Annotated in this window: 41 protein-coding genes and 2 pseudogenes; 30 read left to right on the top strand and 13 right to left on the bottom strand. The window is 38.1% G+C overall.

Translation table 11 applies throughout. The annotated features are described in order from the left end of the window. The 6 genes from V7122_RS14445 to V7122_RS14420 all read left to right on the top strand — a co-directional run. On the top strand, positions 1-182 hold a 182-nt coding region (locus V7122_RS14445; RefSeq protein WP_335527340.1), incomplete at its 5' end, for a hypothetical protein. 74 nt (positions 183-256) lie between these two features. Then, entirely contained in the window at positions 257-640 is a 384-nt protein-coding gene (locus tag V7122_RS14440) for a GntR family transcriptional regulator (RefSeq protein ID WP_335345090.1), read from the top strand. Beyond that, on the top strand, positions 637-1,539 hold the full coding sequence (locus tag V7122_RS14435) for an ABC transporter ATP-binding protein (RefSeq protein ID WP_335345091.1): 903 nt from the start codon (positions 637-639) through the stop codon (positions 1,537-1,539). The genes V7122_RS14440 and V7122_RS14435 overlap by 4 nt, the downstream gene beginning before the upstream one ends. Further along, positions 1,520-2,260, top strand: a complete 741-nt coding sequence (locus V7122_RS14430) for a hypothetical protein (RefSeq protein WP_335345092.1) — start codon at positions 1,520-1,522, stop codon at positions 2,258-2,260. Before V7122_RS14435 ends, V7122_RS14430 begins: the two co-directional genes overlap by 20 nt. Continuing rightward, positions 2,257-2,940: a hypothetical protein gene (locus V7122_RS14425; RefSeq protein WP_335345093.1), complete on the top strand. Its 684-nt coding sequence runs from the start codon at positions 2,257-2,259 to the stop codon at positions 2,938-2,940. The genes V7122_RS14430 and V7122_RS14425 overlap by 4 nt, the downstream gene beginning before the upstream one ends. Positions 2,941-3,063: 123 nt before the next feature. Further along, a complete protein-coding gene (locus tag V7122_RS14420) occupies positions 3,064-3,360 on the top strand; it encodes an ArsR/SmtB family transcription factor (RefSeq protein WP_191969124.1) in 297 nt (98 codons plus the stop codon). Here V7122_RS14420 and V7122_RS14415 read toward each other — a convergent pair. The 5 genes from V7122_RS14415 to V7122_RS14395 all read right to left on the bottom strand — a co-directional run bounded on the left by V7122_RS14415 (position 3,357) and on the right by V7122_RS14395 (position 8,867). After that, entirely contained in the window at positions 3,357-4,280 is a 924-nt protein-coding gene (locus V7122_RS14415) for a cation diffusion facilitator family transporter (protein WP_335527338.1), read from the bottom strand. The genes V7122_RS14420 and V7122_RS14415 overlap by 4 nt on opposite strands. 212 nt (positions 4,281-4,492) lie before the next feature. Next, positions 4,493-5,221 carry an amino acid ABC transporter ATP-binding protein gene (locus tag V7122_RS14410; RefSeq protein ID WP_335345095.1) on the bottom strand — a complete coding sequence of 243 codons (729 nt, stop codon included), beginning with the start codon at positions 5,219-5,221 and terminating at the stop codon, positions 4,493-4,495. After that, positions 5,218-5,862, bottom strand: a complete 645-nt coding sequence (locus tag V7122_RS14405; RefSeq protein ID WP_335345096.1) for an amino acid ABC transporter permease — start codon at positions 5,860-5,862, stop codon at positions 5,218-5,220. The genes V7122_RS14410 and V7122_RS14405 overlap by 4 nt, the downstream gene beginning before the upstream one ends. A gap of 69 nt (positions 5,863-5,931) precedes the next feature. Then, on the bottom strand, positions 5,932-6,717 hold the full coding sequence (locus V7122_RS14400) for a transporter substrate-binding domain-containing protein (RefSeq protein WP_335527335.1): 786 nt from the start codon (positions 6,715-6,717) through the stop codon (positions 5,932-5,934). Between the two features lie 299 nt (positions 6,718-7,016). Continuing rightward, a complete protein-coding gene (locus tag V7122_RS14395; protein WP_335353571.1) occupies positions 7,017-8,867 on the bottom strand; it encodes an LTA synthase family protein in 1,851 nt (616 codons plus the stop codon). Between the two features lie 352 nt (positions 8,868-9,219). On the opposite strand from V7122_RS14395, the gene V7122_RS14390 reads away from it, so the two are divergent. The 8 genes from V7122_RS14390 to V7122_RS14355 all read left to right on the top strand — a co-directional run bounded on the left by V7122_RS14390 (position 9,220) and on the right by V7122_RS14355 (position 18,059). Continuing rightward, a complete protein-coding gene (locus tag V7122_RS14390) occupies positions 9,220-10,419 on the top strand; it encodes an MFS transporter (RefSeq protein ID WP_335345099.1) in 1,200 nt (399 codons plus the stop codon). Positions 10,420-10,656: 237 nt separating this feature from the next. Next, the gene (locus V7122_RS14385) at positions 10,657-11,859 is read left to right on the top strand and encodes a branched-chain amino acid ABC transporter substrate-binding protein (protein WP_335345100.1); all 1,203 of its coding nucleotides are present in this window, start codon (positions 10,657-10,659) and stop codon (positions 11,857-11,859) included. Between the two features lie 207 nt (positions 11,860-12,066). Then, complete coding sequence (locus tag V7122_RS14380; protein WP_335345101.1) at positions 12,067-13,053, top strand: branched-chain amino acid ABC transporter permease; 987 nt, start codon at positions 12,067-12,069, stop codon at positions 13,051-13,053. A gap of 9 nt (positions 13,054-13,062) precedes the next feature. Continuing rightward, complete coding sequence (locus V7122_RS14375) at positions 13,063-14,355, top strand: branched-chain amino acid ABC transporter permease (RefSeq protein WP_335527334.1); 1,293 nt, start codon at positions 13,063-13,065, stop codon at positions 14,353-14,355. Positions 14,356-14,359: 4 nt separating this feature from the next. Further along, positions 14,360-15,136, top strand: coding sequence for an ABC transporter ATP-binding protein (locus V7122_RS14370; RefSeq protein WP_335345103.1), 777 nt, complete (start codon positions 14,360-14,362; stop codon positions 15,134-15,136). 11 nt (positions 15,137-15,147) lie between these two features. Next, entirely contained in the window at positions 15,148-15,849 is a 702-nt protein-coding gene (locus tag V7122_RS14365; RefSeq protein ID WP_335345104.1) for an ABC transporter ATP-binding protein, read from the top strand. Positions 15,850-16,034: 185 nt separating this feature from the next. After that, complete coding sequence (locus V7122_RS14360) at positions 16,035-16,652, top strand: DedA family protein (protein WP_335527333.1); 618 nt, start codon at positions 16,035-16,037, stop codon at positions 16,650-16,652. A 219-nt stretch (positions 16,653-16,871) separates the two neighbouring features. Beyond that, a complete protein-coding gene (locus V7122_RS14355; protein WP_335345106.1) occupies positions 16,872-18,059 on the top strand; it encodes an MFS transporter in 1,188 nt (395 codons plus the stop codon). Positions 18,060-18,124: 65 nt separating this feature from the next. Here the strand turns inward: V7122_RS14355 and V7122_RS14350 are convergent, their stop codons facing one another. The 5 genes and pseudogenes from V7122_RS14350 to fdrA all read right to left on the bottom strand — a co-directional run. Further along, on the bottom strand, positions 18,125-19,378 hold the full coding sequence (locus tag V7122_RS14350) for an MFS transporter (RefSeq protein ID WP_335345107.1): 1,254 nt from the start codon (positions 19,376-19,378) through the stop codon (positions 18,125-18,127). Positions 19,379-19,561: 183 nt separating this feature from the next. Further along, positions 19,562-20,275 carry a response regulator transcription factor gene (locus tag V7122_RS14345; protein ID WP_335345108.1) on the bottom strand — a complete coding sequence of 238 codons (714 nt, stop codon included), beginning with the start codon at positions 20,273-20,275 and terminating at the stop codon, positions 19,562-19,564. Between the two features lies 1 nt (position 20,276). Continuing rightward, positions 20,277-22,922, bottom strand: a complete 2,646-nt coding sequence (locus V7122_RS14340; RefSeq protein ID WP_335345109.1) for an ATP-binding protein — start codon at positions 22,920-22,922, stop codon at positions 20,277-20,279. A gap of 291 nt (positions 22,923-23,213) precedes the next feature. Then, positions 23,214-24,503 (bottom strand): DUF1116 domain-containing protein, encoded by a 1,290-nt coding sequence (locus tag V7122_RS14335; RefSeq protein WP_335345160.1) that lies wholly within the window; start codon positions 24,501-24,503, stop codon positions 23,214-23,216. Then, a pseudogene (fdrA, locus tag V7122_RS14330) lies at positions 24,489-26,222 on the bottom strand (acyl-CoA synthetase FdrA); the annotation flags it as partial. The pseudogene fdrA and the gene V7122_RS14335, both read right to left, overlap by 15 nt. Before the next feature lie 440 nt (positions 26,223-26,662). Here fdrA and V7122_RS14325 point away from each other — a divergent pair. The 10 genes and pseudogenes from V7122_RS14325 (at position 26,663) to V7122_RS25780 (ending at position 39,273) form a co-directional block, all read left to right on the top strand. Then, entirely contained in the window at positions 26,663-28,399 is a 1,737-nt protein-coding gene (locus V7122_RS14325) for a methyl-accepting chemotaxis protein (RefSeq protein WP_335527331.1), read from the top strand. Positions 28,400-28,583: 184 nt separating this feature from the next. Next, complete coding sequence (locus V7122_RS14320; RefSeq protein ID WP_335345111.1) at positions 28,584-29,759, top strand: carboxylate--amine ligase; 1,176 nt, start codon at positions 28,584-28,586, stop codon at positions 29,757-29,759. A gap of 54 nt (positions 29,760-29,813) precedes the next feature. Further along, positions 29,814-31,352, top strand: a complete 1,539-nt coding sequence (locus V7122_RS14315; protein WP_335345112.1) for a Mur ligase family protein — start codon at positions 29,814-29,816, stop codon at positions 31,350-31,352. An 85-nt stretch (positions 31,353-31,437) separates the two neighbouring features. Beyond that, positions 31,438-33,285, top strand: coding sequence for an asparagine synthase (glutamine-hydrolyzing) (asnB, locus tag V7122_RS14310; RefSeq protein WP_335345113.1), 1,848 nt, complete (start codon positions 31,438-31,440; stop codon positions 33,283-33,285). A gap of 64 nt (positions 33,286-33,349) precedes the next feature. Continuing rightward, complete coding sequence (locus V7122_RS14305; protein WP_335345114.1) at positions 33,350-34,171, top strand: C39 family peptidase; 822 nt, start codon at positions 33,350-33,352, stop codon at positions 34,169-34,171. A gap of 389 nt (positions 34,172-34,560) precedes the next feature. After that, the gene (locus tag V7122_RS14300; protein ID WP_335345115.1) at positions 34,561-35,289 is read left to right on the top strand and encodes an aspartate/glutamate racemase family protein; all 729 of its coding nucleotides are present in this window, start codon (positions 34,561-34,563) and stop codon (positions 35,287-35,289) included. Positions 35,290-35,346: 57 nt separating this feature from the next. Then, positions 35,347-35,661: a hypothetical protein gene (locus V7122_RS14295; RefSeq protein WP_335345116.1), complete on the top strand. Its 315-nt coding sequence runs from the start codon at positions 35,347-35,349 to the stop codon at positions 35,659-35,661. Between the two features lie 385 nt (positions 35,662-36,046). After that, the gene (locus V7122_RS14290) at positions 36,047-37,312 is read left to right on the top strand and encodes a murein hydrolase activator EnvC family protein (protein ID WP_335353568.1); all 1,266 of its coding nucleotides are present in this window, start codon (positions 36,047-36,049) and stop codon (positions 37,310-37,312) included. Between the two features lie 230 nt (positions 37,313-37,542). Next, positions 37,543-38,331, top strand: a pseudogene (locus V7122_RS25785) (MCP four helix bundle domain-containing protein); the annotation flags it as partial. Then, positions 38,326-39,273, top strand: coding sequence for a methyl-accepting chemotaxis protein (locus V7122_RS25780; protein ID WP_438824788.1), 948 nt, complete (start codon positions 38,326-38,328; stop codon positions 39,271-39,273). The pseudogene V7122_RS25785 and the gene V7122_RS25780, both read left to right, overlap by 6 nt. Before the next feature lie 99 nt (positions 39,274-39,372). On the opposite strand, the gene V7122_RS14280 is transcribed toward V7122_RS25780, so the two are convergent. After that, complete coding sequence (locus V7122_RS14280) at positions 39,373-39,711, bottom strand: YmaF family protein (protein WP_335345119.1); 339 nt, start codon at positions 39,709-39,711, stop codon at positions 39,373-39,375. 1,573 nt (positions 39,712-41,284) lie between these two features. Here V7122_RS14280 and V7122_RS14275 point away from each other — a divergent pair. From V7122_RS14275 to V7122_RS14255, 5 genes are all read left to right on the top strand, one after another. Beyond that, positions 41,285-42,766: a response regulator transcription factor gene (locus tag V7122_RS14275; RefSeq protein WP_335355509.1), complete on the top strand. Its 1,482-nt coding sequence runs from the start codon at positions 41,285-41,287 to the stop codon at positions 42,764-42,766. 157 nt (positions 42,767-42,923) lie between these two features. Further along, on the top strand, positions 42,924-44,597 hold the full coding sequence (hutU, locus tag V7122_RS14270; protein ID WP_335355510.1) for a urocanate hydratase: 1,674 nt from the start codon (positions 42,924-42,926) through the stop codon (positions 44,595-44,597). Positions 44,598-44,599: 2 nt separating this feature from the next. After that, positions 44,600-45,856 carry an imidazolonepropionase gene (hutI, locus tag V7122_RS14265; RefSeq protein ID WP_335355511.1) on the top strand — a complete coding sequence of 419 codons (1,257 nt, stop codon included), beginning with the start codon at positions 44,600-44,602 and terminating at the stop codon, positions 45,854-45,856. A 5-nt stretch (positions 45,857-45,861) separates the two neighbouring features. After that, positions 45,862-46,833 (top strand): agmatinase family protein, encoded by a 972-nt coding sequence (locus V7122_RS14260; protein ID WP_335527327.1) that lies wholly within the window; start codon positions 45,862-45,864, stop codon positions 46,831-46,833. 132 nt (positions 46,834-46,965) lie between these two features. Beyond that, a complete protein-coding gene (locus tag V7122_RS14255; protein ID WP_335355513.1) occupies positions 46,966-47,418 on the top strand; it encodes a MarR family winged helix-turn-helix transcriptional regulator in 453 nt (150 codons plus the stop codon). A 96-nt stretch (positions 47,419-47,514) separates the two neighbouring features. On the opposite strand, the gene V7122_RS14250 is transcribed toward V7122_RS14255, so the two are convergent. Next, entirely contained in the window at positions 47,515-48,018 is a 504-nt protein-coding gene (locus V7122_RS14250) for a CarD family transcriptional regulator (protein WP_335355514.1), read from the bottom strand. A 243-nt stretch (positions 48,019-48,261) separates the two neighbouring features. Between V7122_RS14250 and V7122_RS14245 the strand changes: the two genes are divergently transcribed. After that, positions 48,262-49,716, top strand: coding sequence for a DHA2 family efflux MFS transporter permease subunit (locus V7122_RS14245; RefSeq protein ID WP_335355515.1), 1,455 nt, complete (start codon positions 48,262-48,264; stop codon positions 49,714-49,716). A gap of 110 nt (positions 49,717-49,826) precedes the next feature. On the opposite strand, the gene V7122_RS14240 is transcribed toward V7122_RS14245, so the two are convergent. After that, the gene (locus tag V7122_RS14240) at positions 49,827-50,279 is read right to left on the bottom strand and encodes a CBS domain-containing protein (RefSeq protein WP_335355516.1); all 453 of its coding nucleotides are present in this window, start codon (positions 50,277-50,279) and stop codon (positions 49,827-49,829) included. Positions 50,280-50,479 lie beyond the last annotated feature (200 nt).

Raw genomic sequence — 50,479 nt, 5'->3', positions numbered from 1 at the left:
ACCGAAGAAGGAAAAAAAGAAGCTCCGCGGTAAAAGAAAGAGCTGCTCATTTACCGAAGAAGGAAAAAAAGGAATCCTGCGGTAAAAGAAAGGACTATTCATTAACTCCAAAAGGGTCATGCAGAAACTTACGGGCAATGAAAAGCTTCTATATATTTTACTCCGCTCTTTTCCCCTTTTAGCTCCTAAACTTGATTTATTTTCCAATTTATTATATAGTACATTACAACAGTAATGTACTATATGTGAGGAGGCGGTGACGATTCTTAATACAGACGGAACAAAGCCTATTTATATACAAATTGCGGAATGGATTGAAACGGAGATTATGAATGGACATTTTAAAAAAGATGATAAAGTCTATTCCCAATATCAATTAGCTGAAATGTATACCATCAATCCGGCAACTGCTGCAAAGGGACTTAATCTTTTAGTTGATGAAGCCATCCTCTACAAAAAAAGGGGGCTGGGCATGTTTGTCACAATGAATGCAAAAGAACAGATCATGAATAAACGAAAAAATCAAACATTGAAGCGGTTAGTGCAGGAAATTGTGTTAGAGGCAAATCGCTTGCATATTAGTGAAACAGAATTAATTGAAATGATAAAGGATGCACAATCTGGGGAGGGTGAGCAATGAAGGTGATAGAGTGCAAGGGCTTGACGAAGACCTATTTTCGGAGAAAGGTTTTAAATAATCTCTCTTTTACAATTGAAGAAAATACAATCACTGGATTAATTGGCCGAAATGGAGTCGGCAAAACGACTTTACTTAAAATAATTGCTGGTTTCATTAAAGAAACATCGGGAGACATTGAGGTTTTTTCGGAACGCCCTTTTAACAGTTTAAATGTCTCAGTGAATTCCATATTTGTAGATGACCAGATGAACTTTCCTCCAGCCCTTCAGCTCTATGAATTATTAGAGGAGGCGAGCAGATTCTATCCAAATTGGGATATGGAATTGGCCAAACGCCTGATTAATTATTTTTCCCTTGACCCAAAGCATTATCACAATCGCCTTTCAAAAGGGAAGACTAGTACATTCAATGCCATTGTTGGTTTAGCAGCCCGTCCATCATTAACGATCTTTGACGAACCTACAACAGGAATGGATGCAGCGGTCAGGAAGGATTTCTATCGTGCCTTGCTTAAGGACTATCTTGCACATCCAAGGAGCATTATCATCTCTAGCCATCATTTAGATGAGATTGAAGATTTGTTGGAGGATGTTCTTTTGATTAAGGATGGAAGAAATCATTTGCATATGCCGATGGAAGAACTAAAGGAATGGAGCATCGGTTTAAAAGGGGAAACAATCGTGATTCAAGAGTTGATTAAGGACCGTGAGATTGTTTATGAAAAGCTGATTGGAGGAAACACACTGTACGCGATTGTGAGAAATGATTTCTTAGAGACCGAATTGCAGAAAGCGAAACTTGCAGGAGTGGAGGTTACTGCTGTTGCTCCTAGTGATCTATGTGTCTACTTAACGAACGAAACGAAGGGGGGAATTGACGATGTCTTTAAGGGCCGTTAATTTAACGGATATTGTAAAAAGGCAATATCTGTTCAAGCTAAAGGCGAATATCGATTCATTTAGTGCCCTTGTCGGAATTCAGCTGCTAGCTATGCTGTTTTCAATGGGTGGGGCCCATTCATTTCATTCTTCATCAGATCGCATGGTTTTAAGTGTTAATTATTTATCTGCAGATGTTGTCATTGCTTTCACAATGATTTGGGCTTTAGTTACCGGTATTACGATTACAACGAAGCCCCATCGTCATTTTGATTTTACGTTCGTAACTAATCGTCTGAGCAGCAGCTTAGCCAATATCATCTTTCTATTTTCAGCAAGCATCCTCGGCGGAATTACGGCGATGTTAGCTAGAAGCTTACCTTTAGTTGTAAGGTATATTTTCTTTGGTGAACAGTTTAATAACATGCCGATAACAACTGCAGAATTTCTTCTTGGTGTTGTCGCAACGATTCTATATTTGTTCTGTATCAGCGCAATTGGCTATTTTATTGGGTCACTCGTACAAATAAGCAAGCTGTTTGTTGTTTTAATCCCTGTCCTGATTATAGGATTGATGTTCCTTGATGGTTTCATGAATAGGGAGCCATTTTTAGTAAATATTTTTCAAGTCTACCTTCAGGAATCATCCATCGGATTGTTCATTATAAAAATGACCGTTACGTCTGCCTTATTTTTCATTGGATCCATTGGAATCCTAAATCGGATGGAGGTTAGACGATGAATATCATGGGAACCTTATTGCTGTTTGCTGCATTTATTATCCTGGTTATGATTGTTACTAGCTTAAATGCAAAGAGAAAGTTTATTACTGTAAAGGTTACGCATTGGCTGCTAATGATATATGTTGGTGTGCTCCTGATTTCTGGATTTTATCTGGCGTTATTGCCGCAAGACCGTGCTGCTAGTCGGGAGGCGAAGGAAAATTGGAATGAAGATTGGGCAAGAGATCATTTCTACAATTCTTTACATGAAGGGAATGTTGATCAATTAGAGGGCAGGCAATTAATTCATGCAAAGACTTATGATTATGCAAAAAACACACTTAATATTGAAATAACGGGGTATGCTGACCGTATTTATGTGGAGCGAAAAGACGATGATGATGGTGTAATCGAAGCTCGTGTTTATACGGATGGTTTGATTGTGGGCGGATTTGATTTTTCGAATAAAATACCCCCTGTTAATTTCGGGTTAAACGATGATAGACTAAATATAAACTATCCTAACCATCAAATAATAAATATTTCTGTAGCCAGAAAAGAATTTACGATTAATCAATTTACCGGTCAACATCCAATTAATGATGTCATTGGAGATGGAGTATTAGCTGTATATTTAATTATTCCTAAATCACTTCAATTGCAAAGCGAAATTGCAGATTTTCAATATGTTAATGAATAGGGGCTGTCCTAAAGCAAAGATGCCAGGCACCACGATTCATGATGATGTTTATCGTGGAGCCAGGCACCTTATAGAACAGCCTCAGGGAGGATGAAAACTTTGGAACAGGAAAAACAGCCTTATATGTCAAAGGAGCTTGATGAGGAGACTCTTTTTATTGTATCTCAAACCTTTAAAGCCTTATCAGATCCGACTCGAATCCGGATCCTGCATTTATTATTTGAAGGGGAGCATTCGGTAAATGAAATTGCTGAAAGTCTATCATTGCTCCAATCAACCGTATCACACCAGCTTCGTTTCCTGAAAAATTTACGCTTAGTCAAATTTAGACGAGAAGGTACGTCCCTTTTTTATTCTTGTGATGATGATCATGTGATGGATATATTAAAACAAACAATTGAACATGCGAACCATCATTAATTACAGCTTCCATGATGATTCGGGCAGCCGAATTCTATTTTTTCAACCTGAATGGTACTATGCTCAATCCCAAAGTCATCGTGGAGAATGGATTGGGCATGGTGCAAAATGACATCATGGATCCCATCATTTTCAATGACAAGGTGGCAGCTTAACATCGGCATTCCAGATGTAATCGACCAAATATGAATATCATGAACCGTATTGACGAAAGGAATTTTATGAAGAGCTGTCTTGACCTTCTCAATCTCAATGTGAACGGGGGAGCCTTCCATCAAAATGTGCAAGGATTCCTTCGTTACCCCCCAGCCGCTTACGATGATGAGACCGGCTACAATGACGCTGGCAATCGGGTCAGCTATTCCCCATCCGAAGAACATCATTAGCAGTGCGGCAATGATGGCGCCTACCGATCCAAGCATATCTCCAATTACATGAAGAAAGGCACTTCGGACATTTAAATTCTCCTCTTTATCCCCCCGCATTAAAATCCAAGCTGCAAGAATATTGACTAATAATCCAATGGAAGAAACAATCAACATTCCGACACTTTGAACTTCAGGGGGATTGAAAAAGCGGTGGTAGGCTTCATAAAAAATATAAAGTGAAATAAGAATGAGTGTAATTCCATTTAATGCAGCAGCAATGATTTCAAACCTTTTATAGCCAAAAGTCTTTGAAGCTGAAGCCTTTTTTTCTCCAAGTTTAATGGCAAATAGACTCAAGCCCAATGCCGCTGCATCACTAAGCATATGGCCTGCATCGGAAAGAAGTGCCAAGCTATTTGTCATAATCCCGCCAATTACCTCAACAACCATGAATGCAGCTATTAAGAGAAAGGCTATAAATAACGCTTTTTTATTTTCAATGCTTCCATGAGAGTGGTTATGTCCATGAGCATTACCATGGTGGTGACCCATAGTAAAACCTCCTATTTTCATATATGAATATATAATCATATATAGTATGACAAAGGACTTAAAATGTTTCAACTATTATATTTGGAAAAATGAAAATGATTTATTCAAAAATTTTTGAAAGGATAAAAAGAGCTGCCCCCTCAAGATACGAAATGGGGGCAGCCTTGTTATTATTAAAAAGAAAAAAGTTGAATTAATATTGAACATTAATTTTACAATACCTTACTTAAAAATGCCTTCGTACGTTCATGCTGAGGGTTCCCAAATAACTCATTTGGTTCATTTTCTTCCACGATATAACCGCCGTCCATGAAGATAACCCGGTCACCTACTTCACGGGCAAATCCCATTTCATGTGTTACAACTACCATGGTCATTCCCTCTTTAGCCAGCTGCTTCATTACCTCCAACACATCACCGACCATTTCAGGGTCAAGTGCAGATGTCGGCTCATCAAATAGCATGATTTTTGGATTCATAGCTAAAGCTCTAGCGATGGCAACACGCTGCTTCTGACCGCCAGATAATTCCCCTGGATAGCTATTGGCCTTATCTTCAAGCCCAACCTTATCTAGAAGATCAAGTGCAATTTTCTGAGCAGCCTCTTTTGTTGTTCCGTGAATCTTTATCGGGCCAAGTGTGATGTTCTCCATGACTGTTTTGTGAGGGAATAGATTAAATTGTTGGAAAACCATTCCAACCTCTTGTCTGACCTTGTTTATATTTATTTTTGAATCTGTAATGTCATGTCCGTTAATGATGACCTGACCGCCCGTAATATCTTCAAGACGATTCATGCACCGTAAAAAGGTGCTTTTTCCAGAGCCAGAAGGTCCAATTACGCAAACTACTTCTTTTTCTTTAATATCAGCGTTAATATCTTTTAATACTTCTAACTGGCCAAATGACTTTTTTAGATTTTTTATTTGTATAATACTCATCGTAATTCAAATCTCCTTTCTAGGAAGCTAGCAAGCAAGGAAATTAAATAAATAACAATAAAATAAATGACACCAACGGCAAGCCATATGTTAAATGCATCAAAAGTAGCTGCGGATTGAATCTGGCCTTGCTGTGTTAAATCTGCAATTCCAATGATTGAAAGTAGGGAGGTATCCTTTAAACTAATAATTGATTGATTCGTAATGGTGGGAAGCATTCTTCTAAAAGCCTGAGGAAGTACAATATAACGCATAGACTGAGATCCTGTTAACCCAATAGATCTTGCCGCTTCGGTCTGACCTTTATCAATAGATTGTATTCCTGCACGGATGATTTCTGAAAAGTAAGCACCAGCATTAATAGCAACCGTAATAATCCCTGCTGTTGTATTGTTCAATGAAATAAAGCCTAATGTATTTAATCCAAAGTATATAAAAAATAATTGAACAATAAACGGTGTTCCGCGGATCGCATCGACAAATATCTTTGCAATAATATTAAGAATCTTAAACGGGGAAAGTCTAAATAATGCCATAACAAGTCCAATTAAAAAGCCAAGAATGATTGCAATGATAAAAATATAGGCAGTTACTTGCAGTCCCTTTAATAAATAAGGAAGAACAGATAAAATTGTCTCCATCTTGAAGTCATCTCCTTTCAAAAGAAAGCGCGCTTGAGGGCGCGCTTTTATGTTTGTTTCCTAGAATTATTACTCACCAAGGTAAGTTTTTAGAATTTCATCATATTTTCCATTTTCCTTAAGTTCAGCAAGACCTTTGTTGATCTTTTCTAGAACTTCTTGATTTTTGCCTTTTAATACAGCAATACCGTATTGGTCGTTATTTAAGCGGTCACCAGCAATTTGTAATCCAAGGTCTTTTTGAGCGATTGCATAAGCGATAACTGGATAATCTTCAATAAGAGCATCAGCATTTCCGTTTGCTACTTCTTGGAACATAGCTGGGCTGTCATTAAATTGAACGACTTTAAAGCCTTTGCTATCAGCATTTTCTTGTGCAAATAGTGCACCTGAAGTTCCTTTTTTTACAGCTACTGTTTTGCCTTTAAGGTCATCTAAAGTTGTAATATCGCTATTGTCCTTTTTAACGACTAATGTAATACCAGCATCAAAGTATGGTTCTGAGAAATCAACAATTTTCTTTCTCTCTTCTGTAATACTCATACCTGCAATGGCAATATCAAGCTGGTTAGCTTGCATAGCTGGAATGATTCCGCCGAAATCCATTGGATTTAAATCAATTTTAATTCCTTGGCTTTCTGCAATAGCATTGATTATTTCAATATCAATTCCTTTGTATTCTCCGCCTTCTTCAAATTCAAAAGGAGGATAAGTAGTATCAATTCCAACTTTATATACTTTAGAATCATCACTAGATGAACCTTCTCCTGACTTTCCTTCACTTTTATCTGTGCCACAAGCAGCAAGTAGAAGGCTAAGGATAACAAATAAACTAAATAAACTGAATTCCTTCATTTTCCAATCACTCCCTATATTCTGATTATTGATGTTTTACGAATATTTAACAAATATATCATAAAACATTAAAAACGCATACTAAATTCAACAAAAAATAGTATTTCGCATTTAAAAAAATTCTTATTCCAAAATAGTTTATTTTTGGATGTTTTATTGATGCTTTTAATAAATTCATTTAATAATATTATTATTTTCATAATATAAAGAAGGTTAAGGGTGCTGCAGCCGTTTAAATAATTATTACAAAAAAATCAGGACCGAATCAAAAATAGATTTGGTCCTGATTTATCTTAAGTTTACTTTAATGGCTCTTTTCGTATATAGTCCGAATACTGAAGAATTTGCAAGGTGTTATTAATCTTTTTTTGCAATTCTTTTGTGTTCTTGGATTTCTTCATGGTTTTTCGATCATATAACGAAGCAGGGTGCTTAGCACTTGGTGCAGTATACAGTATGTTATTGCTGATAAACGATCCGCCGGGCATATAGTAACGCATCCCAATAAGGTTATTTTCGTATTGAAAAAGATTATGGCCGATCATTTGCCTATCATGCTCAATTCCAAGAAGGTTTAGAAGGGTTGGCATGAGGTCTATTTGACCGCCAAGTCTAGAGTAAGTTTCCCCCATAAAAATATCCGGCGCGGTGAAAAGAACAGGTACAGTAAAGCGGTCATGGAGATTATAGCGATGACCTAGCGTTTCCTTTAACAACTCCTGGTCCTTTTCTGTTACGGGTGCTCCGTGTAATCCTGAATGGTCTCCGTATATTAACAAAATCGAATCCTCATAAATCTCAAGATCCTTTAGTTTTTGGATAAACAATCCGATTTGTTCATCCGTATAGCGTACTGATTGTAAATAGTTTCCGACATATGTCCCATTAAATTCTTCGGGCAAATTAAGATATTCCATTTCAGCTGGCATTTCGAAAGGGGTATGACTTGTAAGGGTGATGATATTTGAATACATTTTTTCCTGTGATTCCAGCTGGTCTGGTAATTGTGACACGACAAAGTTAAATAATATTTCATCGGCTGGGCCGAAGCCAATTAGTTTCTCGTTCGGGATTTCACTGTTTGTATATACATAGTCAAAACCAAGTGCAGGATATAATTTATCACGGCTCCAATAAGTAATATCATCCGCATGATAGGTAGCCGTTCCATAACCATGTTTTTTCAACGTGCGGACTAGTGAGGGGATCTTATTGCCATCAATGACATTTACAGTTGGATCCATGCCCTCTGGATAAAGGGATGTATGCATAAGCCACTCTGCATCCGATGTGTTGCCAGCGCCAATTTGCTGATACACATTATTGAAATAAGCACTATCCTTCAAGAGGTCATTTAGATGCGGCGTTATTTCCTGTCCCTCAATCGTTTGATTAATAGTGAATTCCTGTAAGGATTCTACTTGAATCACAAATACATGACGATCCTTTGCAATGCCATAAGTTCGATGCTCAGTAAAAGGCACATACACATTGCCTTTTAATTTCGCTAACTCCTCATCTGATAAGTGTTCATTTTGAGCAAAGGCTGTGCCAAACCCGCGTTCATACAATTGCACAAATTGGGATTGAATATATCCATGCTTTTTGGCGAAATAGGATACATCCACTAAAGGATAGAAAAAGGCAAGAACGGTAGTAGCGAATCCTAAACAGCTTAATCCGATCGCCCATCTTTTTGCATTTAAGAAATTGTTTCGTCTATTTGATTTTGTAAAATACCAGATTAGCGGAAGAATCAATGCTACATCTAAGAAAAATAAGAAATCATAAGGAGTCCCAAGCAAAGCAACTGTCCCTTTGACAGAGTTTGATTGGTAGATTTGTTTTACATCATAATAGGAAGGGACTGTTGAAAAATATCTTGTGTAGAAAACAACAACGATAAAAAGGACAGATAAGCCAAGATTATAAAGCCAGATCGTTAGCCATTTTCGTTTTTTACTTAAAAGAATGAAGATGGTTAAGCCAAGTGCCCACATTGGAAACTCTATTAACAGAATGTGGAAAATGGATTTGTTATCAAAAATAACAATTTGAAAAGCTGTAATTTTTAAAAAAAGAACAAGCATGATCAAGGTAAATGGATGGCATAGTACATTTTTTACTTCTGCAAGCCGAAACTTATTCATTGGAGAAGGCACCTCTTGACGTATTGATCATCCTAAACTTTACCAAACAAACATCAAGTCTTGCAAACAATATATATGAGATTGTAATTAAATTATGTAGGAGAAGTTCCTTGAAGTTTTTGGAAACTTTTTTTTCTGTCCCTCTGTGACTTAACAATTTATCACCATATAAAATGGAATCTATTCGATAACCAAACCATTATTATTTGTGTGTTAAAGATTTTTTTACTATTTGGTTTAACTTAGAAAAATATAGAAAAAATAATAATTAATGAAAAAGTACTTGTTTTTTTTATGAAATCCTTCTATAGTAATCTGGTAATGACAACTGTCAAGACAGGGGGAGAACAACATGGCAGAGAAAACAATTTCACAGAGAAAGCTACTAGGCATTGCAGGGCTAGGATGGATGTTCGATGCAATGGATGTCGGTATGCTTTCATTTATTATCGTAGCACTTAAAACTGAATGGGGCTTGACACCAGCTCAAATGGGCTGGATTGGAAGTGTTAATTCAATTGGGATGGCTGTAGGTGCGTTAGTTTTTGGTTTGTGGGCTGACCGTATTGGTAGAAAGAATATTTTTATCATTACTTTGCTCATGTTTTCACTTGCAAGCGGATTTTCAGCATTCACAACAACACTTGCAGCATTTCTAATTTTACGCTTTTTCGTTGGGATGGGGCTTGGAGGAGAATTGCCTGTCGCCTCAACACTCGTTTCGGAAAGTGTATCAGCTAAAGATCGTGGGCGGGTTGTCGTTCTGCTTGAAAGTTTTTGGGCGTTTGGCTGGTTGCTTGCTGCTATTATTTCATATTTTGTTATTCCTTCATTTGGTTGGCAAATCGCACTTATTCTCGGTGCACTTCCTGCCTTTTATGCCATTTACTTGCGTTTAAATCTGCCGGATTCTCCAGCATTTTCACCAAAAAAAGTGGAAAAACGGACGGTTAGACAAAACGTTCGCGATGTCTGGTCTAAAAAATATGCCCGCTCCACCTTGGTGTTATGGACTGTCTGGTTTACAGTCGTTTTTTCATACTATGGCATGTTCCTATGGCTTCCAAGTGTCATGGTCATGAAGGGTTTTAACATGATTCAAAGCTTTGAATATGTTTTGATCATGACACTCGCTCAGCTGCCGGGTTACTTTACAGCAGCATGGCTTATTGAACGTGTAGGACGGAAATTTGTGCTTGCTGTCTATTTACTTGGCACAGCCGGTTCAGCTCTTGTTTTCGGCAACGCTGAAACGACAGCCGTTCTTATAACAGCGGGAATTTTATTGTCATTCTTTAACCTAGGAGCGTGGGGTGCATTGTACGCCTATACTCCGGAACAATATCCGGCTGTCATTCGCGGCACTGGCTCTGGAATGGCCGCATCCATCGGCCGGGTGGGAGGAATACTTGGACCGCTGCTTGTGGGTTCACTTGTTGCTGCAGGCTATTCAATTGGCTTCATATTCGGCATATTTTGTGTGAGCATCATTATTGGTGTTATTACCCTTGTTTTTCTTGGCAGGGAAACACGCCAAATTGAATTAACATAATTAATACTAACTAAGAAAAAAAGCCAAAGAGGCGGCATTGTTCGCAACTTGGGCTTTTTTTCTATTTTTTCCAAAAGGGTATAAAGGTAAATGATATAAAAATGAGTAGGTACTATGACATGCATTGGGGACTGAGTATTCGAAAAATATTATACTAAATAGTCCTACTTTTACTTCTAAGAAATATATATAGGGAGAAGGCTTGTATTTCAAAAAGAAGAAAATAGGAGGGTCAGTATGAAGTTTAAAAAGTCTTTGGCACTATTGTTAACTGGAGGTTTAATAGCAGGTATATTAGCTGGCTGTGCTGAAAAAACAGAAACAGGAAGCTCAGGTTCAGGTGAGCAAAAGGATTCGGCCGTTATAAAAATTGCTACACAGACTCCGCTCTCAGGTGGAAGTGCAACGATAGGGGAAGCTATTAAATTAGGTGCACAGCTTAAATTAGACGAAGAAAAGGCCAAATTTAAAGAATTGGGTTTTGAGTTGCAGCTTGTTCCTTATGATGACCAAGCGGATCCAAAAAAAGGCGTGGCCAATGCACAATTAATTGGTTCAGATAAATCGATCCTCGCTGTTGTCGGTCACTTTAACTCAGGTGTGGCGATTCCTTCATCAGAAGTATATGAAAAATATGCGATCCCGATGGTTTCTCCTGCTAACTCAGCAACAGATGTTACGGATAGAGGATTAAAAACTGTCAACCGAATCGTCGCTCGTGATGACTTTCAAGGTCCAGCAGGCGCTGAATTCGCAGTTAACACATTAAATGCAAAGAAAATCTTTGTTGTTCAAGATAAAACAGCATATGGTACTGGTCTAGCAGAAGCTTTCAAGAAAGCAGCGGAAGAAAAAGGTGCTGAAATTCTTGGGTTTGAAGGGATTACAGTCGGAGAAAAAGACTTCAATGGTGTTGTTAACCAAATTCTTTCCAAGAAGCCAGATTTAGTATTCTTCGGAGGAATCTATTCAGAAGCAGGTCTGTTAATTAAACAATCCCGCGAAAAAGGCATCGATGTTCCGTTTTTAGGGGGAGATGGACTGGATTCTTCTACTCTTGTTGAAATTGCTGGAGATGCCGTTAAAAATACGTACATCACTGCTTTAGCAGGGGATTCTACTAAAACTGAAGAAGGTAAAAAATTCATAGAAAAATACAAAGCCACATTTAATAAAAATACGGAATCCTACTCAGTTTACGGTTATGACACAATGGGGCTAGTTTTAAAAGCGATTGAAGATTCGATAAAAGCAAATGACAACAAATTGCCAACACGTGAACAAGTAAGAGATGCCGTTCGCGCCGTGAAGGACTATCAAGGTGTTCTGACAAAAGTTAGCTTTGACGATATAGGAGACAATGATTTTGCTAAAGTATTTATTTATCAATTTGCAGAAGTTAGCTATCCGCCACAAGCTGTAGGTGAAATAAATAAATAAGATTCATTGGCTGAAAGGGGTATAACCCATTCTATTGGGAAAATACCCTTCTTTGTCTAGCCTCCAGCGCCTACCCCCTCGAGGTCACAAGCCAATCCTCCCAGAAAGGTAAAGTACACCATTCCGTGAGGATCGTCTTGTGCTTGTCGGGGGTGACCAAGGCGCTTACGCTTTTCTATTTTCTACATTTGAAAGAGGAGGTAACGTATGCTGACTGAATTATTGCAAACAATCCCTCAAGTTTTAATTGACGGTCTGACCTTAGGAGCTGTGTATGCTGTAATTGCTTTAGGGTACACGATGGTTTATGGGATATTAGAATTAATCAATTTTGCTCACGGTGAGATCTTTATGACAGGTGCTTTTATCGGTACAGCGATTCTCATCGTTTTGACAGGAATAGGGTGGGTTTCAGCGGTGCCTGCAATTGTTATGCTGATTACGGTACTTTTATTAACAGCTATCCTAACTGGCTTTATAGGGATGGGGATTGAACGAGTAGCGTATCGACCGTTACGAAAAGCACCTAGATTAATCCCCCTTATCACTGCAATTGGTATTTCGTTTTTATTACAAGATATTGTGAGATTCATAGCTGAATTGAAAAAAGGAAACTTTATCGTAACGGGACCAAGTCTTTTTACAAATCAAATTTCAATTAAAGCTTCTTCCATTAGCTCTATTTTTAACGATGCATCTATTAAAACATCATTTGTTATTGTGCTTGTAACGGCCATAATTATGATGATTGGTCTTGACTTCTTTGTTAATCGAACAAAATGGGGAATGGCTATGAGGGCTGTAGCTCAAGATCGTGAAACTGCTTCCTTAATGTCAGTCAATGTGAATAAGGTCATTTCAATCACCTTTTTTGTTGGGTCTGCTCTAGGTGGAGCAACGGGGGTACTATTTGCCGTACAATACGGAACAATCGATCCGTATATTGGGTTTATTCTAGGGTTAAAGGCATTTACAGCAGCAGTATTAGGCGGCATCGGAAATATTCGTGGTGCTATGCTAGGGGGGCTGTTGCTCGGAGTAATGGAAATGTTTGCATCTGCCAATTTAACACTATTAACCGGTGGATTATTCGGTGCCGAATACAAAGATGTCTTTGCCTTTGCCATCTTGATCATCGTGTTACTTTTTAAGCCGGAGGGTCTACTTGGCAAACCGGTCGCTGAGAAAGTGTAGGTGGGAAGAATGAAAACTCTATGGGATAAATATAAACAAAACAAAATGGCACATGGAATTTTTCTTTTAATTTACATCGGAGTTTCTTCATTAAGTTTATTTATGGCACAAAGGTCAGTTACTGCATTCCTGCTATTATTATCTTCCTTGTTATTGCTATATTTTACAAATTTCAAAAATCTGACGAAATGGCTGATTGCGGGAATTGTTCTTGTGTTTCTACTCCCGTTCACAGCAAGTCAAGGAGATGCCTATCAATCCTATATGGAAGTTGCTACACTTGTTGGAATCTATATAGCAATGGCTCTCGGATTAAATATTGTCGTTGGAATGGCTGGTCTTCTTGACTTGGGATTTGTCGCCTTCTTTGCTGTTGGAGCATACACATATGGGATTTTTGCTACAGCCCAAGCTTCGAATTTTATGCCGTTTGGTACGTTTCCACTTTCAGGAGAAAGCTTTTGGATCTTTATTATTTTGGGCTGTTTAGTTGCAGCGTTGTTTGGAATTTTACTCGGAATTCCGGTTCTTCGGGTAAAAGGGGATTATTTAGCAATCGTTACATTAGGGTTTGGCGAGATTATTAGAATTATTTTTAATAACCTTGACCGCCCGCTTAATATTACAAACGGTGCAATGGGAATTCCTTCTGTTACCCCGCCTCGATTGTTTGGAATAGATTTTCTTTTTCCAAGTCATTTTTATTACATTGTACTCGTACTCCTGTTATTTACCATTTTTACGGTCCGTCGTTTCGAGCATTCAAAAATTGGCCGTTCATGGAAAGCGGTCAGAGAAAATGAAATTGCTGCTCAAGCGATGGGTGTTCCTTTAGTGCGGACAAAACTAATGGCTTTTGCAATCGGTGCCTCCTTCTCAGGGATGATGGGTGTCGTATTTGCTGCAAAACAAGCCTTTGTCGATCCTACAAGCTTTACTCTTCTCGAGTCGATTACGATTTTAGTTATGGTACTCTTAGGCGGGATGGGCAGTGTCCCAGGTGTTATTCTAGGTGCGGCTGTGATGACGATTCTGAACCTTCAAGTATTAACTGAAATAACAAATTGGTTGAATCAGTTAAGCTTGTCAGGGGCAATTTCAATCCCAGATGCCCTTTCACCGGCTAAAATGCAAAGATTAATATTTGGTTTGCTATTAATCTTGTTTGCTTTATATAGGCCAAAGGGACTTTTGCCGGCAAAAAATCGTGTCTATGATGAAAAGGTTTTACAAGAGGGAAGCAGTCAAGCTGCTTTAGGAATTTTACCTGAAAATGAGAAGCTCAATGCGAAGGAGGTGTAGATGCATGTCTATTTTAGAGGTCCAAAATTTAACAAAGCAATTTGGCGGCCTTACTGCTAATCAAGATGTATCGATGAAGGTGGAAAAAAGCTCAATTACAGCGGTGATTGGACCGAACGGGGCAGGAAAAACAACATTTTTTAATATGATTACAGGTGTGTACCAGCCAACATCCGGCAGTATTTTGCTTGAAAATGAAAAAATAAACGGTTTAAAACCGGATGAGGTATCAAAAAAAGGAATATCAAGAACCTTTCAAAATATCCGTTTGTTTAATGAAATGTCAGTTCTCGAAAATGTTCTTGTAGGCATGCATACACATTTAAAAGCAGGACTTATGGGGATTTTATTCAATCTTCCAGCCATTCGCAAAGAAGAAAGAGCATCTGAAATAAAAGCGTATCAATTATTGGAATATGTAGGACTTGCTCCCCTTTTAAATGAGAAAGCAAGCAATCTAAGCTATGGTGCTCAAAGAAGGCTAGAAATTGCAAGAGCTCTTGCTGCGGATCCAAAGGTCTTATTACTAGATGAGCCTGCTGCAGGTATGAATCCAAAAGAAACAAACGAACTTACTCAGCTTATCAAAAGAATGAGAGAAGAATTCAATCTGACTATTATTTTAATTGAGCATGATATGAAGCTGGTCATGAAGATTTCTGAACATATCGTTGTACTGGACCATGGCGAAAAAATTGCAGAAGGAAAGCCTGAAGACATTCGAAACAATCCTAAGGTTATCGAAGCATACTTAGGAACTGGGGCTGTTCAGGTTGGATAGGGGGATAAAACATGCTTCAAATAAAAAATGTTGAAACCTACTATGGCGGGATACAGGCCTTAAAAGGGATAGATGTTGCAGTGGATAAAGGTGAAATTGTTACTCTTATCGGCAGTAATGGAGCAGGAAAATCAACCACTTTAAAATCCATTAGCGGCCTAGCGAAAGTAACGAATGGTAACATTGTCTATAACGGATCAGAAATATCAAATAAGCCTGCCCATGAAACGACTTTGTTGGGGATAGCACATGTGCCAGAAGGCCGGAAGATTTTTCCAAAACTGTCGGTCAAGGAAAACTTATTAATGGGAGCCTTTTCTGTAAAAAATAAGAGTGTAATTGATCAAAGAATGGAAAGGGTTTTTCAATATTTTCCTAAGTTGAAAGATCGTTTTGAGCAAAAGGGCGGTACGATGAGCGGAGGGGAACAGCAAATGCTTGCCATCGGACGAGCCCTTATGATGGAACCTGATTTATTAATGCTAGACGAGCCTTCAATGGGGCTTGCGCCAATCATTGTGGAACAAATTTTTGAAATCATCAAAGAACTAAATCAAGAAGGCATAACCATCTTACTGGTTGAACAAAATGCTTATCAAGCTCTGCAAATTGCCCATAGAGGTTATGTGATTCAAACAGGAGAAATTAAACTTCAAGGAGACGGCAATGAGCTGCTTAAGAATGAAGAAGTCCGTGAAGCATATTTAGCATAAGATAGCCTAAATCTCATATTAATCTAACGCTTAGATACTTTCTATCCAAGCGTTTTTTTGTTGTTCTGAAAACTATTGAGAGGTATTATTCCATATTGGTTTTTATTTTAGAAAAAAAATGATACTATCACTAGGTATGAGTAAGGAACAAAGCTAGCTATAAGTTTAAGAAAATGGAGGATTTTATGGAATCCTGGATTCAAGATTTAATAGAGCAATTTGGGTATTGGGGAGTATTTTTACTAATTGCCGTTGAAAATATTTTTCCTCCCATTCCTTCAGAAGTTATTCTTACCTTTGGGGGATATTTGACAAATAGCATGAATCTAAGTGTCACAGGTGTTATTATCTCAGCAACATTAGGCTCTGTCATGGGAGCTGTTATATTGTATGGTCTTGGTTTATTAATGGATGTAAAGAGATTAGAAAGAATCATTGATCGGTATGGACGTTTTTTGCGTTTGACAAAAGATGATATTTATCGTGCAGATGCTTGGTTTGATAAATATGGAATTTGGACTGTCCTGTTTTGTCGATTAATTCCTCTTATTAGGAGTTTAATTTCTATCCCAGCTGGAATGTCCAATATGAACTTTTGGTTATTTTTACTTTTTACAACTATAGGAACACTCATTTGGAATACAGTTTTAGTTAATTTAGGAGCCGCGGTTGGATCTAATTGGGAGTATATTGTAGAAATTATGGATAAGTTCTCGACTGTCGTTTATACACTAATCGTTATATTATTTGTCTTGGTTATTGTTTGGTATATTAAAAAGCGAAAAATTTATAGAAAAAGTTGAGTAACTGCCTAAGTTGGATTAGGAGGGCGGTTGCTCTTTTTCATTTGGATGGGAGTTTCAATTTAATTAATAAATTGATAGCGACAATTATTAAAAATAGAGCATTTTCTTAATGTAATTTGAATCAGGGTATACAATGTATTAGGATAGAAAATAATACCACAAAATAATACAATAAAATTATAGAATTAAAAGTTTTTCTGAGAGGACAGATTTTCATTGGAAACTAAAAAAGCATTGCCTATTTTATTTTTAGTTATGTTTCTAGTAATGGTAGGCTTCGGAATTATTATCCCTGTCATCCCTTTTTATGCAGAAGAAATCGGGGCAAGTCCAGCCCAGCTAGGCTGGTTAATGGCTGTGTATTCCTTAATGCAGCTGCTTTTTGCGCCAGTGTGGGGGAGAATATCAGATCGAATTGGGCGGAAACCAGTCATTGCAATCGGGATCGCCGGATTGTCGCTTTCGTTTTTTTTAACGGCATTTTCAAGTCAGCTTTGGATGCTGTTTGCTGCAAGAATTATAGGAGGAATGTTATCTTCTGCTAATATGCCAACAGTTATGGCATATGTTGCTGATATAACGTCAGAGGAGAATCGCGGGAAGGGCATGGGGATTATAGGTGCCGCTACGGGTTTAGGCTTTATTTTCGGACCGGCTATCGGCGGTATGTTCTCAAAAATAAGCTTAACGATGCCCTTCTACATAGCAGGTACAACATCGGCATTAACGCTTATCCTCGTTTTATTCATATTAAAAGAGTCTTTAACCGAGGAATCCAAACTTAATCAAACACAGAAAAAAGCTTCGATATGGAGTGCATTCAAAGGCTCGGTATCCATTTTATTTATGCTCCAGCTATTTATTTCCTTATCGCTCTCTGGCTTGGAAGCAACATTTGCTTATTTCGCTGCGAAAAAGGCTGGATTAGGAACCGTACAATTAGGTTATATCTTTATGATTATGGGACTTGCAAGTGCCGTTGTTCAAGGAGGGCTCATAGGGCGATTAACGAAGAAGTTTGGTGAGGGAACTGTTATTCAAGGCGGAATTATCGTTTCAGCCATTGGGTTCGCCTGTATTTTGCTAGTTGATAGCTTTGCAACTGCTGCTCTGTTTTTAACGATTTTTGGGGTTGGAAATGGTGTAATTCGTCCTACTGTATCAGCTTTAATTACGAAAAGGTCGATGGCAGGTCATGGAAGCTCAACAGGACTGCTATCTTCCTTTGATTCGCTTGGCAGAATTATTGGCCCACCATTAGGAGGCTGGCTATTCTCGATCCAAGCAGGACTTCCATACATATCTGGGGCTGTTTTATCACTCATAGCCTTTGTTTTATATAGAATATATGCAATAAAATCTAGTAAAACAATTTTTTATAAGCCCGAGCTAAATAGAAAATAGAGCAATGTGAACATAATAATAAATCCCGAATCTCTATAAAGACTCGGGATTTTTGCTTTATTTTATTATTTAGTTGCACCTTCAACGTTTGGTCGGTTGTTTTCATCAATGAAACAGACGGCAATTGTACCAACAAGGAGCAAAGCACCAGCGAAATAGAATCCTGTGTTTAAGCTTCCTGTAACGTCTGTAAGGAATCCGGTAATGTAAGGTGCTAGGATAGAACCACACATACCGATAAAGTTATAAACACCAAATGATGTACTATAAGCATTTTTTGGCGCATTATCAGCGATAACCGCAACTAAAACAGGGTTTGTACTGATTTTACCGAAAATACCATATCCAATTAAAGCGGCATATAATACTGCCATACTATCGAAGAAAACAATGGATACTAGTGCAATGATGGATAATGGCATCATGACTAAAAGAACAGGCTTACGTTTACCCATTTTGTCTGCAATCCAGCTGAATAAAATGGAGCCTGGAATCGCAGCCCAAGGAACAAGGGATGATACGAATGCAACACTTCCGCCGGTAATGCCGCGCTCCTGCTCTAAGTAGAAAGGAATCCAAGTAATAACTACGAAGAATGCATAGATGGCACTGAAAATCGTGATATAAGCTGCAATTAAATTTCGATTCTTAAATAACTCTCCAATTTTAAGCTTTTCGCCATTATTTTCTGCAGCTTTCTCTGCTTTCGATTTTGGCTTTTCTTTTATTACCCACCACATAGCTAATCCGATTAGAACGACAGGAATAGCGATGATGAAGAATGGTGATCTCCAGCTCATTCCAAACTCATGAACAGAATAACTTGAAATATAGTAACCAATAGAGGTACCGAAAGCCATTCCGCTGTTAATGATCGCGCTACCTAATGTAATACGGTGTGGAGGTATCGCTTCAGATGATAGACCGTAAGATGGACCATAGAAGAAGCCTTGGAAAATACCTACCATTATCCAAGATGTCATAAATAGGAAGAATGTTGGCATCATACCAGTTACTGCGGCAAAAACACCGAATAGAATAACCCCTGGTACAAGCACTCGCTTTTTCCCGATTTTATCCCCTAGAATACCTGAAGGAATGTTAAGTCCTGCATATCCTAAGAAGAAAATACTCATAATTAAACCAAGCTGTGAATTACTTAAACCAAACTCACTTTGAATGTCGCCCATGATCGGGTTCAGAATTGTACGAGTAGCATATAGTGCGACCCAACCTAAAAAGAATACGGTTACAATTTTGACCCAATATGGGATTCCGCCTTTTCCAGCGGGCTCATTTTGCTCCAAAACCTTTGCCATTTTGTCTTCCTCCCATTTGATTATTTTTATATGCTGGCAGTAAGGAAAGGTATTAATAACTACAATCTCACTATAAGTCATCTTGCGTTGCAGACGAATAAAAAAGGTAAGGTTAACATTACAAAAAGATTAAATTCAAAAAAAATACCCATATTGCATCTAGCAATACGGGTAACAAAAACATTAAATTTTCGGTACGCTTCTGAGCATATATCCAAGACCGGGATACGTTACAATATATTCTTCTTTACTGTGCAAAAGATCTTTGATCTTTCGGCGTATTCTTGCGATACTGACACGCAAATATTCTACATCATCTCGGTATTGCGGACCCCAAACTTCTGATAATAAGGTTTCATGCTGGACAACTTTATCTAAATTAAGCGCTAATATTTCCATAACTGAATACTCAGTTTGAGTAAGCTTAAACTCTTCATTATTAATCCAGCATCGCTTGCTGCCAAGATCGAGTGCTAAATCTCCCGTTCGAATAATCGGAGTTTTTGCCAATCCAGGCTCAGCATAGCTTGATTGACTTCTTCTCAAAACAGCATTAACCCTGGCAAAAAGCTCATCTAATGAGAAAGGCTTTGTTAAGTAGTCATCTGCACCAACATTCAAACCGTGCACTTTATCATGTGGATTGCTTCTAGCTGTCAGCATAATGACAGGAACATCCGAGAACTTGCGAAGTTTTTCAAGCACATCGAAGCCATCCTGTCCAGGCATCATAATATCAAGCAGTATTAAATCAGGTGAAATAAGGTCGAATCTTTCAAATAACTCTTCACCTGAATTGACCGTTGTTACTTCATAACCAATGGATTTTAAGTTGGCAGAAACAAATCGCAATATTTTTGGTTCGTCATCTACAATACAAATCTTTTGGCCCTTCAATTCATTCTCCTCCTCTCATGATCGGGAAATATAGAATAAAGGTACTTCCTTTATTAAGCTCACTCTTCACCTCAATTTTTCCATCATGAGCTTCCATAATCCCTAAACAGATGGAAAGACCTAAGCCCGTACCGCCTGTTCTTCGTGTTGCTGTAACATCTACTTGATAGAAGCGATTGAAAATCTTTGTTAAATGATCCTCTGATATACCGATCCCATTATCAGAAACCGTAATTTTAATATAATTATTTTCAATCTCTAGCGTAATATCGATTTTCTTTTCAATGGAATCGTTGTAACGAAGGGCGTTCGTAAATAAATTGACTAGTACTTGCTGAACGCGTATTTTATCTGCGTAGAAGGTGAAGCCGTCCCGCAGTTTGTTATTAAACTTCAAACTAGCCTCTGCTTTAAGTGATAAAGGTATTTGTTCTATCGATTGTTCAATAACATGGTCCGCACGAATCATGTTTCGTTCCACATACATAGTTCCTGATTCAATCTTAGAGATATCCATCCAGTCATTAACTAAATGTAAGATCCGTTCAATATCCTCGTGAACGCCTTCTAAAAGCTCCTGCTGGAATTCAGGCTCCCATTCAACCTCAGAACGAAGAAGCGTTTCTACACTGCCTTTAATATTTGTTATCGGTGTTTTAAATTCATGAGAAGTCAGCGAGATTAAATTGTTTTTTAATGTATCAATTTCCTCTTCCTCTGTAATATCTCGTAAAACTAAGCCTTCACCGATAATGTTTTCATCTAGCATAACAGAGAATTTATGAAGCAAATAATATTTTGGCTTCTTTGATTTATTCTTTTCCTCTAATTTAAGTTCTCCTCTTTCGTTCGCGAAGAATGCGGACAAATCTTCTTTATCCACATCAAAAAGAGTAATAAAGCGTTTATATACATCATCTATGCTTACTAATCCGTTACGGTACTCAAACTCATACTCAATTTCATCGTCAACGTCTTCATCATTTGCCACAACGTTCAAGAAAAATTCATTTACATACTCCACTTCTTTTTGATTATTCAATAGCATTAATCCTTCTGACATACTTTCCAAGACAGCCTCAAGTATCGCATGCTTATTGCGAATTTGTTCAAATAAAAACTTGTTTTGCAGCATAACGGATAATGAACTGGCAAACGTATGAAGAAATTCTTGATCACTGGCCTTAATTGATTTATCGCTGGTCATGTCGACAATTAGATATCCTTTATTTTTTTGTTCTATTTGTATTGGCTCCAAATACTGCTGATCTCCAATCATATTTTCACTGAGATACTGCAGTAAATTTTGGTTTGTACGAATGGAATTGTTTGTAACAGCTAAATCTAGAAAGAATATATGAATAGAATAGTCCATAAACGCTTCAATTTCTTTCAAACAGTGCTGAATAAAATGGGCCAAGTCCTTATTAGAAGAAACGGAGGTAATCAATTTATTTACTGCTTTTAATTCTGAGTTTTTATGCTCTAGGACAGCCGTCCTTTCCTGCACTCTGCCTTCAAGCTCTTTATTTAGTTCCATTAAGCCTTTTTTATTTCTTTCTACCTCTTGAATCATGTTATTAAAATAATAAAACAACTCTTCCATTTCCTTGGGTCCCTTAATCTTCTTTGTTATTCGATGCTTCTTATTGATGCCAATCGTGTAATCTTTAATGTAATTCAGCAATTGATGAATCGTTCGTTCCAGCCGATTTGTTAAGAGCAGGCTGACGCCAATCATCAGAATGACTGTAATAAGCAGAAAGACTACTATCATCATAATGGCATTTTTATACGTTTTCATAATCGCATCAGTCGGTTTTTCTATCCAAACAGTCCAATTAAGAGGGGGGATCTTCACATACGTAATGTAAAATTCCTCCTGCTGATTTTCAATATTAAAAAAACTGCTGCCCTCATCATTACGCTGTTCTTCGATATACTGTGTAACCTCTGACCCTGAAAAATTGACGAGCTCTCTTCTCGTATCAATGGTTGGATGAACAATCACATTTTTATCCTGGTCAATCACAACAGCTTGGCCGCCTTCTCCAAAGGTGCGTTTTTTTATATGTTCACCTAATGCGTTCAAATCTAATGCTCCAAGCACATAGCCGATCATGTCTCCGTTGTCATTCTTGATCGGAGAAACGATCGTCACTAATAGAGTGTCTGTTCCGCCCCGGCCATGGAAGACGGGAGAGATGACAGCGTCCTTCGTTTTTAATAATTCCTTATAGTAGGATCGGTCACTGAAGTTATGATTCTCTCTCTCTACTCCATCTGTGAATACTTCGGGATAGAAAACGATGGACTGTCCCTTAATATTTCCAACATACATATTAACGAATCCAGGATAGTTTTCTTTTATATTTTTAAGCTGGATTTGAATACCTTCCACATCTTGATTCATAAACTTTTCTTGGATAGTAAGTGACTCTGTTTGAATGGCTCTTTTATGTTCTAATACATAGTTTCGAATATAATCAGATAAATAATTAGTCGTTTGTGCCTGACTTTTTTGATTTTCATTAATTAATGAATACAACTGATAAACCTGGAATACTCCAAGTAACGCAATCGAGAAAAAAGTTATAGTTAAGAAGGAAGAAATAAGTTCTTTTTTAAAGGAACGGGGTTTTTTCATGGTTTCTTTCCTTTCGAAAGAGGTTAGTAAAAATGGTATCTGCCCATGCTTTATAATAAGCATAAACAGACACCATGTTAATACACTTTGAACGGCTTCGCAATGAATATGAATACTGACCAGAAGCTTGCCGCTTTTTACGGTTCCAATAAAAAACAAATGATTTCCCATAAGGATGTTCATACGGTTATAAAAAATTCTTTTGTATAGCTCCAACCTTATTGTTTACAAGGAATAGAGGAATATTCTTTTCATATTCCTCCATTCAAATAAATTTGTTATTTGATTATATTAGACAAGGCCTAATTTAATTGCGTATGCTTCAAGTGCTTTTTCGAAACATTCTTTTGGAGCACGCACTGTTCCGGCACCAACTTGTCCTACACCGGCATTTTTATGAGCGATACCTGTGTTAATTACTGGTTCAATGCCAGTTTCTACGACTTTACGTGCATCAATTCCAAGACATGCTCCTTGGAAATCCCATGTCGGGATCGTGAAGTTGCTGTTTTGATCAATACAGATTTCCATCATTTCATTACTTGTGGTAAGGGCATCATTAAAACCACCTGCTCCAACGAAACGAGTTACACCAGGAGCGGCGATCATAGCCATACCACCTACACCGAATGTTTCGGTGATGGCACTATCACCAATATCTGGGTTAGCATCATCTTGTGAGTATCCAGTAAAGAACAGACCTTGAGGAGTGTTAACAGGAGCTGTAAACCACTCATCACCCATACCGCTAATACGAATACCGAAGTCTTTACCATTCCGGCACATAGCTGTAACAACTGTACCTTCCTGGATTTGTCTAGCTCCATCCATGACAGCTTTGCTAGTTGCCATAGCAATATTTAGGAAGAATTGATCAGTATCAGCTAAGAACTTAATTACATCTTTCAGATCCTTACCCTCTATATCTAATTGTACAATATATGGGCTGATTTCTTTAAGGAAAATAAGGGACGCAGCAATATTACGCTGGTGGAATTCATCACCCATTGTAATGGCTTTTGCAATCATAACGTTCAGATTTAAACCATCTTCTGTAAGCTTTAATGCTCTAGAAATAGTCGGTCCTAACACATTTTGCATCCATTTTAAACGATTGATCACTTCATCAGAATAAGCACCGAAACGAAGAACTTTACCAATACCTTCGTTCATGATACAGTATGCTTCGTTTCCATCTAAACGGTTTTCCACAACAAAGACAGGCATGTTTGCAGAAGTAATACCGCCCATTGGACCTACAGCGTTTACATGATGGCAAGGAATAAATGTAACTTCCCCATTAGCAAGCATTTGGATAGCTTCTTCGTCAGAACTAGCCCAGCCTTCAAATAAAGCAGCACCAATACAAGATCCTTGCATTGGACCAGTCATATCATCCCATTTAATTGGCGGTCCAGCATGAAGAAGGACTTTGCCTTCATTTAATTCTTTAATTTTTTCCTTTGCGGGGACTACATCAACTAGAAAAGGAGCTGCTCCAGAGATTTTTTCTATTACGGCTTTGTTTGCTTCGTCCATTGAATTGTGTTGGGTGTTTAACTGAGCAAGAATTTTTCTCATTTTTTCATTTCCGCCTGCAATTGGTCTCCAGTCATATTGAACGACAGAAGCGCCATTTGCAACTAATGCATCAGTAAAGCTCTTTAATCCAACATTGATGATGGTTGGCTTATTATTTACGAGCTTGGAAATTTGTTCTGAAGTTGTTAAATCAAAATCCTTTGCTGAGGATGCTGATTCTTCATGCGCTTTTTTCACATCATTTACTTCAAGGCCAACAATACTTAAAGCCGTACGGACTGCTTCATTATTATTATCCTTAACAATAATTCCAGCATCTGCAAGACGCATTTTGTGGCCGTTATAATCCTGTGGATCGTTTAATGTTCCGCAAACGGATGCAACTACATACAGGTTGCGGCCATTTTCTTTCGCATGTGCCACTGCCTTTTGAATAGAAGGAAGCAATGCAGTAGCCATATCCTCATGAGAACCGTAGCCAAGTACGAAATCAAGCAGGATAACAGCTGTCTTCTCATCTTGTGCAGCTTTTTCAATAAATTTAGCACGTGTTTCAGGGTCAATCATTGGATGCGGTTTACCTTGTGTATATTTGTCATCACCAAGGTCAACTACTTCGTGGCCATCTTGTCTTAAAACATAGCCCTCTTCATTCTTGATTTCAGTGCCAAGTCCAAGTGCATCTGAAATTAAAACGGCTGCCTCAGAAGCCATTGTTCCGCCTGAGAAAAGTCCTTTAATTGAAGTTTGTGCAGGTGTTAATGAAACATCAGCCACTTTATAGTCGCCAGCATTATATTCTTCTTTAATTGGATTTCCTCTTACAAGGTCAACAGCAATTTTTGCAGTTTCTGCAAGTGTATAAGCTTGATAAACATTGCCTTCATGCTTTGTTGGCTTTTCTCCAATGAAAATCGTTACAACTGGCTTAGATAAGCTGTGCAGCAATTCAACTACCTTGTTGCGTACTTCTTTTGCTGGCGGCTTAGAAATAACAACAATAATGTCTGTTTGCTTATGACTTTCTAATGCTTTAATTCCATCCATCATCGTAATGGCACCAATTGAATCTTTAAGGTCGCGTCCGCCTGTTCCGATTGCATGGCTAACACCTTCACCAAGACGATCGATAATTGTAGATACCTCTTGAATACCTGTTCCAGATGCACCAACAATTCCAATTCGCCCTTTGCTTACAACGTTAGCAAATGCTAGTGGAATCCCGTCTAAAATACCTGTTCCACAGTCAGGACCCATAACAATAAGTCCCTTGTCATGCGCCTTTTGCTTAAGTCTAACCTCTTCCTCCACAGGAACGTTATCACTGAATAGGAATACGTGAAGACCTGAATCTAATGCCTTGTCAGCTTCTTCCGCCGCATACTGACCAGGTACAGAAATAAGTGCCAGATTAGCATCAGGGGCTGACTTAAGGGCTTTATCCCAAGTACGAACCGTTTCAAACTGCTGGCTTTTTCCGCTGATTGCTTGATTTTTTAAGTATTCTTCTACCTTTTCAAGAACTTCAGCAACTTTGCTTTCATCATCTGTATCAACAACAACGGCCATATCGTTTGATTCAGCAGCGCCTAATTCATCTGTATACAAGCCTGCATCCTTAAAAATATCTTTGTTAGAAGGGGTTGCCATCATGATTTGAACTTTGTTAACTCCCTCTGTTGTTGCCACAGCATTCGTGAGCAGCATTAAGTTAATAGAATCTTGATACGAATTCTTTTGAATAATTGTGTGAAGCACTCGTAATCACCTCTATATGATTTTTGTTGGCCAGACTTGAGAATTCTTTTTGACTATCCCAACTAAGCCAATCCTATCTCTTCTAATTTATCGTAGCCTAACAACCATTACATTCGAATAAAATAGTAAGCGATTACATTAAAAAAACATAAAAATCTCATTTATTAGCGGGTTTTCTTTGAATGGCAAATAGTAAACTATCTTAGTAGTTTAGATTTCGTTTTTTTATTTGCCAAAACTCCACAAATTGCTTTCCTATTAGTATTCATTGAGTAAAAGCATACAACGTAATTGTTCCGAAATAGACCAGAATATGTATTTTATATAGAGGGAAGAAATGAATTGTAAAGTAAAATTATTCAAATTTTTATTGTTTAATCTTTTTGTTTATTACCGATATAAGAATCGACAAAAATAGAAATTGCTAGAAGGGGAAAAGTATGAAACTAAATCTTAGAACTAAGCTCGTAGCCATTACCTCTGTATTGTTAGCCCTCCCAATATTGGTTATTGGAATCGTTAGTTATACTTCTGCAAAGGATAGCTTGGACGAGTTAGGGGCAACCGGATTGAAAAACAACGTCAAGATGGCTATTCAAATGATTGATGTATTGAATATGGAGGTAGAGAAAGGAAGTCTGTCTCTTGAGGAAGCTCAGGAACAGGCAAAGCTTAAATTACTCGGGGAATTGAATGCAGAGGGTAAGCGCTCCATCGATACAGAGGTGGATATGGGGGAATATGGCTATTTCTTCGTGCTGGATAAACAGGGGCTAGCCATTGCTCATCCAATGAAAGAAGGAGAAAACCTTAATAATTCTCAGACGCCAGATGGTACATATTCCACTCAGGAGCTCATTAAAAAGGCTGAAAGCGGCGGGGGATTCGTTACATTTGACTTTGCCGTTCCCGGAAATGAAAAAAGCATAGAACCAAAAATTAGTTATGCAGAGATTGATCCTAATTGGGGGTGGGTAGTGATAGCAGGCTCCTACTTGATGGACTTTAATAGTGGAGCAAACCACCTCTTATCAGTGCTCTTAATTGTCCTAGGTTGTTCCCTCTTAATTGGAGGCACTCTGATTATCTGGTTTTCAGGGCATCTCTCTAAACCAATTAAATTAGTTACGGAGCAAATTGCTAAAGTAGCAGAAGGCGATTTGAGCTCCGAGCAGCTAATGGTAAAAAACAAGGATGAAATTGGGCAGTTAGCTAACTACTTTAATCAGATGACGGCCAATTTAAAAGAGATTATCAAGGATGTCTCAAATACATCTTTACAAGTGGCTGCAACATCGGAAGAACTATCAGCAAGCAGTGAACAAATGAGTCAATCCGTTGAACAGGTAGCCGTTTCTATTCAGGAATTAGCGATAGGCGCGGATACTCAAAAAGAGAAAACATTGGAATCGAATCAAGTCGTTTCAACCATTTCTAATAAAATTGCCCACATTGCAGAAAATGTAGAGATTGTTCATGGGATGTCGCAGCAGACTACTTCTGTAGCGGAAAATGGAAATGATGTCATTAAAAGAACCATTAATCAAATGAGACAAATTCAAAGCCAAACAGACTCTACAGCAAATCGAATGAATGCTTTAGAAGAAAAATCAAACGAAATTGACAAGATAGTTTCGATGATTACGAGTGTTGCCGAGCAGACAAACTTACTTGCACTGAATGCGGCTATTGAAGCTGCAAGAGCGGGTGAACACGGAAAGGGATTTGCCGTAGTTGCTGATGAGGTTCGTAAATTAGCTGAGCAATCAAGGGAAGCAGCAAAGCTTGTCAATCAACTCATTATGGGTGTTCAAGAAGATATTAATCAATCCGTATTAGCGATGAACGAAGGCAAGCTTTCAGTAGATGGAGGAATCGAACTAGTCAATCATGCCGGTGATTTCTTCCAAAAGATCGTTGAGGATATTAAACAAGTATCCTCTCAAATGAATAAGGTATCGATAGCAGTCCATGAAATTTCTTCAGGTGCTGAATCGATGGTATTAAAAATAGAGGAAACAACCAATATTGCTGAAGAATCCGCTAATCATTCACAAAATATTGCAGCGATCGCGGTAGAACAAAATGCTTCAATGGAAGAAATCGCATCAGTCTCCGATGAGCTGGCAAAAATGGCAGAAAAGCTTCAGGATTCGATCAGAACTTTTACAATTTAAACAGATTTAAAAAACATGTAAGCCGCTCCGGGATTTCCCTCGAAGCGGCTTATAACATTTAACCCAGAAACTACCTATGCTATTTGGCCGAAATTATTGATTATCTCTTGCACGGTTAAGTAATTGTATGTCAATATCTATATAGCGAAGAATATCGTAAAAAGGTATTCAAGGAGATGAGAGTTTGAATAATAAAGCTGTAATTTTAGGATGTAATTATTATATAGGTTTAAGTACAATTCGCTGTTTAGGGATTCATGGCATATATACAGTTGCTGTTGATTATTCAGAAGAGGACCGATATGGCTCTGAATCTAAATATTGCTCTGAAAGGCTAATTGCCCCGTATTATAAAGAAGACCCAAAAGGGTTTATTAATTATTTAATAGATTATGCGAAAAAGCAGAGTGTAAAGCCTGTTTTAATTCCTTGTCATGATTCATATGTAGAAATCGTTGATGAGCATTTAGATGAGATAAGAGAGCACTATCTTATTCCTCAGACCGAAAAGGGCCTTTACACGAAAGTAATGAATAAAGAAGCTTTGCATGCTTTAGCTGTGGAAAAAGGAATGGCTGTCCCAGAAACGGTTAGAATAGATGAAGAAAACTTTATTGAAAAAGTGGAAACAACGCTTAAATATCCGTGTATCGTAAAGCCGACAGATTCACCGGCCTTTGTTGCGCATTTTAGAAGAAAGTTGTTTAAAGTTTCTAATCGGGAAGAATTATTAGCTGCTCTTGAAAAGTCGAAGAATGCCAATTTAGAAGTTATCGTACAAAGAATTATTCCTGGCTTTGATGATCATATGTACACATTTGATGCGTATTTAAACCAGGATGCAAAGGTTACTCATTGGGTGACATGTCAAAAGCATCGCCAATTCCCAATTAATTTCGGTGCATCCGTGTATACAGAGCAGAAATATGTTCAAGAGCTGTACGATATTGGGGCTCCATTTTTAGAGTCCATCGGGTTTAAGGGATTTGCGGAAATTGAGTTTAAAAAGGACGCTGAGACAGGTAAGTACTATTTAATTGAAATCAATGCCCGCATTACAAATCTAAACAATCTATTATACGAGGTTGGGGTGAATTTCCCATATATTACTTATCGAGAACTAACAGGATCCCCGCTTGAACCATATGCAGTAAAAGAAGATAAACACCGTGTGTTTTGGTATGCCTATGAAGATTTATTGGCCATCCGCGGCTATATTAAAACTGGGCAGCTAACAAGAAAACAAGTGCTGCAATCACTGATGAAACGAAAGTCCTATGCTATTTGGGATTGGAAGGATCCAAAGCCTGGACTTGTTAACTTTAAAAAACTCGCAGGAAAGATATTGAAGAAAAATTAAGTAAATACTTATTCCACAACGATTGTTTGCTGATGCAGAAAAGAGGTAAAAACGATGAAGCTTGAAACACTTCTTCAATCAATACAAGTTAAAGATGTTATGAATGAACAAGATTTAAATATATACGGCGTTTCATATCATTCCCAAAAGGTTACGAATGGACACCTTTTTGTTTGTGTGCGAGGATATAAAACGGACGGGCATAAATATTTGGCACAAGCTGCAGAAAACGGAGCTGTCGCAGCGGTTGTAGAGGAATTCCAAGAAGGAATCGATATTCCTCAATATTTAGTAGAAGACAGCCGGATTTCTTTAGCCCGATTAGGTGCTCACTTTTATCATCATCCGTCTAAAAAGCTGAATATGATTGGAATTACCGCGACAAATGGAAAAACAACCACTTCTTATATGACGAATGCCATCCTAGAGAATGAAGGCTTCAAAACTGGATTGATCGGAACAGTCTCTATTAAAATTGACGATACTTCGATCCCTTCTGATTTGACGACACCAGAATCTCTAGATTTACAATATTACTTAAACGAGATGGTGGAACGAGAAGTTACTCATGTAAGTATGGAAGTTTCGTCCCAAGCTTTAGAAATGCACAGGGTCGAGCAAGTGGATTACGATATTGTCACACTTAATAATGTGAGCCGTGAGCATATTGATTCACATGGCTCTTTTGAAAAATACTTTGAAGTTAAATCTAGTTTAATTAGAAATGCGAGTGAAAATAGCTTCGCCGTCCTAAACTTAGATTGCCCATATTCCTCTTCTTTAGTCAATGCAACAAAAGCACAAGTCGTTACATTTGGTGTGAAAAGCAAGGAAGGGCATATTCATTGTAAAAACTTAGATTTATCGACTGGAAGAGCTAAATTTACAGTGGAAATTTTAAAAGCGTTTAAAGTAAAGGATACAGAATATATCCCGGGAGAGTTCGATATTGAACTTGCTGTTCCAGGGTTGCATTCTGTTTATAATGCAATGGTAGCCATTACAGTGGCGCTGCTGTCCAATGTTTCTGTTTCAACAATCCAAAAGACTCTAAAGACATTTGGCGGAGTAGAGCGCCGATTCGAGTTCATTTTTGAAGATGATTTCAAAATCATTGATGATCATTTTGCGAATGCTGGGAATATTAATGTGACTCTTGAAACATTGAAATTTATGGATTATAAGAAGCTTCATTTAGTTTATGCAATCAGAGGAGAAAGAGGTCCTACAGTCAATCGGGAAAACGCGGAAACCATTGCAGACTGGGCTCCAAAGCTAGGCTTTAATGAGGTGATTGCCACAAAGAGCATCTCCCATGTCACGTCAAAAGATAAGGTGACAGATGAAGAGCAGCAGGTGTTTGAAGAGGTAATGGATCAAGCTGGCATAAAGGTTAAGCTATGTGATGAGCTTCCGGATGCCATCGCTAAGGCACTGGCAAGAGCAGAAGAAGGCGATTTAATTCTTCTGGCAGGCTGCCAAGGAATGGATCACGGGGCTGAAATTGCTTTACATCAAATTGAAAAAATCAAGGTGGATTTTTCAAAAGAAAAATTATTCATGCCTCTTCGAAACCGTGTTTCAGGCCAGTGAGAAATGGTGTAAAATTACAATTTGCATGGCGGGGGCCTCAGGGTCCCGTTTTAAGGTTAACATTCTAAAATAAAGGTGATATAAAATGTGCGGTTTTGTTGGTTTTGCTCATGCTAACCCAGAATTAGATAAGAAACAAACAATAAATGATATGATGGATACCATTATTCATAGAGGCCCCGACAGCGGAGAATCTTATACAGATAAGAATATTGCCTTTGGCTTTAGACGCCTAAGCATTATTGATTTATCTGAAGAAGCTGGTCAGCCGATGTTTAATGAAGATAAAAGCTGTGTGTTAATTTTTAATGGGGAAATTTATAACTATCAAGAATTGAAAAAAGACCTATTAGAAAAAGGCCATATTTTCAAAACAGATACAGATAGTGAAGTATTAATCCATGGTTATGAAGAGTACGGCGTAGACTTATTGCAGAAGCTTCGAGGGATGTTTGCTTTTGCTATTTGGGATACGAAAAAGGAAACGATGCTCCTGGCACGTGATTTCTTTGGAATTAAGCCTCTTTACTATACGCAAAACACAACAGACAACTCCTTTATCTTTGGTTCCGAAATTAAATCATTCTTAAAGAACTCAAGCTTCAAAAAAGAATTAAATAAGGATGCTTTAATGCCTTATTTAACCTTCCAATATTCAGTTCTAGATGAAACCTTCTTTAAAGGTGTGTACAAGCTCAAGCCAGGTCATTACATGATCTATAAACAAGGCAAAATGGAAATAAAGCAGTACTGGAATATTAACTTTGATGAGCAAGAGAATAGCTTGGATTACTATATTGAACAAATTAATAGCACGATGAGAGAATCGGTTAACTATCACAAAATCAGTGATGTAAAGGTTGGCTCCTTCTTATCAGGCGGTATTGATTCCAGCTATATTACGGCATTACTGAAGCCTAATAAAACATTCTCAATCGGATTTAAAGATTACGAAGGGATCTTTAATGAAACGAATTTGTCTAAAGAGTTATCAGACATTCTCCATATTGAAAATTATAGGAAGCTTATGAATGCTGATGAATGCTTTGAGACATTGCCAACGATTCAATACCATATGGATGAGCCGCAGTCGAACCTTTCTTCCGTTCCTCTATATTTCTTATCCAAATTAGCTAGGGAACATGTAACAGTCGTTTTATCCGGTGAAGGTGCAGACGAGATTTTTGGCGGATATGTATGGTATCAAAAATCAGCCAAACTAGAAAAATATGAAAAGGTTCCATACGCGATCAGACGTGTGCTATCTAAGGTCGGCGGTGCCCTTCCACAAAATAAAATTACAACCTTCTTAGTAAAAGGCGGCCAAAAGATCGAAGAGAAGTTCATTGGACAGGCTAAAGTCTTTGAAGAAGAAGATGCCTTTAAAGTGTTAAAGGATGGGTATAAAAACGGGCCCACTGTACAAAGTATTACGAAACAAGTATTTGATCAAGTTAAGGGGAAAGATGATGTAACGAAAATGCAGTATCTTGACCTAAAACTTTGGCTGCCTGGAGATATTCTTTTAAAAGCGGATAAAATGAGTATGGCTCATTCCATTGAATTAAGGGTTCCATTCCTGGATAAAGAAGTCATGTCAATGGCATCCAAATTGCCTAGCTCACTTCGAGTGAATCGCAAAGATACAAAGTATGCATTGCGGGCTGCTTCAAGTGAGGTGCTTCCTGATGAATGGGCAAATCGTCCAAAGGTTGGTTTCCCAGTCCCGATTCGTTTTTGGCTGCAAGAAGAGAAATACTATCAGATCGTGAAGGAAATGTTCCAATCAGATATGGCGAAAGAGTTCTTTAACACGGATGAACTTTTGAGATATTTGGAAGAGCATTATACAAAGAAACATAACTATGCCCGCTACATTTGGACGGTTTATGTGTTCCTTGTATGGTATAAGAAGTTTTTTAAAGAAATGTAAGAGATTAAAGTGGAGGCGCATTGAAGCGCTAGGGCCAGACATAAGTTATAGGGGATGAATATGAGTGAGGAAAATAGTAGTCAGCACTATTTTTATAGTCCTTGTATTTGTCGTTTATTTGACAATAAACACGGTAAATAACCAATTGAAGGTAAACAGCAGTGCTAATTCGGAAGTAGACTTTACAGGCATTGAGGCCATTACAAAACTCAATGTTCCGACTTATGTGAAAAGGTATGACTGGACAAAAGAAGGACAGATGAAAATAACAGAGGTTTTTATCCCTGTTCAAACAGTCAAACAATTGCCGGAACTCCCGCATGGCTGTGAAATTACTTCTTTAACAGCTATTCTGAAAACGTATGGTTATGAGGTTTCTAAAACGGAGATGGCAGATCAATATTTGCCTAAACAGTCATTTTCCACGAAGAACAATCGCCGATATGGAGCCAATCCTTATAAGGCGTATGCCGGAAACCCTAGAAGCGAGACTGGCGGCTTTTTCAGCTATGCCCCTCCAATTATTACTGCAGCGGAGAAGTATTCTGAGGTTGCGGGTGAAGAGATTCAGACCCTCGATTTAAGCGGAAGCAAGAAAGAGGACTTAATTAAACAGCTTAATAAAGGAACTCCTGTATTAGTTTGGGTAACTTTGGATCTCGGGAAGCCGAAACTAAATTATTCTTGGTATTTTCATGGTACAGGGGAGAAATTTACTGCTCCAACTAATTTACATGCTGTCGTTTTAAATGGCTATGATGAAAAAAGAGTACATGTTATGAATCCTTTAGTCGGCCAAATGACTTATGATAAAAACGCATTTTTTAAAAGCTACCAAGAGCTTGGCAGTCATGCGATGACCGTAATAGTCAAAAGTGGAAACTAAACAGTGAGAGCAAAAGAAATTCCCGCATCATCTAGATGCAGGTGAAATTTCTTTTGCTTTTCATTTTCTGATAAAGTGAAACTTCAATCAGTGGGGTTCAACGTACAGGAAGTGCTAGTGCAGACATTGTGACAGGACGCTGTGTTCTTAGTCTGCCTTCATCCCCCACTGATTGTTAGTTGCTGCCCACAGGATGTGGGTCACACAGACGTTGCCACAGGACGTGGCGTTCTTAGTCTGTGTTCCTATAATCGGGCCTTTACCGGCTGTTGATCCCCACTTGATAATTTTTGTTTTTAGCACTAATTTTTATAGTGGGGGTCTTACAGCCCGTTAATCTGCGATAGAATACGAATATAAAAATGTCATTACATTAAGAAGGATGAGACATGCAAAAGAAAAGCTTAGGCGTTATTGGTGGGATGGGGCCAATGGCCACATCTGTCTTTTTTGAAAAGGTTATTGAAAATACGGTGGCGAATTCTGACCAGGAACATATTAATATGGTTATCCTAAACCATGCGACATTACCTGATCGCACAAGTGTAATTATAAACAAGAAAGAAGAGTTATTTCTAAACGCAGTTGCCAAGGATATGAAGCTTCTTGAAGCGGCATGCGTTGAACACATTGCCATACCATGCAACACCTCCCATTTTTTCTATAATCAAATGCAGGAAATGACGAGCATCAAGATTATTAATATGGTAGATGAAACTTGTAAAGAAATTCATCGAAAACATGGAGATCATAGCAAGGTCGCGATACTAGCTACTAACGGGACAGTTAGCAGCGGCATCTATAGACAGGGATGTCAAAACTATAAGATGGAATTACATATCCCTGATGAGGTCTCTCAAGAGCAAGTAATGAATACAATATATAATATAAAAAGTGATTTGAAGGTAGATACTGCTGCAATTGAACAAATCATTATGGATCTTATATATAGAGAAAATTGCTGCTGTGTTATTCTTGCTTGCACTGAACTATCATGCATGGACTTAAGTGATGATGTCATGAAATATTGCATCGATGCAATGGATGTTCTTGTTGAAAAGTCGATTGAATATTCCGGTGGCATTGTTAAGAATTCAATGAAGTGGGGCAAGCCTTAATCCTTTTGCTTGTGATGTTTAATAGGAACGTTGAATCTTTAAAGGGAGGGATTAATCTTGAAATTAAATGAAGCGGAAAAGTTTAGAGAGTTTTTGAAAGAATCTTTTGGTGATGGAGTCAACATTAGAGAATTAAGGTTATCTGATGAGGAAACAGAATACATTAAAAGAATTTATCCAAAGGCTAGTTTAAATAAAAGCATCCCAACTGAAGCTCCTGACGGAAAGAGATGGTATAAAGTATCCCTTCAGCCTCCTAAGAACGACAGAGAATTACAAGTAAATGATCATCTGGCAGCCATTCAACAAGAAAATCTGCGATTGAAGCGAGAACTTGAAAGGTTAAAGAAAGATAAAAGACGAGCCGAATAATGACTTTTGAAAAATATTATAGATTCAAATATGCTGCCGCCAAGTTTTGCTTGGCGGTTTTTTATGTTTGGAGCCCACTTTATTCGACAAAAAGCACATTCTCTTGAAATATATTTGTAATAATTTTCGGGATTAATTTTTGAACGGACAATGTTATAATATAAAATGTGCGATTATGGGACAAAAAATGACCAATATTGCGAAATTCTTCCATCAATCTCTTTTATGAAATTCTACAATCAGTTACAATTTTCAACATTATTAGTTTTCATACATAATTTTGTATCATTGCAGATTGGAAGATAAAAAGATTAACAGAAATAATTTACATACTGACATGCAAGAAAAAACGAATTAGGTACATAGAAGGGAGAAACGGAACAAAATGAAACGGAAATTTCTCATTCTAGGAATTGGAATCATCGTTGGGCTTGGCAGCTTATTTCCTCCGGTTTCTAATACAGCATACGCAGTCCAAGTGAATAAGCAGCTGGAAAATAAAAAGAAGGATATACAAAACAAACGCTCAACCATTCAATCTGAAATTAATGAAACTCAAGATAAAGTGAATGAAATCAATGCTGAACAGGCAGCTACGACAGCCGAAATTAAAAAATTAGATTTTGCCGTTGCGGATACAAATAATCAAATTCGAGAAAAAGAAGCGCAAATTGAAGAGGCACAACTAGAAATTAAGAGGCTCCAAGAGGAAATCGCCATCCTAAAGGAGCAGATTAAGAAACGGGACGAGCTTCTCAAGGAACGTGTTCGCTCTATTCAGGAAAATGGCGGGGTCATCAACTATGTAGATGTTCTCCTCGGTGCACAAAGCTTTGGCGATTTTATTAATCGTGTAAGTGCTGTAACGACCTTTATGCAGGCCGACAGGGATTTGCTGAAAACTCATCAAGACGACAAGGCAGCCCTTGATCTGAAAGAAGCTGAAATGAAGCAGCAGCTTGAAGAATTAAGCCAGAATAAGGCACAGCTTGAGGAAATGAAGAAAAAGTTAGAAGGTCAAGTAGCTGAGAAGAATAAGCTTCTTGCTCATTTAAATGAACAGGAAGAAAAAATGCATGAGGAGCTTCATGAGCTTGAAGATCAAGCTGGGCTTCTTGCAGCACAAGAAAAGGCCATTAAAAAAGAAATAGAAGCTTGGAATAAGAGACAGCGTGAGCTTGAAGAACAGCGGAAAAGGGCAGCGGCAAGCGGATCATCCGTTGGGCCTATGCCAACTATTTCAAACGGAGCTTTCATGAATCCAACAACAGGCAGACTTACATCTCACTTTGGCCAACGCTGGGGAGCGTTCCATTCGGGGATTGATATTGGGAAAGGCGGCCGTGGGGGATCGATACCAATCGTTGCAGCAGCAGCAGGTTCAGTCATTCGTGCGAATTACGATCGAAGCTATGGAAATGTCGTGATGATCACACACGTTATCGATGGACAAGTAATGACGACTGTATATGGACACATGGAAAGTCTTAGTGTTTCAAACGGCACCCGTGTTGAAAAGGGACAAATGTTAGGCTATATGGGTAGTACGGGTCATTCTACCGGACCACATCTTCATTTCGAAATCCATCATGGCCCATGGAACGGGAGCAGAACGAACGCAGTAAATCCACTTAAATATGTTTCTTATTGATAGATAATCTTAAGATTGAGAGAATGCAAGAAGTTCTTGTGTACTCTCAATCTTTTTTTTTGAAAGAAATAATGTTTGTAGGCCCAAATTAATAAGCCATTATATTTAGAAATTAATCTTCAGTAGATGGTATTGCGTTTATTTAGGTTTAAAATAGTGGGAAAAAAGAAGGAAATTCACCTTTTTTGTCGAATTATTCGTATAATTGGGTCAACTATACTAATTTTGAAATGGGGAGGGGGAGGCTTATGAAGATTATTAAAAATTTTAAAATAAAAAACAAGCTATTTATTTTAATTATAACTTCCATCATATTTCTTATGACGATTAGCGCCATTGGTTATGTATACATGAGTCAAATGTCTAATAATACGAAGGAAATGTATACGGAACGGTTAATCCCAATAAAAAATATTAATCTTATACGGAATAACAATCGTGCGCTTGATTCTTATGTACTAGAATTAATAATAACGGATGATAGAGCAAAGCAGGTTGATTTAGAAACAAAAATTAATGAGAGATTTGAGCAAAACAATCAGCTTATGAAGGAATATGAAGCGACTGAATTGGATGGGGATGAAAAGCAAAACTTCACACATCTTCAAGAGCATCTGAAAGCTTACGAAAGAGAGCTTAATGGAATTGTTGATTTGGCTTTAGCAGGTAAGCGGGAGCAGGCCTATTTGGCGTATTCTACACAGCTTAATAGTGTTAGGGTTTCTGTTAGCGGATATTCAGATGTAATTAGCGACAGCAATATTAAAGCATCTGAACATTTAAATCAGGTCAATGAAGAAATGAAGAACCAGGCAACGATGATCATGCTATTTGTTTCTTTACTTGCGGCTATCCTCTTTACAGGCATTGGATGGGTCATTATTAATCTTATAACGAAGCCCGTGAAGGAAATTCAGAATCTTATGTCAAAGGCTGAAAAGGGCGATTTTACTATACAAGGTAAAATTGATTCCAAAGATGAAGTTGGACGATTAACGGAATCATTTAACAGCATGATAAACGGAATTCAAGGGCTGATCAAACAAGTTTCCCTGACATCTGAACATGTTGCTGCTTCCGCTGAAGAGTTAACAGCAAGTACAGAAATGACAAACAAAGCAACAGAGCATATTGCAAGGACTATTCAAGAATTAGCAGAGGGTACAGATCAGCAGGTTCATAGTGTTGGAGAAACAAAGAAAACTATTAATGAAATGTCTGATGGTGTTCGTCAAATAGCTGGTAATGCGCAAAATGTGTCCGATGCGGCATTAATTACCTCTGAAAAAGCATCTGAAGGAAATGAAACCATTTCAAATGCTATTCTCCAAATGAATTCAATCAATCAAACCGTCTCTTTATTAGGAGATACGATTAAGGGGTTAGGAGAACGGTCAAAGGAAATCGGATCTATTATCGAGGTGATTACAGATATATCAGCTCAAACAAACCTTCTTGCCTTGAATGCGGCAATTGAAGCTGCTAGGGCAGGGGAAAGCGGACGAGGATTTGCTGTTGTAGCTGATGAAGTTCGAAAGCTCGCAGAACAATCAGCTGGGTCAGCTCAAAAAATTTCAACATTAATTACCTCCATCCAAAGTGAAACACAATCAGCTATTTTATCAATGGAACAAGCTTTTACTGAGGTAAATGAGGGAATTGGAATCGTAAATACAGCAGGAGAATCATTCCAGCAAATTCAAAGTGCTGTTAAAGAGGTAGCTAGTGATATACTTGATGTCTCATCGGCTGTCCAGCAAATGGCTGCAAGTTCAGAGCATATTCTTAATGCGATTAATATCGTGAATGAAGTCGCGGCCACAGCTGTAACCGGAACAGAGGAGGTTTCATCTGCAACCGAAGAACAGCTCGCATCCATGGAAGAAATAGCTGCGTCTTCCCTTGCTTTATCGAAAGTGGCAGAGGAATTGAAGCTGTTAATTGGAACCTTTAAAGTGTAGATCTGTAAAAGTGAAATAAAGAAAAGGAATATAAAACGTTAAAAAGCCCGAATCTAGGCAGGTTAGACATTGCCAAAGATTCGGGTTTTGCCATATCGGTTATTTGCTGCCAGGTGCGGGCTGGTCAACACCTTTTACCCGATGACGATGGCCATCGCTTTCAGTTGTATAGAAGTCATAATAATGAACATGCATGCCATTGCCGACAGGGATTGCAGGGCCTGAATAAGCTTTGTAATGGTGATTATGACCATCCTCAAAAAGGACATATCCCTCTGTATAATGAATATGATTCCCGTCCTGGGTTTGGATAGGTGGAGAAGTAATATCTAAACACTGATGGACATGTCCGTCACTAACAGAAGTATAATCTACAGAACCATGATTATGATGAGGCACAAAGCCTAGCTTAAAATCATCTTTTCCTACTCTATTCAACGCACTCACCCCAAAAATAATATTTTTCCCTCTAAATGTATATGCACATAAATTGGATAATAATTCTTGAGAAGTTGTAAACAGATCTTAATTTGGAATTAATGGAAGGATTAAATTATGGATGGAGGAGAAGTGGGGGAAATAATTAAAAGTTATTTTTGCATAATAGTTAAACATGATTAAAGATGTTAATCAAGCGATTGATTAATACGTTATTTTTCAAATTCAATCAAACGTTTGATTAATGATCCGTGCTTACAGCCCCAAGCAATTAAAAATTAATTAAACGTTTGTTTAAAGGCTGAAATCTGGATATTAATTAAACGTTTGATTAATAAATTCTTGGTCAAAATTCACGTGTTTAATAAAATATGGAATATTTTTTAGTATGTAACAGAGTGCAAGGTTATTTCGAGCATTAAGGACAAGTTCTGCTAAAGACGATGACGATTTGTTTTACACTTAAATAAAGCACTGCTTATAAATAAATTACCACTTTGATTAGCGGTGAAAATAGCATACCCTCAGAGGATTATGAACTGAGTACTTTAAAATGATGAGTGAACAATAACGGAACCATAGTCCGCTTTAAATTTTTTCGGACACTCATTACGCTATTTACTAAAAATCCCGCTCCTTCCAAATGCAAGCGGACCCCAGTGTCGTTAATCGATGAAAATCATACAAAATTTATCCATTTTAACCCTAATAGAGGATCCTAAGTCCGATAAACTATGAAATAAAGGCTATTTTGCAAAATAGCGTGACCATAGTCCGCCAATTTGCTCACCCTGAACAATTCTATACGCTTTTTACTTCCTATTTCCATTTAGTATTTTAATATTCATACAAAATCAAGGGTAGTTTGGTCTCCTATTTACAATGTTTCTTCACAAAAACAGAACCACTCATTATTTAGACCCCCCTCTAAATAATTTCTTACAATAACAAATAATTTCCACTAGAATTTCAATCAAACGTTTGTTTAAATGGCTTTTTTCAAAATTTAATCAAACGTTTGATTAGCCGTTTAATGCAACAGCCCCAAGGAGTTGAGGGTTTAATTAAACGTTTGATTAATTAGGTTTTATTCGGATTTAATTAAACGTTTGATTAATAAATAAATCCATTGAATAAATTATCGTAATTGAAGGGTTTTTGAATAATTAATTTATCGCGTTTTTGGTCTCGTTATATTTCGCTGATGAGTCCCCATTACAGCCTCCTCTTAATAATTTCTTACAATAACAAATAATTTCCACCAGAATTTCAATCAAACGTTTGTTTAAATGGCTTTTTTTAAAATTTAATTAAACGTTTGATTAGCCGTTTAATGCAACAGCCACAAGGGATTGAGGGTTTAATTAAACGTTTGATTAATTAGGTTTTATTCGGATTTAATTAAACGTTTGATTAAAACTTTTTCCCGAAAATGCCATGATGCCCCCTGTATTTCGAATAATATCTTTCCACATTGGACTACTCATAATAAAGGGAAACCATTATATTTAGGAGAATAATATAATTAAACAAACGGGACATCATTCATACCATGTTTTAAGGGGTGTTTGCTATGGATATACACATACTTGGTAAGGATTCATTAGAAGCTCAGGGAATCCGCTGGATTATTGAATCACATTTAGCAGGAGTGAGGCTGAGTCAGTGGGATACTATTGAGGAGCTAATTCAGTCTGTACATAAACAGCTGCCACAGCTTGTCATAGTGGATATGGATCGATGGGGCCCCGAAAGTGAGCGGCTATGTAGCCGGCTCCAGCAGCTAAAAATTCGCTGGCTGGGGATTTCTTCGGAACGGATTTTTCAAACGGCGTATCGGGCTCTCCGATTTCGGGCGGAGGATGTTTTGTTTCGCCCTTTTTCAGCAGATGACCTAGTTAAACATATTCAACAGCTTCGTTACCAAACGCGTAATGAACAACCCTTCTATTTGAATCAAACAGCTAGTAAACCTAATCCTGATATGATCGATTACCCGGACCTTTTTTTATCAGATAGAAAGTATAGCTTTCCAATCACAATGGTAGCGTTCTTAACACCTAATCCGGATACTCTTCGCCTTGTGTATGATGCCCTGCAGCGATACTCTTTTCCAGGTAACCATACATTATTTGCCCTATCCGATTTTATCCTTTGTGTTCAGGAAACGGATAAGATTGAAATTTTACAGGAGGTTTATCAATCTTTTTTAACGAAGTGGAAGGAAAGGATGGACGAGCCTTTAGCTATTGTGATTAATATCGAGTCGACCGAATTTTCTCTAAAGGCTAAATACCAGCAAACACGGCAGCTGACGAAGAGGATTTTCTTTGAAGGATACGATATTATTTTAGCGGAAAATGATCAAATGCTTTCTAGAGAATTAGACCCCTTCCTCACTCCTCTTGAACAGCGGCAATGGATTGAGATGCTGGAAAAGCAAAATATACGGGCAATTAAGGACTGGGTAGAACATGAATTTCTGACATATGAAAAGCCATACCCCGATCCTGAAATGGTTCGTATTCGTCTAACAAGTGTGCTTGCCCAAATTCGCAGGCATATGAAGTCATATAATCTTCAAAGTGCAACATTAGAAGCTGCTTACCATGAAATCTTTCAGCAAATTATTCACAAACCAGTCATTTATCAAATTGTTCAAGAGCTTCTCACTTTTACTAGCCGTTTGCTTAATCAGGTTGAAGCCCAGCTTCTTCAGGAAGGTCCGCGTTCTCTAGTTGAAAAAGCAAGAGAATTAATAGAAGCAAATTATTGGGATGCAGGATGGAATCTAGCGGCTTGCGCTGAGGCTCTTCGAATCAATAAAAGCACACTTAGCCGGCGTTTTTCAATGGAATCAGGAATATCCTTTAGGGACCTCCTTCATCAAGTAAGAATTCGGGAAGCAAAACGCCTGCTTCAAGAAACGAATTTGCCCTTAGAGGAAGTAGCAAGATTAACGGGCTATTCCCATCAAACGTACTTTAATTCTAAATTCAAGCAGTATGAATCCTGTACACCGTCAGCATACCGCAGCGGTTATAGTAATTTCTAATATGTTATTGAAAATCATCAAGCTAATGAAACATTTTATAAAAAACAGTAATAATATAAAAATCAGTGCAATAAAGTATAAGATTATCATTATTTTATAAATAGTTATCTGAAATTTCCCTATACAATAAAAATATAAACAAAGGGAGGTAAAGATAATGAAAACAGTTGCAAGTGAAAAGGTTGTACGTTACCGAGGAACAGAATTGAATACAAAGGGCTGGCAGCAAGAAGCGGCACTTCGTATGCTTATGAATAACTTGGATGCTGATGTTGCTGAGCGCCCGGAGGATCTCGTTGTATATGGAGGAATAGGCAAAGCCGCGCGAAACTGGGAATGCTTTGATGCCATTGTAAAATCCTTAAAAGAACTCGAAAATGATGAGACCTTACTTATTCAATCAGGAAAGCCAGTTGCTATTTTTAAATCACATACAGATGCACCGAGGGTTCTTCTTGCAAACTCTAACATTGTCCCTGCCTACGCGAATTGGGATACTTTCCATGAACTCGATAAAAAAGGTCTAATGATGTATGGGCAAATGACAGCAGGCAGCTGGATTTATATTGGTTCACAAGGGATTGTTCAAGGAACCTATGAAACGTTTGCTGAGCTTGCAAAGCAGCATTTTAATAATTCACTGAAAAATACGATTACCGTAACAGCTGGACTTGGAGGAATGGGTGGCGCTCAGCCTCTTGCGGTTACGATGAATGGCGGCGTTTGTATTGGGATTGACGTTGATGAAACGAGAATTGACCGTCGAATCGAAACTCGTTATACAGACGTAAAAACAGATTCTCTCGATAAAGCAATTCAGCTGGCACAGGAAGCTAAGTTAGCTGGCAAGGCTCTATCCATTGGCTTAATCGGAAATGCATCAGATATTTTACCAGAAATGATTGCAAAAGGATTTATTCCAGATGTTTTAACAGATCAAACGTCTGCTCACGATCCACTGAACGGCTATGTTCCTTCAGGAATGTCATTAGAAGCAGCTGCAGAATTACGACAAGCAAATCCAGAGGAATATGTGAAGCTTTCCAAGGCGTCAATGGCAAAGCATGTTCAGGCGATGCTTGATATGATGGAAAAGGGCGCGATTACATTTGATTACGGCAATAATATTCGTCAGGTTGCGAAGGATGAAGGAGTAGAAAATGCATTTGCGTTCCCTGGGTTCGTTCCAGCCTATATCCGTCCACAATTCTGCGAAGGAAAAGGACCTTTCCGCTGGGTAGCTCTTTCTGGCGACCCTGAGGATATTTATAAAACAGACGAGGTAATTCTGCGTGAATTTAGCTATAATACCCATCTTTGCAACTGGATCCGGATGGCTCGTGAAAAAATTCAATTCCAAGGCCTTCCATCCCGCATTTGCTGGTTAGGCTACGGAGAGCGTGCACGATTTGGAAAAATCATCAACGATATGGTAGCAAGAGGTGAATTAAAGGCGCCGATTGTGATTGGACGTGACCATCTTGATTCTGGTTCAGTAGCTTCACCGAACCGTGAAACAGAAGGAATGAAGGATGGATCAGATGTTGTAGCTGACTGGCCAATTTTGAATGCGATGATTAATGCAGTTGGCGGCGCAACATGGGTTTCTGTCCACCATGGCGGTGGCGTTGGCATGGGCTACTCACTGCATGCAGGTATGGTTATTGTTGCAGATGGAACGAAGGAAGCTGAAGCCCGCCTTGAGCGTGTGTTAACAACTGACCCAGGTATGGGAGTTGTCCGACATGTCGATGCAGGTTACGAGCTGGCAGAGGAAACAGCGCGTGAAAAGGGCGTCAATATTCCGATGTTAAAAAAAGGGAATGAATAAGTATGGTAAAACCGATTTGGATTAAACATATTACGCAGCTAGCTACGCTTTCTTCGGAAGTTAAGGGACCGCGTTCTAGGGAAGCGATGTCTGAGCTAGGATTAATAGAGGACGGAAGCCTATGGATTGAAGATGGTGTTGTTCAGGCTGTTGGGACTACGAAGGAACTTGAAAAGCTTTACGCCGCAAGGGTACAAGATGCTGAAATTGTAGATGCTGCTGGGCACTTAGTTACCCCAGGGCTTGTTGATCCACATACACATGTTGTTTATGGCGGCAGCCGTGAACGTGAATTTGAAATGCGTCTTGAGGGCGCAACTTATATGGACATTATGAATGCGGGCGGCGGGATTCATGCGACGACCCGCATGACCCGTGAAGCATCTGAAGAAGAATTGATTGAACAAACAACACACAGACTTAATTCTTTCTTAAAGCATGGTGTGACAACTGTGGAAGGAAAAAGCGGCTATGGGATGAATCTTGAAACGGAATTGAAGCAATTAAGGGTGATGAAAAAGCTGCAGGAATCTCATCCTATTGATCTTGTTCCGACCTTTATGGGGGCGCATGCGGTTCCGTCTGATTTTAAAGGAAGAGAAGATGAATTTGTTGATCATTTAATTGAAGAAATGCTGCCTATAGTAGCAGAGGAAAAGCTAGCAGAGTTTAATGATGTTTTCTGTGAAAAGGGTGTTTATACTCCGGAACAATCAGAGCGTATTTTAGAAGCTGGGAAACGATTAGGCCTAATTCCTAAAATACATGCGGATGAAATTGAACCGTATAGCGGGGCGGAGTTAGCGGCCAAGGTTGGTGCCATTTCAGCTGAGCATTTATTGAAGGCATCAGACGAGGGCATTCAAGCAATGGCCAAATCTGGAACGATTGCTTGCTTACTGCCGGCGACTGCCCTTTACTTGCGTGAACAGGCAGCGGCAGGAAGAAAAATGATTGATAAAGGTGTTGCAGTTGCCATTTCTACTGACTGCAATCCAGGATCTTCACCAACTACTTCTATGCCGCTCGTTATGAATCTAGCATGCATCTCTATGAGACTAACACCTGCCGAAAGCTTAACAGCAGCAACCTATAATGCAGCTTGTGCGATCAATCGTCAGGAAAAGATCGGGTCTTTGGAAGTTGGCAAACAAGCAGACATCGTTCTCTGGAATGTTAAAAGCTATCAAGAATTGCAATATTTATTCGGCGTCAACCATGTGAAATCAGTGTGGAAAAAAGGCGTTCAGGTGGTGTAAGAAATATGAAAGAGAATTGGTTTCAAAAGCCGGAATGGTCTTGGAATAAAGGAGAAGGAGAGCCCACTTATGTTCATCATTGGGTTCGTCCTCTTCATGAAATGAAGGAAAAGCCTGATCTGATTTTATATGGGGCACCGATTTCACGGTCCTCTATAAGCGTATCTGGCGCCTCCTTGTATCCGACTGAATTTCGGCGGATGTGGAAAGGCTTTGCCACCTATAATTTAGATGAGGATGTGGACTTATCTGCCTATCGTGTGGCAGATGCGGGCGATGTTGCCATGCATACAACTGATATTTTGTTATCCCATCAGCGCATCCAATCCTCTACAGCATCAATAGTGGAGGCTTACCCGGAAACGGTAACGTGCATGATAGGCGGTGACCATTCCATAACTGCCTGCTCTATTCGCGGGATTAAGGATGCTTTTCCAAGTGAAACGATTGGGATTTTGCAGTTAGATACCCATCTTGATGTAAGAGATCCTGCTGAACTCGGACCAGCCAATGGGACACCTATCCGGCAATTAATTGATGGCGGCATCGTAAAAGGGGAACATGTTTTTAATATCGGACTGCACGGTTATTTTAATGGAAAGCCGCTAGTTGATTACGCAAAAGAGCATCAGATTCAAATGGTGACTTTAAAGCAGGCACGTAAAAATGGAATGATCAAAACCATTCAGGCTGCCTTAACAAAACTATCAGATCAAGTTGACCGCATTTACGTAACTGTTGATATGGATGTGCTAGATATATCCCTAGCACCAGGTGTACCTGCATCAACTCCAGGTGGAATGACAGCTATTGAATTATTTGAAGCCTTATTGGAAATCGGACAGAATCCAACTGTAAAGCATATTGATTTTGTTTGTTTAGACCCAAGTAAGGATTCCGCTGTGGCAGAAACGGTTAAGACAGGGGTATATGCGTGGATGCAGTTTGTGACGGGGCTAGTAAAAAAGGTCAAGTAGGATTAATAGCATAAATTGATTTTACGAGAAATGGGATCATCTCCTATTTCTCTTTTTATGCGGCCTAGTAATCTATTGGAAGTACCAAATTGACATCCAATATCGGGTTTTGTATAGTAAGTGGCGAGGATTATGATGGGAGTGAATCATTTGATTTCAAACTCTGAATTACAAAATTTAGATCTTATTGATTTAATAAGTGAACGTCATAGCTTGGTCCGAAGAATTTCAGAGAAAGCCTGGAACGATAAAAGTGAGATTTATATCTCAAATTCTGAATGGTATATTATGGCCAGGATTTATAAAAAGAGACCTACTATTTCTTATGTTACAAAAAATGTAAATATTTCTCGCCAGGCGATCCATAAGTTTATTAAAAATCTTTCTGCCAAAGGATTAGTGGAAGTCCATAATGTAGAAAACAACAAAAAAGAGAAGTGTATCCAGCTAACAGCCTTAGGTGAAGAATGCTACGAAAAAAACGAAGCCTTGAAAGCCCAGCTTGAGAATAAAATTGCTGAAAAAATAGGCACTGATCAAGTAAATATGCTTAAAAACTTATTAAAATTAGAATGGGACATTTAAAAGCTAAAAAGAAACTAAAACCCCTCGCTTTGTTAATCTTGTTAACGAAGCAGGGGTTTTTTTAGATCAAAGCAGTCAATATGGAGAAGAATTTATCTATTCAGTTCCCTTAATCAAGTTTATTACCATTTCATTTACCGCATCAAAAGTAAGATTCAATGAAATAGCTAATTCTTTAAACAAAATATTTTGTGTAGAGTTCAAAAGTTTACGATCTTGTTCATAAAGTTTTTTTTCGTTCAGCTCATATTCTATTTTTTTCCTCATCAACGTGTTAACCACTTTAGCAATTTCTTTTCGATCACCAGCATGTACAATTTCACAATAGTCATTGTAACGCATGTTTGCATGTTCAATCCACTTTACCCCTGGATCTTTAAAAGATTCAAGTATTTCATTGGCTTCCTCTTTACGAATTAGTTCAAGCATGACTACTTTATCATTATCTACAGGAGTACTTATCGTTAATTGATGATCATTTTCCATGGGGTGTAATACATAATACGGTCTTGTAATACCTGCAACTGTTTTTTCACAAATATCATCAATTTTACAAATGCCATGTGCGGAATAGATGATTAAATCTCCAATATTAAACATTTGTTCCTCCTCAGATATATTGTCAACTAAGTTAATAATAACTTAACAAAAAAATATTGTCAATTTGGTTGACATTAAGAAAAAATTTTTGATATATTTATGAACATTCGGCTGGTATGCAGGAGGTTACCACGAAAATGGATACAAAATCGCTGATAATCGACATCGCGACAACGATTTTCCAACAAAAAGGAATTAAGGGTGTTGGGTTTATTTAATTTAAAAGGAGATAAAGAGATTTTTATGAATACACAAATTCAAGTGAAAAATCCAAAGATAATGGCATTTATCTTAATGTTTGGTGCATTTATTGGATTATTTGGTGAAACAGCATTAAATATGGCATTATCAAATGTTATGGAGCAATTTTCTATTACAGCTGCAACTGCACAATGGCTAACAACAGGATATTTATTAGTCTTAGCCATTTTAGTGCCGATTTCAGCACTGTTAATGAAATGGTTTACGACTAGACAATTAGTTATTGGGGGACTTATTATTTCGCTGTTGGGAGCGATTTTAGCAGCGTTATCCTTAGATTTTACGATGTTATTAATTGGCCGTTTAGTTCAAGCCATCGGAACAGGTATTCTGATACCGGTTATGACGAGCGTTCTTTTGATTATTTTCCCTGTTCATAAACGTGGAGTTGTAATGGGGCTTATGGGGCTTGTTATTACATTAGGCCCAGCCTTAGGACCAACACTTTCAGGGGTTATTATTAGTACATTGGGCTGGCATTATATTTTCTGGATTAGTGCTATTTTATATGTATTATTGACACTTTTTGCTGTAGCTAAGATTGTAAATGTTTCGGAAATTACAAAACCTAAAATCGATGTTTCATCAGTTGCTTTATCAACAATCGGTTTTGGCGGATTAATTTACGCGTTGGCAACGATGGCAGAAGCAAGCTTCTCATCTCCTAAAGTATGGGCACCATTACTTGTAGGGATTATCGCACTTCTATTATTTGGTATTCGCCAAATGAAAATGCCTCAGCCGATGGTTAATTTACGTGTGTTTAAGTATCCTATGTTTACATTGGGAACAGCGATGATGTTTCTTGGTATTTTAATGATTTTAGCTACTGGAATTTTATTGCCTATGTATCTAAAGGGTGCTTTATTATATAGTGCGATGGTGGCTGGTTTATTATTACTTCCTGGTAATGCCGTCAACGTGGTTATGTCACCGATTGTTGGGACTCTATTTGATAAATTTGGCCCACGTGTTTTTGTCATTATTGGTTCTATTGTTATCTTGATTGCAAATCTCATGTTTGCGTCCGTAATCTCATCAACAACACCTGCTTGGCAGATAATCGTAGCATTTATGATCTTCTTCTTTGGGATAACGATGGTAATGATGCCATCACAAACAAATGCACTTAATCAATTACCGCGTGAATTATATGCAGATGGATCAGCGGCTATGAATACATTGAACCAAGTAGCCGGGGCAGCAGGTACAGCTATCGCGATTACTTTATTTACTGCTGGTCAAAGCGGATATGTGATTGATGTTCCAAATGCTTCCCAACCAGAGGTATTAGCTGCTGGAATAAAATATACCTTCTCCTTTATTACTGGGATTTCTGTAGTTGGGTTAATATGCTCTTTATTTGTAAAAAAATCAAGTGCAGTAAAGGAAAAATCCCCAGCTGCGGTGAAAGCAACAGAAGCAGTACGCGGGTAATAGAATTTCCACTAAGTATCTTTTAAAAGGATATAACAGCTTTTTTCAAATGCTAGAATAGTTTCGAGAAACCATTCGTACAGGTGTTATTTTACGAATGGTTTCTTTTTTCATGAAGAAATAATTTTTTTCGCAATATTATTTATAATGTCTCCTCTGCTCAGAACACCAATGACGCGGCCAGCCCCATTGACTACGGGGAGTTTTTTATAATGATGCCTGGATAATAATCGAATTGTTATTTCAAAATCATCATCAGGTGATACAAAGAGGAGATTTCTTTTTGTCATAATTTCTTTTACTTGTGTATCCAACTTTTCTTTTATTACATCCTCAATTTCCCCATCTTCTATTATATAAACAAGGCCAGCAATACCTATGGGCTTTGGAGACAGGTAGCGTAATATGTCTCCATCTGATACCATACCGACCAAATGACCTTTATCATCAACAACTGGTACACCGCCAATTCGATTGGAATTGAGTAAAGTTAACAATTCCTTGACAGTATTCGAAGGTTTAACAGTAAAAACTTTTGTAATCATAAAGTCTCTTACTTTCATAATAAATCCCTCTCCTTGTATTGTAACCGCATACATTTTTATCTTAACATAATGTTCCCTATCCTTGTAATGATGGAATTTGTCTATTCTATATATTAAAAAAATCACCTACAGCCACTGGTTCCCGCTCCAAGGGTTTTGAGCGGTGAGCGGTTATCATCAGCCCGTTTAGGTGCACGCCCCCGTCCAAAATAGCCCAT

The sequence above is a fragment of the Bacillus sp. JJ1532 genome, assembly GCF_036965085.1.
In the GTDB taxonomy this organism is placed as follows: domain Bacteria; phylum Bacillota; class Bacilli; order Bacillales; family Cytobacillaceae; genus Cytobacillus.
This window is presented reverse-complemented; position numbering and strand designations above follow the sequence as displayed.

Excerpts from the sequence above, each read along its gene's own strand:
- V7122_RS14385 (WP_335345100.1), top strand. The coding sequence starts at position 10,657 with ATGAAGTTTAAAAAGTCTTTGGCACTATTGTTAACTGGAGGTTTAATA.
- V7122_RS14290 (WP_335353568.1), top strand. The coding sequence starts at position 36,047 with ATGAAACGGAAATTTCTCATTCTAGGAATTGGAATCATCGTTGGGCTT.
- V7122_RS14435 (WP_335345091.1), top strand. The coding sequence starts at position 637 with ATGAAGGTGATAGAGTGCAAGGGCTTGACGAAGACCTATTTTCGGAGA.
- V7122_RS14375 (WP_335527334.1), top strand. The coding sequence starts at position 13,063 with ATGAAAACTCTATGGGATAAATATAAACAAAACAAAATGGCACATGGA.
- V7122_RS14335 (WP_335345160.1), bottom strand. The coding sequence starts at position 24,503 with ATGAGAAAAATTCTTGCTCAGTTAAACACCCAACACAATTCAATGGAC.
- V7122_RS14300 (WP_335345115.1), top strand. The coding sequence starts at position 34,561 with ATGCAAAAGAAAAGCTTAGGCGTTATTGGTGGGATGGGGCCAATGGCC.
- V7122_RS14430 (WP_335345092.1), top strand. The coding sequence starts at position 1,520 with ATGTCTTTAAGGGCCGTTAATTTAACGGATATTGTAAAAAGGCAATAT.
- V7122_RS14255 (WP_335355513.1), top strand. The coding sequence starts at position 46,966 with ATGATGGGAGTGAATCATTTGATTTCAAACTCTGAATTACAAAATTTA.
- V7122_RS14260 (WP_335527327.1), top strand. The coding sequence starts at position 45,862 with ATGAAAGAGAATTGGTTTCAAAAGCCGGAATGGTCTTGGAATAAAGGA.
- V7122_RS14315 (WP_335345112.1), top strand. The coding sequence starts at position 29,814 with ATGAAGCTTGAAACACTTCTTCAATCAATACAAGTTAAAGATGTTATG.
- asnB (WP_335345113.1), top strand. The coding sequence starts at position 31,438 with ATGTGCGGTTTTGTTGGTTTTGCTCATGCTAACCCAGAATTAGATAAG.
- V7122_RS14415 (WP_335527338.1), bottom strand. The coding sequence starts at position 4,280 with ATGGGTCACCACCATGGTAATGCTCATGGACATAACCACTCTCATGGA.
- V7122_RS14370 (WP_335345103.1), top strand. The coding sequence starts at position 14,360 with ATGTCTATTTTAGAGGTCCAAAATTTAACAAAGCAATTTGGCGGCCTT.
- V7122_RS14275 (WP_335355509.1), top strand. The coding sequence starts at position 41,285 with ATGGATATACACATACTTGGTAAGGATTCATTAGAAGCTCAGGGAATC.
- V7122_RS14395 (WP_335353571.1), bottom strand. The coding sequence starts at position 8,867 with ATGAATAAGTTTCGGCTTGCAGAAGTAAAAAATGTACTATGCCATCCA.
- V7122_RS14240 (WP_335355516.1), bottom strand. The coding sequence starts at position 50,279 with ATGAAAGTAAGAGACTTTATGATTACAAAAGTTTTTACTGTTAAACCT.
- hutU (WP_335355510.1), top strand. The coding sequence starts at position 42,924 with ATGAAAACAGTTGCAAGTGAAAAGGTTGTACGTTACCGAGGAACAGAA.
- V7122_RS14365 (WP_335345104.1), top strand. The coding sequence starts at position 15,148 with ATGCTTCAAATAAAAAATGTTGAAACCTACTATGGCGGGATACAGGCC.
- V7122_RS14250 (WP_335355514.1), bottom strand. The coding sequence starts at position 48,018 with ATGTTTAATATTGGAGATTTAATCATCTATTCCGCACATGGCATTTGT.
- V7122_RS14350 (WP_335345107.1), bottom strand. The coding sequence starts at position 19,378 with ATGGCAAAGGTTTTGGAGCAAAATGAGCCCGCTGGAAAAGGCGGAATC.
- V7122_RS14390 (WP_335345099.1), top strand. The coding sequence starts at position 9,220 with ATGGCAGAGAAAACAATTTCACAGAGAAAGCTACTAGGCATTGCAGGG.
- hutI (WP_335355511.1), top strand. The coding sequence starts at position 44,600 with ATGGTAAAACCGATTTGGATTAAACATATTACGCAGCTAGCTACGCTT.
- V7122_RS14405 (WP_335345096.1), bottom strand. The coding sequence starts at position 5,862 with ATGGAGACAATTTTATCTGTTCTTCCTTATTTATTAAAGGGACTGCAA.
- V7122_RS14410 (WP_335345095.1), bottom strand. The coding sequence starts at position 5,221 with ATGAGTATTATACAAATAAAAAATCTAAAAAAGTCATTTGGCCAGTTA.
- V7122_RS14420 (WP_191969124.1), top strand. The coding sequence starts at position 3,064 with ATGTCAAAGGAGCTTGATGAGGAGACTCTTTTTATTGTATCTCAAACC.
- V7122_RS14425 (WP_335345093.1), top strand. The coding sequence starts at position 2,257 with ATGAATATCATGGGAACCTTATTGCTGTTTGCTGCATTTATTATCCTG.
- V7122_RS14400 (WP_335527335.1), bottom strand. The coding sequence starts at position 6,717 with ATGAAGGAATTCAGTTTATTTAGTTTATTTGTTATCCTTAGCCTTCTA.
- V7122_RS14340 (WP_335345109.1), bottom strand. The coding sequence starts at position 22,922 with ATGAAAAAACCCCGTTCCTTTAAAAAAGAACTTATTTCTTCCTTCTTA.
- V7122_RS14325 (WP_335527331.1), top strand. The coding sequence starts at position 26,663 with ATGAAACTAAATCTTAGAACTAAGCTCGTAGCCATTACCTCTGTATTG.
- V7122_RS25780 (WP_438824788.1), top strand. The coding sequence starts at position 38,326 with ATGATAAACGGAATTCAAGGGCTGATCAAACAAGTTTCCCTGACATCT.
- V7122_RS14245 (WP_335355515.1), top strand. The coding sequence starts at position 48,262 with ATGAATACACAAATTCAAGTGAAAAATCCAAAGATAATGGCATTTATC.
- V7122_RS14380 (WP_335345101.1), top strand. The coding sequence starts at position 12,067 with ATGCTGACTGAATTATTGCAAACAATCCCTCAAGTTTTAATTGACGGT.
- V7122_RS14360 (WP_335527333.1), top strand. The coding sequence starts at position 16,035 with ATGGAATCCTGGATTCAAGATTTAATAGAGCAATTTGGGTATTGGGGA.